Origin of the sequence: Streptosporangium sp. G11 (genome assembly GCF_051192615.1) — a bacterium.
In the GTDB taxonomy this organism is placed as follows: Bacteria; Actinomycetota; Actinomycetes; order Streptosporangiales; family Streptosporangiaceae; genus Streptosporangium.
Map to the genome: position 1 here is coordinate 1 of NZ_JBPJUQ010000062.1, position 57,671 is coordinate 57,671.

Annotated in this window: 46 protein-coding genes, 1 tRNA gene and 1 pseudogene; 12 read left to right on the forward strand and 36 right to left on the reverse strand. The window is 70.7% G+C overall.

Annotated elements, in window-relative coordinates; all coding sequences use genetic code 11:
* The 6 genes from ACSDR0_RS37990 to ACSDR0_RS38015 all read right to left on the reverse strand — a co-directional run.
* Positions 1-284, reverse strand: a 284-nt coding sequence (locus tag ACSDR0_RS37990; protein ID WP_435293789.1) for a hydantoinase B/oxoprolinase family protein, incomplete at its 3' end; no start/stop codon positions are given.
* Positions 285-412: 128 nt separating this feature from the next.
* Positions 413-2,470, reverse strand: coding sequence for a hydantoinase/oxoprolinase family protein (locus tag ACSDR0_RS37995; RefSeq protein ID WP_435293790.1), 2,058 nt, complete (start codon positions 2,468-2,470; stop codon positions 413-415).
* A gap of 8 nt (positions 2,471-2,478) precedes the next feature.
* Positions 2,479-4,635, reverse strand: coding sequence for a dipeptide ABC transporter ATP-binding protein (locus ACSDR0_RS38000; RefSeq protein ID WP_435293791.1), 2,157 nt, complete (start codon positions 4,633-4,635; stop codon positions 2,479-2,481).
* A 6-nt stretch (positions 4,636-4,641) separates the two neighbouring features.
* Positions 4,642-5,487 (reverse strand): ABC transporter permease, encoded by an 846-nt coding sequence (locus ACSDR0_RS38005; RefSeq protein WP_435293792.1) that lies wholly within the window; start codon positions 5,485-5,487, stop codon positions 4,642-4,644.
* A complete protein-coding gene (locus ACSDR0_RS38010; protein ID WP_435293793.1) occupies positions 5,487-6,497 on the reverse strand; it encodes an ABC transporter permease in 1,011 nt (336 codons plus the stop codon). The genes ACSDR0_RS38005 and ACSDR0_RS38010 overlap by 1 nt, the downstream gene beginning before the upstream one ends.
* A 3-nt stretch (positions 6,498-6,500) precedes the next feature.
* The gene (locus ACSDR0_RS38015; protein ID WP_435293794.1) at positions 6,501-8,180 is read right to left on the reverse strand and encodes an ABC transporter substrate-binding protein; all 1,680 of its coding nucleotides are present in this window, start codon (positions 8,178-8,180) and stop codon (positions 6,501-6,503) included.
* A gap of 569 nt (positions 8,181-8,749) precedes the next feature.
* Here ACSDR0_RS38015 and ACSDR0_RS38020 point away from each other — a divergent pair.
* Positions 8,750-8,935, forward strand: coding sequence for a hypothetical protein (locus ACSDR0_RS38020; protein WP_435293795.1), 186 nt, complete (start codon positions 8,750-8,752; stop codon positions 8,933-8,935).
* A gap of 165 nt (positions 8,936-9,100) precedes the next feature.
* Here ACSDR0_RS38020 and araA read toward each other — a convergent pair whose 3' ends face one another.
* The 4 genes from araA to ACSDR0_RS38040 form a co-directional block, all read right to left on the reverse strand.
* Positions 9,101-10,597, reverse strand: coding sequence for an L-arabinose isomerase (araA, locus tag ACSDR0_RS38025; protein WP_435293796.1), 1,497 nt, complete (start codon positions 10,595-10,597; stop codon positions 9,101-9,103).
* Positions 10,594-11,262 carry an L-ribulose-5-phosphate 4-epimerase gene (locus ACSDR0_RS38030; RefSeq protein WP_435293797.1) on the reverse strand — a complete coding sequence of 223 codons (669 nt, stop codon included), beginning with the start codon at positions 11,260-11,262 and terminating at the stop codon, positions 10,594-10,596. The genes araA and ACSDR0_RS38030 overlap by 4 nt, the downstream gene beginning before the upstream one ends.
* A gap of 115 nt (positions 11,263-11,377) precedes the next feature.
* Positions 11,378-13,081, reverse strand: a complete 1,704-nt coding sequence (araB, locus tag ACSDR0_RS38035; protein ID WP_435293798.1) for a ribulokinase — start codon at positions 13,079-13,081, stop codon at positions 11,378-11,380.
* 246 nt (positions 13,082-13,327) lie between these two features.
* Positions 13,328-14,317 (reverse strand): LacI family DNA-binding transcriptional regulator, encoded by a 990-nt coding sequence (locus ACSDR0_RS38040; protein WP_435293834.1) that lies wholly within the window; start codon positions 14,315-14,317, stop codon positions 13,328-13,330.
* A gap of 598 nt (positions 14,318-14,915) precedes the next feature.
* On the opposite strand from ACSDR0_RS38040, the gene chvE reads away from it, so the two are divergent.
* The 4 genes from chvE (at position 14,916) to ACSDR0_RS38060 (ending at position 20,276) form a co-directional block, all read left to right on the forward strand.
* Positions 14,916-16,052 carry a multiple monosaccharide ABC transporter substrate-binding protein gene (chvE, locus tag ACSDR0_RS38045; protein WP_435293799.1) on the forward strand — a complete coding sequence of 379 codons (1,137 nt, stop codon included), beginning with the start codon at positions 14,916-14,918 and terminating at the stop codon, positions 16,050-16,052.
* A 100-nt stretch (positions 16,053-16,152) separates the two neighbouring features.
* Entirely contained in the window at positions 16,153-17,682 is a 1,530-nt protein-coding gene (gene mmsA, locus ACSDR0_RS38050) for a multiple monosaccharide ABC transporter ATP-binding protein (protein WP_435293800.1), read from the forward strand.
* 8 nt (positions 17,683-17,690) lie between these two features.
* On the forward strand, positions 17,691-18,977 hold the full coding sequence (gene mmsB / locus ACSDR0_RS38055; protein ID WP_435293801.1) for a multiple monosaccharide ABC transporter permease: 1,287 nt from the start codon (positions 17,691-17,693) through the stop codon (positions 18,975-18,977).
* A gap of 213 nt (positions 18,978-19,190) precedes the next feature.
* The gene (locus ACSDR0_RS38060; RefSeq protein WP_435293802.1) at positions 19,191-20,276 is read left to right on the forward strand and encodes a TerC family protein; all 1,086 of its coding nucleotides are present in this window, start codon (positions 19,191-19,193) and stop codon (positions 20,274-20,276) included.
* A gap of 182 nt (positions 20,277-20,458) precedes the next feature.
* On the opposite strand, the gene ACSDR0_RS38065 is transcribed toward ACSDR0_RS38060, so the two are convergent.
* Complete coding sequence (locus ACSDR0_RS38065; RefSeq protein ID WP_435293803.1) at positions 20,459-21,175, reverse strand: maleylpyruvate isomerase family mycothiol-dependent enzyme; 717 nt, start codon at positions 21,173-21,175, stop codon at positions 20,459-20,461.
* Positions 21,176-21,369: 194 nt separating this feature from the next.
* Here ACSDR0_RS38065 and ACSDR0_RS38070 point away from each other — a divergent pair, with 194 nt between their 5' ends.
* Complete coding sequence (locus tag ACSDR0_RS38070) at positions 21,370-21,999, forward strand: hypothetical protein (RefSeq protein ID WP_435293804.1); 630 nt, start codon at positions 21,370-21,372, stop codon at positions 21,997-21,999.
* Between the two features lie 627 nt (positions 22,000-22,626).
* Here ACSDR0_RS38070 and ACSDR0_RS38075 read toward each other — a convergent pair.
* The 4 genes from ACSDR0_RS38075 to ACSDR0_RS38090 form a co-directional block, all read right to left on the reverse strand.
* The gene (locus ACSDR0_RS38075) at positions 22,627-24,171 is read right to left on the reverse strand and encodes a serine/threonine-protein kinase (protein WP_435293805.1); all 1,545 of its coding nucleotides are present in this window, start codon (positions 24,169-24,171) and stop codon (positions 22,627-22,629) included.
* Positions 24,172-24,305: 134 nt separating this feature from the next.
* The gene (locus ACSDR0_RS38080) at positions 24,306-24,593 is read right to left on the reverse strand and encodes a hypothetical protein (RefSeq protein WP_435293806.1); all 288 of its coding nucleotides are present in this window, start codon (positions 24,591-24,593) and stop codon (positions 24,306-24,308) included.
* A gap of 203 nt (positions 24,594-24,796) precedes the next feature.
* Positions 24,797-25,366: a dihydrofolate reductase family protein gene (locus tag ACSDR0_RS38085; RefSeq protein WP_435293807.1), complete on the reverse strand. Its 570-nt coding sequence runs from the start codon at positions 25,364-25,366 to the stop codon at positions 24,797-24,799.
* A 50-nt stretch (positions 25,367-25,416) separates the two neighbouring features.
* Entirely contained in the window at positions 25,417-26,004 is a 588-nt protein-coding gene (locus ACSDR0_RS38090; protein WP_435293808.1) for an NADPH-dependent FMN reductase, read from the reverse strand.
* A gap of 149 nt (positions 26,005-26,153) precedes the next feature.
* Between ACSDR0_RS38090 and ACSDR0_RS38095 the strand changes: the two genes are divergently transcribed.
* The 3 genes from ACSDR0_RS38095 to ACSDR0_RS38105 all read left to right on the forward strand — a co-directional run bounded on the left by ACSDR0_RS38095 (position 26,154) and on the right by ACSDR0_RS38105 (position 32,637).
* Positions 26,154-29,468, forward strand: coding sequence for a BTAD domain-containing putative transcriptional regulator (locus ACSDR0_RS38095; RefSeq protein WP_435293809.1), 3,315 nt, complete (start codon positions 26,154-26,156; stop codon positions 29,466-29,468).
* A gap of 299 nt (positions 29,469-29,767) precedes the next feature.
* On the forward strand, positions 29,768-30,490 hold the full coding sequence (locus ACSDR0_RS38100) for a TetR/AcrR family transcriptional regulator (protein ID WP_435293810.1): 723 nt from the start codon (positions 29,768-29,770) through the stop codon (positions 30,488-30,490).
* A gap of 35 nt (positions 30,491-30,525) precedes the next feature.
* Complete coding sequence (locus ACSDR0_RS38105; protein ID WP_435293811.1) at positions 30,526-32,637, forward strand: SDR family NAD(P)-dependent oxidoreductase; 2,112 nt, start codon at positions 30,526-30,528, stop codon at positions 32,635-32,637.
* 155 nt (positions 32,638-32,792) lie between these two features.
* Here ACSDR0_RS38105 and ACSDR0_RS38110 read toward each other — a convergent pair whose 3' ends face one another.
* From ACSDR0_RS38110 to ACSDR0_RS38145, 8 genes are all read right to left on the reverse strand, one after another.
* The gene (locus tag ACSDR0_RS38110; protein WP_435293812.1) at positions 32,793-33,320 is read right to left on the reverse strand and encodes a GNAT family N-acetyltransferase; all 528 of its coding nucleotides are present in this window, start codon (positions 33,318-33,320) and stop codon (positions 32,793-32,795) included.
* Positions 33,317-34,516 (reverse strand): MFS transporter, encoded by a 1,200-nt coding sequence (locus tag ACSDR0_RS38115; protein WP_435293813.1) that lies wholly within the window; start codon positions 34,514-34,516, stop codon positions 33,317-33,319. Before ACSDR0_RS38115 ends, ACSDR0_RS38110 begins: the two co-directional genes overlap by 4 nt.
* A gap of 274 nt (positions 34,517-34,790) precedes the next feature.
* Complete coding sequence (locus ACSDR0_RS38120) at positions 34,791-35,672, reverse strand: hypothetical protein (protein ID WP_435293814.1); 882 nt, start codon at positions 35,670-35,672, stop codon at positions 34,791-34,793.
* A 2-nt stretch (positions 35,673-35,674) separates the two neighbouring features.
* Positions 35,675-38,266 carry a DUF7824 domain-containing protein gene (locus ACSDR0_RS38125; protein ID WP_435293815.1) on the reverse strand — a complete coding sequence of 864 codons (2,592 nt, stop codon included), beginning with the start codon at positions 38,264-38,266 and terminating at the stop codon, positions 35,675-35,677.
* Between the two features lie 240 nt (positions 38,267-38,506).
* On the reverse strand, positions 38,507-39,190 hold the full coding sequence (locus tag ACSDR0_RS38130; RefSeq protein WP_435293816.1) for an ArsR/SmtB family transcription factor: 684 nt from the start codon (positions 39,188-39,190) through the stop codon (positions 38,507-38,509).
* A gap of 5 nt (positions 39,191-39,195) precedes the next feature.
* On the reverse strand, positions 39,196-39,684 hold the full coding sequence (locus ACSDR0_RS38135; protein ID WP_435293817.1) for a cupin domain-containing protein: 489 nt from the start codon (positions 39,682-39,684) through the stop codon (positions 39,196-39,198).
* Between the two features lie 287 nt (positions 39,685-39,971).
* Positions 39,972-40,619, reverse strand: a complete 648-nt coding sequence (locus ACSDR0_RS38140; protein WP_435293818.1) for a protein-L-isoaspartate(D-aspartate) O-methyltransferase — start codon at positions 40,617-40,619, stop codon at positions 39,972-39,974.
* A 267-nt stretch (positions 40,620-40,886) separates the two neighbouring features.
* The gene (locus ACSDR0_RS38145; protein ID WP_435293819.1) at positions 40,887-41,054 is read right to left on the reverse strand and encodes a hypothetical protein; all 168 of its coding nucleotides are present in this window, start codon (positions 41,052-41,054) and stop codon (positions 40,887-40,889) included.
* A gap of 112 nt (positions 41,055-41,166) precedes the next feature.
* Here ACSDR0_RS38145 and ACSDR0_RS38150 point away from each other — a divergent pair, with 112 nt between their 5' ends.
* Positions 41,167-43,497 carry a M64 family metallopeptidase gene (locus ACSDR0_RS38150; protein WP_435293820.1) on the forward strand — a complete coding sequence of 777 codons (2,331 nt, stop codon included), beginning with the start codon at positions 41,167-41,169 and terminating at the stop codon, positions 43,495-43,497.
* A gap of 91 nt (positions 43,498-43,588) precedes the next feature.
* Here the strand turns inward: ACSDR0_RS38150 and ACSDR0_RS38155 are convergent, their stop codons facing one another.
* From ACSDR0_RS38155 to ACSDR0_RS38170, 4 genes are all read right to left on the reverse strand, one after another.
* Positions 43,589-44,563, reverse strand: coding sequence for a GNAT family N-acetyltransferase (locus ACSDR0_RS38155; RefSeq protein WP_435293821.1), 975 nt, complete (start codon positions 44,561-44,563; stop codon positions 43,589-43,591).
* A gap of 276 nt (positions 44,564-44,839) precedes the next feature.
* Positions 44,840-46,318 (reverse strand): SDR family NAD(P)-dependent oxidoreductase, encoded by a 1,479-nt coding sequence (locus ACSDR0_RS38160; protein WP_435293822.1) that lies wholly within the window; start codon positions 46,316-46,318, stop codon positions 44,840-44,842.
* An 18-nt stretch (positions 46,319-46,336) separates the two neighbouring features.
* Positions 46,337-46,412, reverse strand: a tRNA-Val gene (locus ACSDR0_RS38165).
* Between the two features lie 575 nt (positions 46,413-46,987).
* Positions 46,988-47,461: a hypothetical protein gene (locus ACSDR0_RS38170; protein ID WP_435293823.1), complete on the reverse strand. Its 474-nt coding sequence runs from the start codon at positions 47,459-47,461 to the stop codon at positions 46,988-46,990.
* A 434-nt stretch (positions 47,462-47,895) separates the two neighbouring features.
* Here ACSDR0_RS38170 and ACSDR0_RS38175 point away from each other — a divergent pair.
* A pseudogene (locus ACSDR0_RS38175) lies at positions 47,896-48,102 on the forward strand (ISL3 family transposase); the annotation flags it as partial.
* A gap of 304 nt (positions 48,103-48,406) precedes the next feature.
* Here ACSDR0_RS38175 and ACSDR0_RS38180 read toward each other — a convergent pair.
* The 9 genes from ACSDR0_RS38180 to ACSDR0_RS38220 all read right to left on the reverse strand — a co-directional run bounded on the left by ACSDR0_RS38180 (position 48,407) and on the right by ACSDR0_RS38220 (position 57,136).
* Positions 48,407-48,661 (reverse strand): hypothetical protein, encoded by a 255-nt coding sequence (locus tag ACSDR0_RS38180; RefSeq protein ID WP_435293824.1) that lies wholly within the window; start codon positions 48,659-48,661, stop codon positions 48,407-48,409.
* 128 nt (positions 48,662-48,789) lie between these two features.
* Positions 48,790-50,211, reverse strand: a complete 1,422-nt coding sequence (locus ACSDR0_RS38185; protein WP_435293825.1) for an aldehyde dehydrogenase family protein — start codon at positions 50,209-50,211, stop codon at positions 48,790-48,792.
* Between the two features lie 296 nt (positions 50,212-50,507).
* Positions 50,508-51,158 (reverse strand): SDR family NAD(P)-dependent oxidoreductase, encoded by a 651-nt coding sequence (locus ACSDR0_RS38190; RefSeq protein ID WP_435293826.1) that lies wholly within the window; start codon positions 51,156-51,158, stop codon positions 50,508-50,510.
* 24 nt (positions 51,159-51,182) lie between these two features.
* Positions 51,183-51,338, reverse strand: a complete 156-nt coding sequence (locus ACSDR0_RS38195) for a hypothetical protein (RefSeq protein WP_435293827.1) — start codon at positions 51,336-51,338, stop codon at positions 51,183-51,185.
* A gap of 53 nt (positions 51,339-51,391) precedes the next feature.
* Positions 51,392-52,546, reverse strand: coding sequence for a low temperature requirement protein A (locus tag ACSDR0_RS38200; RefSeq protein ID WP_435293828.1), 1,155 nt, complete (start codon positions 52,544-52,546; stop codon positions 51,392-51,394).
* A 415-nt stretch (positions 52,547-52,961) separates the two neighbouring features.
* Positions 52,962-55,172, reverse strand: a complete 2,211-nt coding sequence (locus tag ACSDR0_RS38205) for a xanthine dehydrogenase family protein molybdopterin-binding subunit (RefSeq protein ID WP_435293829.1) — start codon at positions 55,170-55,172, stop codon at positions 52,962-52,964.
* Entirely contained in the window at positions 55,169-56,158 is a 990-nt protein-coding gene (locus ACSDR0_RS38210; RefSeq protein ID WP_435293830.1) for an FAD binding domain-containing protein, read from the reverse strand. Before ACSDR0_RS38210 ends, ACSDR0_RS38205 begins: the two co-directional genes overlap by 4 nt.
* Positions 56,159-56,161: 3 nt before the next feature.
* Positions 56,162-56,677, reverse strand: a complete 516-nt coding sequence (locus ACSDR0_RS38215; RefSeq protein ID WP_435293831.1) for a (2Fe-2S)-binding protein — start codon at positions 56,675-56,677, stop codon at positions 56,162-56,164.
* Between the two features lie 12 nt (positions 56,678-56,689).
* The gene (locus tag ACSDR0_RS38220; RefSeq protein ID WP_435293832.1) at positions 56,690-57,136 is read right to left on the reverse strand and encodes an integrase core domain-containing protein; all 447 of its coding nucleotides are present in this window, start codon (positions 57,134-57,136) and stop codon (positions 56,690-56,692) included.
* 45 nt (positions 57,137-57,181) lie between these two features.
* On the opposite strand from ACSDR0_RS38220, the gene ACSDR0_RS38225 reads away from it, so the two are divergent.
* A complete protein-coding gene (locus ACSDR0_RS38225; RefSeq protein ID WP_435293833.1) occupies positions 57,182-57,442 on the forward strand; it encodes a hypothetical protein in 261 nt (86 codons plus the stop codon).
* The last annotated feature ends 229 nt before the right edge of the window (positions 57,443-57,671 follow it).

Sequence of the window (57,671 nt, forward strand, 5' to 3'; positions counted from 1 at the left end):
GCGTTCCAGTACGGATAATTCAACAACACCACATCACCCGGACGCAGATTCTCCCGCCCCACATACTCCACACCCTTGCGCAGTGAGAAGTCGTTGGCGCCGAGGAAGAAGGTGAGCCCGGTGGCCTCGGCGATCAGCCGCAGGTCCGCGTCGTACATCGACATGCCGAAGTCGTGGACCTCGTAGATGACCGGGTTGAACGACGTGCGGATCAGCGTGGCCCGCATCTCCTCCGCTGCCGCGAGCAGGTAACTGCGCACCACCTCGGCGGTCGCGCCGTCCAACCGAGCGCCCTCCGAACGAACGCCCTCCGAATGAGCCTCCTCCGGACGAGCAGGGCCCGGACGCGCCTCCTCCGGCTGAGCCCTGTCCGGGCGCCCGTCGTCCTGTCCTCCACCGTCCAGCCGCTCCGTCATGACGCCGCCTCCACAAGCCGTACCAGCAGGTAGCCGTGCTCCTCGACCTCGACGCGCTGTCCCGAGGGGACCACCGTGGTCGAGGTGCCCTCGTCGACCAGGGCGGGCCCGTCGAACGCGTCGCCGGGCTCCAGCAGCGCGCGGTCGTAGACGGCGAACGACGCCGTGGCGCGGGTGCCGAAGTCGTAGGCGTCCCTGCGGGCGAGCAGCGCCCGGCTCGCGTCGCCGTCGCCCGGCGGGCGCGCCACCAGCTCGGGCCTGTCGGTGCGGCCGATGCCGCGCACCCGCAGGTTGAGGACCTGCACCCGGTTGTCCATGGCGTGCCCGTACCGCGCCGCGTGGGTCTCCTCGAACGCCCGCCTGATCGCGTCGCGGTCGAGGTCGCGGCCGGCGGTGACGATGAGCGAGTGCTCCTGCCCCAGATAGCGCAGCTCGAACTGGCGCTCGAGGACCATGCGCCCGGCCGGGACCCGCTGCGCCTCCAGGGAGGCGACCGCCTCGGCCTCGACGCCCTTGAACACCGTCTCCAGCCCGTCGAGGTCGGCGTCGTCCAGGGTGGCCATCACCGTACGGGAGAAGTCGTCGACGATGTCGGCGCTGAGCATGCCCCAGGCGGAGAAGCCCGACGGCGCGAACGGCACGATGACCTCGCCGATGCCCATCTCCGCCGCGAGCAGCGGGGCGAGCAGCGGCCCGGCCCCGCCGAACGCGAGCAGCGAGAAGCCGCGAGGGTCGTGTCCCCGCTCGACCGTGATCTGCCGGACGGCGCCGACGGTCCTGGCCAGCAGCACGTCGAAGACGCCCGCCGCCGCGGCCTCCGGGCTGAGTCCGAGGGGTCCCGCCACCTGCTCGTCGAGCGCCGCGCGGGCGGCGTCGGCCCGCAGCTCCATGGTCCCGGACAGGAAGCGGTCCGGGTCCACGTAGCCGAGGACGACCGCCGCGTCCGTGACGGTGGGACGGGTGCCGCCCCGGCCGTAACACACCGGGCCGGGGTCGGCACCCGCACTCTGCGGCCCCACCTTCAGCAATCCCCGCTCCAACCACGCGATCGAGCCCCCTCCGGCGCCGATCGTGCGGATGTCGTAGGTGGGGATCAGCAGCGGGAAGTGCTCCAGCTGCGCCTCGTAGGCGGCCACCGGGGAGCCGTGCTCGATCACGCACGCGTCCAGGGAGGTACCGCCGATGTCGAAGGTCAGAAGGTCCCGGCGACCGAGGGCGGCGGCGATGTGCGCCGCGCCCACGATGCCGCCCGCCGGGCCCGACAGCACGGTGTGCGTCGGGGAGGTCTTGGCCACGGCGGAGGTCATGGAACCGCCGCCGGACCTCATGATCAGGAATCGCCCGTCGAACCCGCGCTCGGCCAGCCCGCGCTCCAGCCGGTCCACGTACCTCTCGAAGATCGGCCGGATGTAGGCGTCGAGGACGGTCGTGCTGGTCCGCTCGTACTCGCGGTACTCCCTGACGATGTCGGTGGAGACCGAGACCGTCACCTTCGGGTACGCCTCGCGGATGATCCGGGCGGCCTCCCGTTCGTGGGAGGGGTCGAGGAAGGAGTGCAGGAAGCAGACGGCGATCGACACCACGCCCCCCTCCTCGACGAGGACGCGGGCGGCCTCCCTGACACCGGCGGCGTCGAGCTCCTCCACCACCCGGCCCCGGTGGTCGAGCCGCCCCCGCACCCCGGCGGTGTGGCGTCGCAGCACGAGGCTCTCTGGCCGCTCGTACTGGAAGTCGTACATGTGGTCGGCGGGCACGTTGCCCCTGCCGATCAGGAAGATGTCGCGGAAGCCGTCGTTGGTGATGATCCCGGTGGGCTCGCCGCGCCGCTCCAGGACGGCGTTGAGGCCGAGGGTGGTGCCGTGGATGAACAGCTCCACCTCCGACAGGTCGGTGCCGAGCGCGGTGACCGCGTCGAGCACGCCCTCCCAGGGGCGGGCCGGGGTGGTCGAGGCCTTCCTGAAGCGCACCTCGTGGGTGCGCGTGTCCAGCTCCATCGCGTCGACGAAGGTGCCGCCGATGTCGACGGCCAGCCGGATGTGCTTGGGGTCGGGCATTGCGGGTGTCACCTTTCGATCAGCGCGGGGATCTCGGCGGCGCGGTGGCAGGCGACTAGGCTCGCGCCGTACGGGCGGAGTTCCTGCTCCCGTTCCCGGCACTCGCCGGTCGCGAAGGGGCAGCGCGGCGCGAGGGCACAGCCCTCGGCGGCGTCCGCCTCCTCCAGGTCCTTGGTCAGCTCGACCCGCGGGCCGCCGTACCCGGCGCCGAGGCTGGGGGCGCTGGACAGCAGCGCCCGGGTGTAGGGGTGCCGGGGGGCGCCGAAGACCTCTTCCACCGGCCCCTCCTCGACGACACGTCCCAGGTAGAGGACCACGACGCGGTCACAGAACCCTCGGACGGTGGCCAGGTCGTGGGAGATGAAGACCGTGCCGCGCGAGCGGTCGCCGCTCACCTCGGCGATCACCTTCAGGATCTGCGCCTGCACGGTGACGTCGAGCGCCGAGGTCGGCTCGTCGAAGACGATCAGGTCGGGATCGCCGACGAGCGCGCGGGCGATGCCGACGCGCTGCGCCTGCCCGCCGGACAGCTCGTGCGGGCGCCGCCCGAGGATCGACGGGTCCAGCTCCATCCGCTCCAGGACGCGGGCGACGCGCGACGCGCGCTCGGCGGCGGGCACCCCGGCGGCGCGCAGCGGCTCGCCGATCGCGTCCTCCACGGTCCGCCGGGGGCTGAGCGACCCGACGGGGTCCTGGAAGACCAGCTGGGCCCGGGTGCGCAGGCGGCGCAGCTCCCGGCCGCGCAGTTCGGAGAGCGCCCGCCCGGCCACCTCGACCTTCCCCCGGGAGGGCGGTACCAGCCCGAGCATCAGCCTGGCCAGCGTGCTCTTGCCGCAGCCGCTCTCCCCGACGACGCCCAGGGTCTCGCCCGCGGCGACGCCGAGGCTGACCCCGCGCAGGGCGTGGTGGCCCCCGCCGCCGAAGCGGGCGCGGTAGACGACGTGCGCGTCCTCGATGCGCAGCACCTCCCCGCCCGTCCCGGCCGGGGAACCCGCCTCCGCGCCGGACGAGGCGTCCGTACGCGTGGACGGGGCCGTACGGGCGGGCGGCTCCGCGTCCACGGGCACCGTCTCCGCGGGGAGCGACCGCGACGACGGGCCGGCGGGACCGGCGAAGGGTTCAAAGGAACCGGCGAGGGGACCGGAGGGACCGGCAAGGGGCTCGGAGGAATCGGCGGCACCGGCGGGGAGTCCGGCGGGATCGGTGAGGGGGCCGGAGCGGGGATGGAAGCAGGCCGCGCTCCAGTCGGAGGCCAGGGCCTCGGCGAGCGGAGGCTCCGTCACGCACAGCTTCGTCGCGTGGGCGCAGCGCGGCGCGAACGGGCAGGAGGACGGCGCCTCCGCCAGGAGCGGCATCGCGCCGGGGGTGGCGGTCACCGGGCGCCCGTCGATGTCGGGCACCGATCGCAGCAGCGCCCGCGTGTAGGGGTGGGCGGGCTCGTCGAGCACCTGCGGTCCGGGACCGCTCTCCACCACCGTCCCCGCGTAGAGCACCACGACGCGGTCGCAGACCTCCGCGATGGAGGCGAGGTCGTGGGAGATCAGCAGGACGCCGCGCCGCTCGGCGTTCGCGGTGAGCCGGAAGCGGTTGAGGATCTCCCGGGTGAGCGTCACGTCCAGCCCAGTGGTGGGCTCGTCGGCGATCAGCAGGCCGGGGGCGCACCCGGTGGCCAGCGAGATCATGACGCGCTGCGCCATGCCGCCGGAGAGCTCGTGCGGGTAGGCGTCCAGGCGGCGCCTCGGGCTGCGGATGCCGACCGACTCGAACAGCTCGGCGGCGACCTCCCTGGCGGGGGCGGGGGCCAGCGCCCGGTGGGTGACCAGCCGGTCGACGAGCTGGCGGCCGACGGTCCTGGTGGGGCTGAGCGCGCCGCGCGGGTTCTGGAAGCAGATCGCGGCACCGCGCCCCCGGAAGGACTCCAGCTCGGCGGCGCCCATCGTCAGCACGTCGGCGCCGTCGAACAGGACCCGCCCGGTCGTACGGGAGCCGCCGGGCAGCAGGCCCACGATCGAACGGGCCACCATGCTCTTGCCTCCGCCGCTCTCGCCGACCAGGCCGACCACCTCACCGGGCTCGACGCTCAGGTTCACCCCGCTCAGCGCGGCGACCCGGCGTCCGGGACGGCGGATCACGACGGAGAGGTCCTCGATCGACAGAAGTGTCATCGTCCGTCACCTCCTCGTGGAGTCGGCGCGTTCCTGCAGGCCCTCGCCGAGAAGGCTGAAGCCCAGAACGCAGATCAGAAGGAAGAGGCCGGGCGGTACCGAGGTCCACCACCGGCCGGCGACGACGTCGCCGGTACCGAGGCTGATCATGGCGCCCCACTCGGCGGTGGGCACCGGCACGCCGAGCCCGAGGAAGGACAGCCCGGCCAGCGTGAGCATCGCCCAGCCGCAGTTCAGCGGGGCGATGACACGCACCGGCGTCAGGCTGTTGGGCAGTACGTGCCGCCAGAGCACCCCCCAGAAGGAGGAGCCGGAGGTGCGGGACGCCTCCACGAAGGGCAGTTCCCTGATGGAGCGCACCTCGGCCCGCACCAGCCGGGCGTACGCGGGCGCGTTCACCAGCGCGATCACCGCGACCAGGTTCGCGGTCCCGCCGCCGAGCAGCGCGGCCACCGCCAGGGCGAGGATGAAGGTGGGGAACGCCTGGAAGACGTCGAGCACCCGCATCAGCACGTCGTCCGGCCAGCCGCCCCGGTACCCGGCGACCAGGCCGACGAGGCTGCCCGCGACCACGGCCAGGGCGACCGCGACGACCGCGATGCCGACGTCGAGCCTGGCGGCGTGCAGGACCCTGCTCCACACGTCCATGCCGTTGAGGTCGGTCCCCAGGAGGTGGGCGCCGCCGGGCGGGGCGAGGGACGCGAGGGGGTCGATCTCCTCGGGTCCCCACGCGCTCAGCAGCGGCGCGAACACGACCGCCACGGCGACCAGCACCAGGACGGCGGAACCGGCCGTGATCAGGGACGACGCGAAACGACGGTCCCCACCGGCCTCCCGGACGCGCTCCGTCATCAGATCCTCACTCTCGGGTCGAGGACCGCGTGGACGACGTCGGCGATGAGGAACACCACCACGTAGAACAGCGCGATCACGAGCACCGACGCCTGCACCACCGGGTAGTCCCGGTAGAGCAGGCCGCGCAGCGCCCACTGCCCGAAGCCCTGCCAGGAGAAGACGTACTCCACGAGGACGGTCGAGCCGATGGAGAAGCCGAACACCAGGGCCGCCAGCGCGGGGAGCCGCACCAGCGCGGCCCGCACCAGGTAGCCGCGGAGCAGCAGCCGCCCACCGAGCCCGTGCGCGGCGGCGGCCGCGTACGCCTCGGAGGCCAGCACCTCCAGCGCGGAGGCCCGGACGCTGCGCAGCAGCGGCGCGACGATGACGATGACGAGGGTGGCCACCGGCAGCACGAGGTGCTCCAGCGCGGAGACGAACGCGGGGCCGTTGGCCGTCAGCGCCGCGTCGAGCAGGTCGGCGCCGGTGATCAGGCTGAGGTCGGTGTCGGGGTCCACCCGGCCGCTGGGCGCCGGGAACCAGCCCAGAACGCTGTAGCCGACCAGGACCAGCACCAGGCCGAGCCAGAACTCCGGCACCGAGTTGCCGATGAGCGCCGCGACACGGACGGTGTGGTCGCCGAACCGGCCCGCGTTCCGCGCCGACCAGATGCCGAGCACCGTGGCCAGCGCCAGTGCCACGGCCAGCGCGATCACGACGAGCTCCATGGTCGGCCCGACGCGCACGGCCATCTCGGAGCCCACGGAGGCACCGCTCTGGATGGAGGTGCCGAAGTCACCGGTGAACAGTCCCCCGACGTAGTCGAGGAACTGCCGCCACAGGGGCTGGTCCAGCCCGAACCTGGCCCGCGCGGCGGCGGCGTCGGCCTCCGTGGCGTTGGGGCCGAGGATGGTGCGGATCGGGTCGCCCGGCAGGACCCTGACGAGGAGGAAGGTCAGGACGACCACCCCGAGGAGCACCGGGACGAGCTGGATCAGCCGCCTGAGGAGGAACCGGAGGATGCGCATGGATTACCCGGCGATGCTCAGGTAGCGCAGCCGGGCCAGACCGTCCATCGGCTGTACCCACCCCGCCACCTCTTCCCTGACGGGAAGGTTGAAGTTGGGCTGGCAGACGACGATCCACGGCACGTCCGCGGCCATGATCTCCTGCACGCGCAGCCAGAGCTTGGCGCGCTCGGCCTCGTCGACGACGGTGTGGGAGTCCTCGAAGATCTTCTCGATCTCGTCGTTGACGTAGTTGGAGTAGTTGAGGTTGGCACCCTTGGTGAAGCTGGTCCCGAGCATGTACTCCACGTCGTTGACCCAGAGCTGGCCCACGGTGATCTGCAGCGGGACGTTCTTCTTCGCCCTGCGCTCGGCGAGCGTGGCGGGGTCGAGCGGGGTGAGCTTGAGCTCGATGCCCGCCTTCCTGGCCTCGCTCTGCACGAGGACGGCGATCTGCTGCTGCTCCTCGCTGTCGGTCTGGAAGACCAGCTCGGAGGTGACCGAGGTCTTGCCCGCCCCGGCCAGCGTCTCCTTGGCCTTGGCGACGTCGTAGGCGTAGGGGTAGCCGGTCTCGGAGTAGCCGGGCATGTCCAGCGGGACGACGCTCTTGGCGGGCCGCGCGTCGCCGCCGTAGACGTTGGCGATGATCTGCTCGTACGGGACGGCGTGGGCGAGCGCCTTGCGTACCGCGGGGTCGTCGAAGGGCGCGGTGGTCACCGACATCTGGATGGCGACCTGGTTGTTGCTCGGCGCGGAGATGACCTTGATGCCCGGGGTGGTCTTGAGGTCCTTGATGTCGCGCTGGCCGATCCCGAAGGCGATGTCGATGTCGCCGTTCTGCAGCTGGAGGCGCTGGTTGGAGGCGGCGGGCACCACGGTGATCCTGATCTCGGAGCTCTTGGCGCCGTCGGCGCCGGGATAGCCGGTGTTGGCGGTGAGCACGATCTCCTGGCCCTGGACCGCCTTGCCCACGTTGAAGTAGCCGCCGGTCGGGGGGTTCTTGGCGAACCACTCCTTGGCCCAGGGGTCGTCGCCGGTGGCGTGCTTCTTGGCCTCCTCGGAGTCGAAGACGTACAGCGAGATGGCCTGGATCTGCCGGGTGAGGGCGCTGGGGAACGCCTGGGTGAACGTCACGGTGTAGTCGTCGACCACCTCGACCTGGTCTGCCTTGGTGAGCCCGATCAGCCGGTAGATCCCGGCGACGTTGGCCTTGGCGGCGAAGGCGCGGTCCTTGGACCACTTGACGTCCCTGGCGGTCATCTCGTTGCCGCTGGCGAACTTGACGCCCTTGCGCAGCTTGAGGGTCCAGACCTTGTTGTCGGCGTCGGGCTCGAAGGACTCGGCGAAGGTGGGGGCGATGGCCTCGGTGTCGAGGATCTGGCCGTCGCCGACCGAGGTGACCCCGTAGTCGACCATGTAGGGGAAGACGTTCTTGTAGAGCATCAGCGCGGTCAGGTCGAATCCGACGAAGTCCTGGTCCCAGCTGCTCAGGTAGCTCCCCACCGCGATCCGCAGCGACGAGGCGCGGGGGGCGGCGCTCCCGCCGGGCGCGGCGCTCGCCGCGGGGGTGCCGGAGCCGCCCGCCTTGGTACCCGCGGCGCACCCGGTCGCGAAGAGGAGGGCGACCCCACCCCCGAGCTGCAGGATCGAGCGACGGGACAGCGCGGGGGATCCCGGACCGTGGGGGTGAGAGAAACCGGGCATCGCAGTCCTCCAGGGGCCATGAGGGATAGGCCGCGAGGTGGGCGAATCGCTCCACTAACGGCCCACCCGACCTACATGTGCCGCTTGTTCTATCAGACCTGAGTTTAGTGAACAAGAGACCGACGCTTGTTCACCGCAAAACCCATGCTCAGGCAGATAACAGGGCAGCATGAAGATCGTGTTCAGTGGCCATGTTCACTGAATTTCACACGAACGACGCCCAGATGTGACCAGCGCTTCCTACCCTGTCGGCAGGGACGGCACACCGGAGTCCCGCCCGGACGCCGGGACGGCGAATCCACGCCCCGGCTGCGGGAAAACGGGCCTCACACCGGCCCTCGCACGGGCGGGCACAGCCGAGCACGAACGGGCACAGGCAAGGGGGCATGAGGGGGGAACAAGCAGGCGAGCACGAGCGGGCGGGCACGCATCGCCGCCGGACGACCCGGGCATGATTACATCGCTCAGGGCGGGCAGCACCTATGGGGGCGAGACGGGTCCGGCCGGAGCCGGGGTCTCGACCACAGTGCCGCCGAAACCCCGGCGGTACCGCCTGCGGGAGTGAGCCGATGTTCTCCGTACCTGTACTGCTCGTCGTGACCGCCACGGCGGTGATCGCGACGCTGGCCTGCGCGCTCGCCCTGGCGGCCGGGTCCGCCTGGCCGCTCTCCCTGCTCAGCGGCGTCGCGGCGGGCGCGGCCACCATCGCCCTGCTCTCCCGCCTGCTGGACGACAGCCACCGGATCCGTCCCTAGCGCTCCGGTGTTCACCGGACCCTCCCCACGTCACACCGCGAAGCGCTCCGGGACGGCGGCCGGCCGCCACCGCCCCTCCCTCCGCCTACGACGCGCACGGCTTCCGGTGCCCCGCCGAGCGGCGGGGCACCGGAAGCCGGTGGAGAACGGGTGGGATGCGGTGGATCAGAAGCCGCGCGCCAGGTGGTAGTAGGCCTGGTTCCAGCGGATCTCCTTGGCGAACTGGCGGGCGGTGGTGTCCGCGTCGATGACCAGCAGCTCGACGCCGAGCATGTCGGAGAGGTCGGTGAGCTCCTCGGTGGTCAGGGCGGACGACAGGGCGGTGTGGTGCGGGCCTCCGGCGGTCAGCCACGCCTCGGCGGAGGTGCTCAGGTTCGGGCGGGGCTTCCACACCGCGCGGGCGACGGGCAGGCTGGGCAGCGGCTCGGCGGGGGTGACCACGTCGATCTCGTTGGCCACCAGCCTGAACCGGTCTCCCATGTCGGACAGGCCGACCACCACCGCGGGTCCCGGTTCCGCGTCGAAGACCAGCCGGACGGGGTCCTCGCGCCCGCCGATGCTCAGCGGGTGGATCTCGCACGAGGGCACCCCGGCCGCGATCGTCGGGCAGACCTCCAGCATGTGCGCGCCCAGGATGACCTCCTGGCCGGGGGTCAGGTGGTAGGTGTAGTCCTCCATGAAGGAGGTGCCGCCCTCCAGCCCCTCCGCCATCACCTTCAGGGTGCGTACCAGCACCGAGGTCTTCCAGTCGCCCTCGCCGCCGAAGCCGTAGCCGTCGCCCATCAGCCGCTGCACCGCCAGCCCCGGCAGCTGCCGCAGCCCGCCGAGGTCCTCGAAGTTGGTGGTGAACGCGCCGAAGCCCCCCTCGGTGAGGAAGTGGCGCAGCCCCAGCTCGATGCGGGCGGCGTAGCGCAGGGAGTCGTGGCGCTCGCCTCCGGCGCGCAGCTCGGGGGCGACCTTGTAGGTGTCCTCGTACTCGGTGGTCAGGGTGTCCACGTCGCTGTCCGCCGCGGCGTCGACGGCGGCGACCAGGTCGTTGACACCGTAGGTGTTGACCGAGACGCCGAAGCGCAGCTGCGCCTCCACCTTGTCGCCCTCGGTGACCGCCACGTCGCGCATGTTGTCGCCGAAGCGGGCCAGCCGCAGCGAGCCCAGCTCCGCGCGCCCGGCCGCGGCCCGCGCCCACGCGCCGATACGCGCCGCCACCGCCGGGTCGCTCACGTGCCCGGCGACGGTCTTGCGCGCCACGCCCAGCCGGGACTGGATGTAACCGAACTCGCGGTCGCCGTGGGCGGCCTGGTTGAGGTTCATGAAGTCCATGTCGATGGAACTCCACGGCAGCGCCACGTTGGCCTGGGTGTGCAGGTGCAGCAGCGGCGTGCGCAGCGCGTCCAGCCCGGCGATCCACATCTTGGCCGGGGAGAAGGTGTGCATCCAGGCGATCACGCCGACGCAGGCGTCCGAGGCGTTGGCCTCCAGGCAGACCCGGCGGATCGACGCGGCGTCGGTCAGCACGGGCTTCCACACCACCCGGAACGCCAGCGCCTCGTCGAGCCGCTCGGCGATCTCCTGGGACTGCTCCGCCACCTGGGCGAGCGTGTCCTCGCCGTACAGGCCCTGGCTTCCGGTGAGAAACCAGATCTCACGCTCGTGGAGGGTCACCGCGGACTCCTTTGCCCGTAGACGTTCTGGTAGCGGTCGTACAAACTGTCGATGTCGGGCCCCGCGATCGGCAGCGGCTCGCCCAGCTGGCGGGCCACGTGCACGGTGCGGGCGACGTCCTCGCACATCACCGCGGCCTTGACGGCCGCGCGGGCGTCCGCGCCGATGGTGAAGACGCCGTGGTTGCGCATCAGGACCGCCGGGGAGCGGTGGCCGTCCAGGGTGGCGACGATTCCCTTGCCGATGTCGTCCCCGCCGATCAGCGCGAACGGCCCGACCGGGATCTCCCCGCCGAACTCGTCCGCCATGGCCGTCAGCACGCACGGGATGGACTCACCCCGCGCAGCCCAGGCGGAGGCGTACGTGGAGTGGGTGTGCACCACCCCGCCCACCCGCGGCATCGCCCGGTAGACGTACGCGTGCGCGGCGGTGTCGCTGGACGGCGACAGCTCGCCCTCGACCAGCTCGCCGTCGAGGTCGCACACCACGATCGACTCCGGGGTCAGGGCGTCGTAGGTCACCCCGGACGGCTTGATGACGAAGAGGTCCTCGCCGGGGACCCGGCCGGAGACGTTCCCCGCCGTCCAGGCGACGAGGTTGTAGCGGACCAGCTCCTGGTGGAGCGCGGACACCGTCTCCCGCAGCTTCTTGACGACGGCGCTCATCCGGCCGCCCCCGTTCCGTACGAGACCAGGTGCCCGGCCGTCCGCGTCGCCGGATGCCCGGCCGCCCGCGTGGCCGGGGGCGCTGTTCGCCCGATCAGATGTTCCTCGCGCCCGGTCACGCGCCCTCCTCGTTTGTCGACGTGCTCTTCTCGTTCCCGCCGGCCGGGGTGCTCGCCTCGTTGCGCAGGGCCCGCAGGCCGTGCAGCATCTCCCCACCGGCGAAGTGGTCGTGCAGGCGGCGGTACTCGGCGTACAGCCGGTCATAGGTGTCCGCGCGCCCGGCGTCGGGGATGTAGGCGGCCTCGCCGCGCCTGCCCATCGCGGCCGAGGCCGAGGTGATGTCGGGGTAGGCCCCGGCGGCGACCGCGGCGTGAATGGCCGACCCCAGGGCGCATCCCTGCTCGGAGCCGATGACCGAGATCGGGCGGCGCAGCACGTCCGAGTAGACCTGCATCAGGAAGCGGTTCCTGATCAGGCCTCCGGCGGCGACGAACTCGGTCACGGGCACCCCGGAGCTCTCGAAGGTCTCCACGATCGTGCGGGCGCCGAACGCGGTGGCCTCGATCAGCGCCCGGTAGGTGTCCTCGGGCCTCGTCGCGAGTGTCTGGCCGACGACCACGGCGGAGAGGTTGTGGTCGACCAGCACCGAGCGGTTGCCGTTGTGCCAGTCGAGTGCCACCAGGCCGTGCTGCCCGACCCGCTGCGCGGCGGCCAGCTCGGTGAGGAGCTCGTGCACGGTGAGCCCGCGCTCCTCCGCCTCGCGCTCGTAGGAGCCGGGCACCGAGGTCTCGACGAACCACCCGAAGATGTCGCCGACCCCCGACTGGCCGGCCTCGTAGCCCCACAGGCCGGGCACGATGCCGTCGCGCACCACCCCGCACATGCCGGGCACCTCGGCCAGGGCGTCGGAGGACATGACGTGGCAGGTGGAGGTGCCCATGATGGCGACCATCTGGCCGGGCCGCACCGCGTCGGCGGCGGCGGCCGTGACGTGGGCGTCGACGTTGCCGATCGAGATCGCGATGCCCTCGGGCAGCTTCGTCCACCCGGCGGCGCGGGCGTCCAGCCGCCCGGCGAGGCCGCCGAGGGGGGAGGGCTCCCCGCCGAGCTTGGCGGTGAATCCGGCGAAGGCGGGGTTGAGCTCGGCGAGGAACTCCACGGAGGGGTAGGCGCCGTCCTGGCGGATGGCCTTGTACCCGGCGGTGCACACGTTGCGCGTCTCCACGCCGGTGAGCTGCCAGACGATCCAGTCGGCGGCCTCGATCCAGCGTTCCGCGCGGCCGTAGACCTCCGGGTCCTCCTCCAGCACCTGCAGGCCCTTGGCGAACGCCCACTCCGAGGAGATCTTCCCTCCGTAGCGGGGCAGCCACGCCTCTCCCCTGCGGGCGGCGACGGCGTTGATCCGGTCGGCGTGCGGCTGCGCCGCGTGGTGCTTCCACAGCTTCGGCCACGCGTGCGGGCGGGAGGCGAGCCCGTCGACCTCGCACAGCGGGATGCCGTCGGCGGTGGCGGGCAGCACGGTGCAGGCGGTGAAGTCGGTCCCCAGGCCGATGACCTGCGACGGGGAGATCCCGGCCGCGGCGACCGCCTTGGGCACCGCCTGGCGGAGCACCTCCCGCCAGTCCTCCGGCGACTGCAGCGCCCAGTCGGGGCCCAGGCGCGCGGCGGTGCCCGGCAGCCGGTCCTCGATCACCCGGTGGGCGTACTCGTGCACGGCGGTGCCCATCTCGGCACCGTCGCCCACCCGCACCACCACGGCGCGGCCCGAGAGCGTACCGAAGTCGACACCGACCACGTAACGATCGTTGTTAGCGTTCACATTTTCTCCAGGACATCGGGACGGCGGGACCTCGATACATGGGACTCCGGCACGGGTGACCGCGCCGGATCCGCGGGGTTCAGGCGCGGTGCGGCGCGCCGGGGCGTCGCGGGCCCGGGCGCGGAACGGCGCCCGGCACCGGGAGCGGCGCCAGGCGCGGCCTCGTGCGCGGAGCGGTACGCGGACCCGGGCCCGGAGCCGCGCCCCGGACCGTGGGCGGGCCCACGTGCGAAACGGTACGCGACCCTAGGCGCGAAATGGAGCGGTACTGGCCCTGACCACGAACCGCGGCGGGACGACATGTCGCTCTTGGGACCATTCCGCTCCCGCCTCCATCTGCCTGAGCAGGACCTCGATGCTGTATTTCCCGACCGCCCCGAAGTCCTGCCTGATCGTGGTCAGCGGCGGGGTGAAGAACTCCGACTCGGGGATGTCGTCGAACCCCACGATGCTGATCTGCTCGGGCACCCGCACGCCCAGCTCGGCGAAGGCCCGCAGCGCCCCGAGCGCCATCTGGTCGTTGGCGACGAACACCGCGCTGACGCCCGACGTCGCCGCCAGGCGCAGCCCGGCCTCGTAGCCGGAGCGCGGGCTCCAGTCGCCGGACAGCAGCTCGGGGACCGGGCGGCCCGCGGCGGTCAGCACCTCGCGCCAGCCGTCGATCCGCCCGTCGGCCTCCAGCCAGTCCGACGGACCGGCGATGTGCCACACGGTCTCGTGACCGAGGTCGAGCAGGTGCCGGGTGGCCAGGCGGGCGCCCTGGATCTGGTCGACGCTGACCACCGACACGTCGCCCGTGTGGCTGCCCTCGACGGCCACGACGGGGATGTCGGTGGGCACGCCGGCCAGCGCGGGGGCGGCCGAACGCTGCGGCGCGACCACCACGATGCCGTCGACGGCCTGCTCGGCCAGGTAGCCGAGCGCGTCGCGCACGCCCGCGGTGTCGATGGTCTTGAGGCTGACCATGCTGACGAAGTAACCCGCCGCCCTGGCCGCCTGCTCGATGCCGTAGACCGTGCTGGCGGGCCCGTATAAGGTCGTGTCGAAGCTGACCACACCAAGGGTGCGCGTGTGTCTCGTCACCAGTGCCCGCGCGACCATGTTGCGCCGGTAGCCGAGCTCGTGGATCGCCGCCAGCACCCGGGCGCGCGTCTCGGCGCGGACGTTGGGATGATCGTTGAGCACGCGCGAGACCGTCTGGTGCGACACGCCGGCCCTCGTGGCGACGTCCGCCATCACCGGCGGACGGCGTTCGAGGCTCGGGCTCACGGTCGGCTCCTTCAGGTGGCTTGGGACAGACTGTGAGCGCTAACAACACCCCACGTCAAGCACCCCTGAGATTACGTTCTGATTACTCAGAGATCATCCGTTAACACCCACTTGACGCCACCGTCACGACGCCCTTAACTGGCGCATACTCTCTTGTTAGCGCTCACATCTCCTGCGAGAAGGTCTCCATGATGCGAGGACTCCTGACCGCCCAGGGGTTGACAGTCGGCCGACCCGGGCATTTGATAGCTCGTCACGCAGCCGAACGGATCATCACGCGGTCTGACACCGCTGATGTGAGCGCTCTCAAAAACGCTCACGACGACGTCCGTGAAGACGCTCGCGGACACGTTCGCAAACACGCTCACGGACACCGGCGCGGGCCGGAACCCCGCCCGCTCCGGTGTCGCCGTGGCCGCGGCTCGGACAGGACGCGCCCCGGCTGCGGCACGCCGGAGACCGGGACGCCCCGCCGCGGCACTCGCTACTCCCGGGACGCACCGCGTCCCACCGCTGTCCCGGCCCGCCCCTGGGTCGGGACGGGCCCCCACACTGGAGGTATTCGATGAAGTTCGCGAAGCTGGCCACCGCCGCGGTGAGCCTGGCTCTCGCCATGGGAGTGACGGCCTGTGGCTCCAGCGTCAAGACCGTCGACCAGGGCGCGTCGGGAGCGGCCTCCGCGGCGCCCGCCGACACCCTCGTCGGCGTCACCATGCCCACCAAGTCCTCCGAGCGCTGGATCCACGACGGCGACAACGTCAAGGGCGCCCTGGAGAAGCTGGGCTACAAGGTCGACCTGCAGTACGCGGAGAACGACATCCCCACGCAGGTCAACCAGATCGAGAACCAGATCACCAGGGGCGCCAAGCTCCTGATCATCGCCTCGATCGACGGTACCGCCATCACCACGCAGCTCCAGCAGGCGGCGGACAAGAAGATCCCGGTGATCGCCTATGACCGGCTCATCCGCAACTCGCCGAACGTCGACTACTACGCCACCTTCGACAACTACAAGGTGGGCGTGCAGCAGGCGACCTCGCTGCTGGTCGGCCTGAAGCTGAAGAAGGAGGACGGCTCCGACGGCGACGCCAAGGGCCCGTTCAACATCGAGATCTTCGCCGGCTCCCCGGACGACAACAACGCCACCTTCTTCTACAACGGCGCGATGGACACCCTGAAGCCGTACATCGACAAGGGCACCCTGGTCGTCAAGAGCGGCCAGACCGACTTCAAGACCGTCGCGATCCTGCGCTGGGACCCGGCCACCGCGCAGAAGCGCATGGAGGACCTGATCACCAAGGCCTACTCCGGCGGCACCAAGGTCCAGGGCGTGCTCTCCCCGTACGACGGTCTGTCCATCGGCATCCTGTCGGCGCTGAAGAGCAGCGGCTACGGCACCGCCGACCAGCCGTACCCGGTCGTGACCGGCCAGGACGGCGAGGTCGCCTCGGTGAAGTCGATCATCGCGGGCGAGCAGTACGCGACGATCTACAAGGACACCCGCCAGCTGGCCGCCGTCACCGTCGAGATGGCCGACGCCGTGCTCAAGGGCGGCAAGCCCGAGGTGAACAACACCAAGGACTACGACAACGGCAACAAGGTCGTCCCGTCGAACCTGCTCGACCCCGTGATCGTCTACAAGGACAACTACAAGCAGGTCCTCGTCGATTCCGGCTACTACACCGAAGACCAGCTCAAGTAGCCACATCGGTGTCATGACGGAAGGCACCTGGCCGGCGGCATCCCCACCCGCCGCCGGCCGGGCGCTCTCGGAACAGGAAGGCAGCGCGGAGGCGGACGGCATGACCGACGACATACTTCAGATGCGCGGGATCACCAAGGCGTTCCCGGGCGTCAAAGCCCTGCAGGACGTCAACCTGGTGGTACAGCGCGGCGAGATACACGCGATCTGCGGGGAGAACGGCGCCGGGAAGTCGACGCTGATGAAGGTCCTGTCCGGCGTGTACCCCCACGGCTCGTACGACGGCGAGATCCTCTTCGAGGGCGAGCCGTGCCGCTTCTCCGACATCAGGGACAGCGAGAAGCGCGGCATCGTGATCATTCACCAGGAGCTCGCGCTCAGCCCCTACCTGTCGATCGCCGAGAACATCTTCCTCGGCAACGAGCGGACCAGCCGCGGCCTGATCGACTGGAACCGGACGAACGCCGAGGCCGCCGAGCTGCTGGAGCGGGTCGGGCTGCGGGAGAACCCGGTGACGGCCTCGATGGACATCGGGGTGGGCAAGCAGCAGCTGGTGGAGATCGCCAAGGCGCTGTCCAAGAAGGTCAGGCTGCTCATCCTCGACGAGCCGACCGCGTCGCTCAACGACGAGGACTCGGCGCACCTGCTCGACCTGCTGCGCGGGCTGCGCGAGGAGGGCATCACCTCGGTGATCATCTCGCACAAGCTGAACGAGATCCAGGCCATCGCCGACTCGACCACGATCCTGCGCGACGGCCGGACGATCGAGACCCTCGACATGAGGAACGACCAGGTCACCGAGGACCGCATCATCTCGGGCATGGTCGGCCGCGACCTCGAGAACCGCTTCCCGCCGCACGAGTCGAAGATCGGCGAGGAGGCGCTGCGGATCGAGGACTGGACCGTGCACAGCCCCAGCCAGCACGGCCGCGTCGTCGTCTCCGGCGCCAACCTGACGCTGCGCCGCGGCGAGATCGTCGGCCTGGCCGGTCTGATGGGCGCCGGGCGCACCGAGCTGGCGATGAGCGTGTTCGGCCGCAGCTACGGGGTCGGCATCTCCGGCCGCGTCTACAAGGACGGGCGGGAGATCCAGCTCCGCACGGTCGGCGAGGCGATCGACCACGGGCTCGCGTACGCCACCGAGGACCGCAAGCGCTACGGGCTCAACCTGATCGAGGACATCAAGCGGAACGTCTCGGCCGCGGCGCTGAGGAAGCTGGCGAAGCGCGGCTGGGTCGACGACAACAAGGAATACCAGGTCGCCGACAACTTCCGCGAGAGCATGAACATCAAGGCTCCCAGCGTGCTGTCGGTCACCGGGAAGCTCAGCGGCGGCAACCAGCAGAAGGTGGTGCTGTCGAAGTGGATCTTCACCGACGCGGACGTGCTGATCCTCGACGAGCCCACCCGGGGCATCGACGTGGGTGCCAAGTACGAGATCTACTCGATCATCAACCAGCTCGCCGACCAGGGCAAGGCCATCCTGGTCATCTCCTCGGAGCTTCCCGAGCTGCTCGGCGTCTGCGACCGCATCTACGCCATGTCGGCCGGTCGCATCACCGGTGAGGTCTCCCGGGCGGAGGCCACCCCGGAGCGGCTCATGCAGTTCATGACCAAGGAAAAGGAGTAGGAAGCACGATGAGCAGCGGCCAGGTCCCGGCGCACGGAGTCGCCGAACCCGCAGGAAAGACCGGAGCACCGCCACCGGGCGGCGGCGACCTTCTGGCGGTGCCCGCGAAGGCACCAGGAGGCCGTTTCTCCATCAACCTGCGACAGAGCGGCATCTACATCGCCTTCGCGCTGGTCATCGTGCTGTTCTCCATCCTGACCGACGGTGAGCTGCTCAGCCCGCAGAACATCTCGAACATCATGGTGCAGAACTCCTACATCCTGATCCTGGCGATCGGCATGATCCTGATCATCATCGCCGGGCACATCGACCTGTCGGTGGGATCGGTGGTCGCGGTCACGGGCGCGATCGCGGCCGTGCTGATGGTCGACATGGACGTGGCCTGGCCGCTGGCCATCCTCATCACGCTGATCGTCGGCGCGCTGATCGGGGCCTGGCAGGGCTACTGGATCGCCTACTTCGGCATCCCGGCGTTCATCGTGACCCTGGCCGGAATGCTGATCTTCAGGGCGCTGACCCTGACCGTGCTCGGCAACCAGGGCATCGGCCCCTTCCCCGACGAGGTGCGGACCCTCGCCAACGGCTTCGTGCCCGGCTTCTTCGGCAACATCGGCCTCGGCCCGCTCGGCGGCGCCGACGTGCTGACGCTGCTCATCGGCCTGGCCGCGGTGGCCGGGATCGTCGGCACGCAGTGGCGGGCCCGCCAGGCGCGGCTGGGCTACCGGCAGAAGGTCGACGCGCTGCCGCTGTTCTTCCTGAAGATCGGTGTCGCCTCCGCGGTGGTGATAGCCGTCATCGTGCAGCTGGCCAGGTTCAAGAACCTGCCCTGGGTGCTGGTGCTCCTCGCGATCCTCGTCCTGGGCTACACGCTCATGACCAACCGCGCCGTCTTCGGCCGCCACATCTACGCCATCGGCGGCAACCTGAACGCGGCGAGCCTGTCGGGCATCAAGGTCAAGTCCGTCACGTTCTGGCTCTTCGTCAACATGGGCGTGCTCGCCGCGCTCGCCGGGATCATCTTCGCCGGGCGGCTGAACCAGGCGGGGCCGACGGCGGGCAACAGCTTCGAGCTGGACGCCATCGCGGCCGCGTTCATCGGCGGCGCCGCCGTCCAGGGCGGCGTGGGCAAGGTGGTCGGCGCGCTCACCGGCGGTCTCATCATGGCCGTGATCAACAACGGCATGTCCCTGATCGGCGCGCCCAGCGAGCAGGTCCTGCTCTTCAAGGGCCTGGTCCTGCTCGCCGCCGTGGCCCTCGACGTGTGGACCAAGCGCCGCGCGGGCGCGGCCCGCTGACCCGGCCGGGCCCCGGAGGGCCCGGCCGCCTCTTCCTCCCCCACCGGCCTCAGCCCGCCGGCCTCGTCCCCTCCCGCCCTTGGCCCTTTGGCCCTTCCCGCCCTTGGCCCCTCGGCCCGCCGGACATTCCCGCGGGCCGGCCGGTGGTCACGGGGTGTGGAGGTTCCCGCCCGGGGTAAAGCGAGTGATCTCGGCGGGTAGGAGGGGACACTGATGGCGATCGACTCGGTGGGCATGTGGATCGCGGTCATCGCGTTGGTGGTGGTGCTGCTCAGTCTCGACTTCGTGGTGGCGGCGCGCCGGCCGCACGCCGTGGGCATGCGCGAGGCCACCGCCTGGACGGTCTTCTACATCGGCGTGGCCATAGCCTTCGGCCTGGTCCTGTGGTGGCTGGCCGGGGCGGGGCTCGCGACGGAGTACTTCGCCGGATGGATGGTGGAAAAAAGCCTCTCCGTCGACAACCTCTTCGTCTTCGTCATCATCATGGCGCGGTTCTCGGTGCCCGAGGAGCACCAGCAGAAGGTGCTGCTCTTCGGCATCGCCACCGCCCTTGTGCTGCGCACCGTCCTCATCGCGGTCGGCGCGGCGGCCATCGCCCTCTTCTCCTTCACGTTCCTGATCTTCGGCCTGCTCCTGATCTGGACGGCGATCCAGCTCATCCGGCACAGGAACCAGGACCCCGACGTCGAGAACAACCCGCTGATCCGCCGCGCGGGGAAGGTACTCCCGGTCAGCGACGACATGCACGGCGGCAAGCTCGTCGCCCGCGAGGACGGCAAGCGGGTGGTCACGCCGCTGTTCGTGGTCTTCCTCGCCATCGGAAGCACCGACCTGCTGTTCGCCCTCGACTCCATTCCCGCCGTCTTCGGCGTCACCAAGCATCCGCTCATCGTCTTCGCCGCCAACGCCTTCGCGCTGCTGGGACTGCGCGCCCTGTACTTCCTGATCGAGGGCCTGCTCGAACGGCTGGTCTACCTGTCGATCGGCCTGGCGGTCATCCTCGGCTTCATCGGCCTCAAGCTCATCCTGTCGTTCCTGCACGAGGACATCTCGAAGTCCTTCCCCGAGGTCCCGACCCCGGTCTCCCTCGGAGTGATCCTCCTGGTGCTGCTGGTCACCGTCATCGCCAGCCTGCGGAGGGTGCGCAGCCACCCGGAGGAGCGCGCGCACGCGGGCACCCTGCACCGGATGCGCCGCAAGGACGGAAAGCGGGGCCGGGAACCGGGTCAGCCTCAGGGGCAGGAGCAGGGCCAAGGCCGGCAGGGCGGCTCCGTCCACCGGGAATCCGCCGACGACTGAGAAGGCCGCGGATTCCCGGTGGACGGATTACCGGCGAGCGGATTCCCCGCGGGCGGACCACCGGTGAACAGATCACCGGTGGACGAACCCACCTGCGGAGACCCGCGCGAGCGTGCAGGGCAGTGGGAAGACCCGCGAGCGTACGGGGCGGTGGGAAGACCCGCGAGCGTACGGACCGTCGCTCAGGCCAGGCAGCGCAGGGCGGTCCTGAGCCCGCGGTCGAGGGGATGGTCGTCCGGCAGGCGGCCGACCGTCGCCTCCACGAACACCGGGACCGGCAGCCGCTCGCTCATCCCGTTCGCGTGCACCAGGACCCCGTCGGCGGTCAGCTCGACCTGGACCTTCGCGTCCTGCTCGGCGAGCACGAACATCCCCACCCTGGCCCGCCACCGGGACCGCTCCTTCGCCTCCTCCTCCGTGACGGGCGCGCCGACGTCGTCGGCGTGGGTGGCGTACTCGGAGGCGTAGTGGAAGGTCTGCGAGCCCACCGGGTACGGCCCGGCGAAGGTCGGCAGCAGGGCCTCGTGGCCGAGCGCGCGCATCCGCTCGCGGGTGTCCCCGTTCTCGCGCCGCCACTCCTGGAGCACCTCCTCGACCGGAAGTCCTCGGCGGTTCTCCACGCACCACCCGTTGAAACCGTCGAAACCACCGCCCACGCCCTCACGCCGGAGCATCGCGGTGAAACCGTCGACGTCGTCGTCCAGGCAGGCGTGGTTGTACAGCTCCTCCCCCGCCAGGTGCCCGAGCACGTCCCGAACCGACCAGCCGGCCGCCCGCGAGGGGCGGTTCCAGCCCTCCGCGTCGAGTCCCGAGAAGTAGCGGTCGAGGCGCTCCGCCTCGGCGTCGAAGATGTCGAACGGGTCGAGACCCCTCAGGGGATCCTTGGATTCGTTGGTCATGCCTCAGCCGTACCCGGAGAAGGGCGAACGTCCCCTGCCGAGCCGAGTGGCCGCGCCTCGGGCCCGTCCGCCCGGCGCCGCGTGAAGCCTCGGCATCGCCCACGGCATCAGCGGGCCGTTCGCCCTGCTCACCCAAGCTCTGCGCCGAGACGTCACCGGGGACGGGCACCGAGGAAATGAGTAACGTGACGCCCGTGTCTCGAACCTCTCTTCTGGCCGCTGCCCTCACGTTGTCGGTCTGCCTTGCGAATGCCTCAGTGGTAAACGCAGCTTCATCGTCGCCGGCCCAGGTGTCGAGGGGTGCTACTCACGCATCGATGTCAGCCAAAGGCCTGCTACAGAGGCCACAAACCTTGATCACGCCCAAGCAGGCGGCCATTAATAAGACCAAAACCCTGCTGACAACACTCTTTACCGATCAGCAGCTGTCCAAAATCCTGGACAAAACGGCGGAAGACATCTACGCCAACAAACCTTTTAAAGAATCCTTCGGCACTCTCATCGCCCCGAATGATCTCACCCAAAGTCAAATGGTGATCATATCGACCTCCGGGGTTCCGCTGACAAAGGCCCTCACAGTCCTTCTCCGCAGGTTCGAACCATATTACAATAACATAAGCAAGAAGATTCTAGCAATGAAAGGCAGTCGGAGGACGAAAGCGGACTGCTTCAATCAGACTTACGTGATGGTGACTGAATATCTCACCAAAGCTAATATCGCGCCGGTTCTGACCGAGATTAAAAGCAGTCTGACGTCGAAAGAGTGGCAGTCTGTGAGAGCCAATGGCGCAACACTATTTCTCTGGAGTAGGTACGGGCTGTAGGACCGCCTGGTCTGCGCCGGCCGAAGTGGCGATCATCCAGGCGCGCCGGAGGAGTCGGCGAGGCGGTTCGGTGCTCCACGGAGCGGCCGAGCCGCTCAAGCGACCTCGTCGCTGATCTGCACCCACGGCATTCCTGGACCCGTATACCCCCATCCACCGCGCCAGGGCGCTCCGCGGGCCGTCAACGCTGGCTACAGGATGGCTGCCATGCCGGTTCGCGAGAGCGGGTGTTCATCGCGATCGTCACAATGCGCCCAGGGAGTCAAGGTGGTTGACGGGAGTGCCGGAATCAGTGGCCTGCTACTCGCGTGAAGCACACGCGGCCCCTTTCCCTGCGGGCTTCCAGCCCGAAGCGGGGAAGAGGTGGGGAAGGCGGCCCCCCGGACGGAGCTTCCACCCTCCCCACCTCCTTCCCGGCGCCACCTGCTGTGCGGGGCTGCGAGGCGGCCGCACAGCAGCACCTGGAGCCTGTCCCAAAGTCGATCAACGGCGTGTCGTAGCCGGGTAAGCAAAGAGGTCTCCGATAGAGGGTTCATCGACGAAGAAGAACCTCATATCCGGAGACCTCGTGACAACCATCCACCTCGCCGCCATCAACGACTGGCTCACCCGCCTTTGAGACAGGCCCTAGTCGTCGTTCTCGTCGTCCTCGTCGTCCCTGTCATCGTCGTCGTCGCTTCCCTTGAAGTGCTGACGACGTGGCTCCTGGTCCCCGCCGTCCGGCTGGAAGACGAACCCGGAGTCGCGCAGGAAGGCGATGAGCGGCCCGTCGGAGGCGAGCCTGCCCCTCCGCCGCGCCTCGGACAGGTCCCGGCCGAGCTTGCGCAGTTCGTCGCGCGCCTTCTCGTTCCGGCCCTGCCGGAGGGCCTGGGCGACTTTGGAAATCCTCTCCCGGAGCTCGCGGGCCACCCTGGGGTCGATCTTCCCCTGGCGCTCCTGGTCGGTGACGGCCCGGTAGAAGACCGGCAGCAGCGTCTGCCATCCGGTCGCCGCCGGCGGCGACCGGACCGGCACCGGGGACGGCGGCGCGGACACGCTCCGCGAGACGGCCGCTGTGGGTGACGGCGACGCGGTCCGCACCGGGGAGCCCGTCCCGGACGGCACCACCGTCCGGGACGCGGCGGCCTGCCCCACCGGGTCCGACGGCGCCAGCGCCCAGAGACCCGCCGCCACGAGTACGGCCACCACACCCAGCGCGATCGCGACGGACCGCCCGGGTGACCGTCCCCGCATGAGCGCGGAGAGGCCGGACACGGGCGCCGGCGCCACCGGTCCCGGCGGGACCGTCGACGACACGGTGTCGTACGTGAGCGTCGGCGGGGCGGTGTCGCGGGCGGGCGACGCCTGACGGGCCGTCACGGTGACCTGGCGGACCACCTCTCCCCCGGTCGGCCGCGCGGCGGGATCCTTCTCCAGCAGGGCCAGGACGAGCCCCTCCAGCTCCGCCGGAACATCCGGCCGGTACCGCCTGGGCGGATCCGGCCGGTCACGAACGTGCTGGGAGATCACCTCCGTGGCCGGGCCGACGAACGGGGGCCGCCCGCACAGCAGCTCGTAGCAGACACAGCCGAGCGCGTACAGGTCCGAGGCCGCGTCCCCCGGCTCGCCGAGGATCTGCTCGGGAGACAGGTAGGCGGCCGTGCCGATGACGCTGCCCGCCGAGGTCAGCCGCATCGCGGCCTCGGTCGCGACCCTGGCGGTACCGAAGTCGACGACCTTGAGCGTGCCCCCCGCGCCCAGGTGCAGGTTCGCGGGCTTGACGTCGCGGTGCACGACCCCGGCCCGGTGCGCGGCGTCCAGCCCGAGCGCGGCCTGCCCGACCAGGTGGCACGTCTCGGAGACGCTCAGCGCTCCCCGTTCGGCCAGCTCGGCGGCGAGGTCCCGGCCGGCCAGCAACTCCATCACCAGGTACGGCCGATCCTCGTGCTCACCCATGTCGAGCACCGTCACCACGTTGGGATGGACGACACGTGCGGCCGTCCTGGCCTCCCGGGCGAACCTCTCGCGCGTGGCGGCGTCGGCCACCCACGGTGACAGGATCTTGACCGCCACCGCCCAGCCCGGCCGCAGGTCGTAGGCGCGCCACACCTCGCCCGTGCCGCCGCGGCCGATCAGTTCGTCCAGCCGGTACCGGTCGGCGAGCACGGCCGCCGTCCCCTCCCAAACGCCCACGATCCCCGCCATCGACTCCGAGCCCGACAATTGGCACACAACTATATGAGGGGAGGCTCCGACCTACGGATGTACGCCCCAAGTCCTCTCCGAGCCGGGGTTTTCCGCCCTGCCGTATCCCACCGGATCTCCCGTCACCACCCGTTCGCCCTGCGGAAAAGAGCATCGTAGGGGTCGGGTTTCATATCCGCTCGGATCCACTCGGCGACCTGGTTCCGAGGCAGGTGATGGGCTTGCCGGACGTCGTGACCGTGCGGTGCGCACAGGTCGATGAGATCGCCCTGCTGCCAGCCCCGGTCCGCGAGGCAGCCGTTCCCGTCGGCGACGAACGCCTCGACCGCCCGGGTTCCGCATCTGGGCACCACGCAGTTGTGCACCTCGTCGCGGCGTTCACGCTCGATCCGCTCGGTGTCGCTCACCATGGGGCCTCCTCAGGTCTCACGGCCAGCGTATGGCCCGCCGGCCACACCGTCAGACCGGTGAAGCCCCTGCCCCGGAGGGCAGGGGCTTCACACGGCCGCCGTGGCCGCCGCCTGTCGGGCGAGGGCGGGACATCGCCTTCTCCCGGATGACGCGCAGGCCGGCGACCCGGCCGCCGGGGTCGGTGAGGACGCGGCCGTACCGCTCAGCCGGCGTCCGCCCGGCCTTCCGCCGCGTTCACCGGGCGGTAGGCGAGGGCGATCAGGCCGGTGTCGAACGTCGTGTTGTCGACGAGCTCCAGGGTCGCCTTGACGTTCTCCCCGCGGAACAGCCGCTGCCCCTCGCCGAGGATGACGGGGGAGACCAGGAGCCGGTACTCGTCGAGCAGCCCGTTCTCCATGAGCGTGTCGGTGAGCCGGCCACAGCCCCAGATCATGATGTTCCCGCCGGGCTGCCTCTTCAGCTCGGTCACCTTGGCGACGAGGTCGTCGCCGTGGACGATGGTCGAGTTCTCCCACTCGGCCTTCTCCAGGGTCGAGGAGACCACGTACTTCGCGATGCTGTTCACGTGGTCGGCGTAGGGGTTGCTCATGCCGGGCCATGCCTGGGCCATGCCCACGTAGGTGACCCGTCCCAGCAGCAGGGTGTCGCTGCCGAGCATGAGGTCCATGGAGTACGCCTGCGCCTCCGCGTTCGAGTACGGCATGGACCACAGGTGGGGGTTGTCGATGTAGCCGTCGAGGGTGGTGTGGGTCTGGGCGATGATCTTCCGCATGATTTTCTCCGTGTCGTTCACGTTGGATAAGTCCGAATATGAGAGGGGGTTCAGGTGACGTACGGGTTCCTGGCTCGGGCGTCGCGCAGTGCACGGGCCCACCAGGCCAGCCGGTCGAGCGTGGTCCGCACCGCGGTGTTGCACTCCGCGGTGGCCTTGGGCCAGGTGCCGTCGGGGGCGAAGAGGTCCCAGTAGCGGGGAAGGGTGACGGCGTCGCGGATGGTCACGGCGTGCAACTCGGTGAAGACCTGGCGGAGCTGGTCGACGGCGTGCAGGCCGCCGGAGTCCCGGCCGTAGGCGACGAAGGCGACGGGCTTGGCCTGCCACTCCTCGCAGTACCAGTCGATGGCGGTCTTCAGCGGAGCGGGGAAGCTCCGGTTGTACTCGGGGGTGACCACGACGAAGGCGTCGGCGGCCGCCAGCCTCGGCGCCAGGGCCGCCACCTCGGCGGGGGCGGGCTCGCCCTGGTCGTTGAGGGTCTGCGGCAGGCCGGTCTCGGCCAGGTCGATCAGGTCGACGTCCAGGTCGCCGCGCCTGCGGGCCCGGGTGGCGAACCACCCCGCCACGGTGGGGCCGAACCGGCCTTCGCGGGTGCTCCCGATGATGACCGCCAGCCGCAGCCGGTCGTCCTCCGACATCTCCGTACCTCCCTCGCGTCCTGCCCGGTCCGACGTGTCTCACTATGCCGCCCCCCTTTTACGGAAAAGCTCCCGTCGTTTTACGGCCCGACCGGGGCTCGCGAGAATCCGTCGTAACGCGGTGAGCGCGCGACGTTATCGTGGCCTTCATGCGTTTCGGGGTGCTTGGGCCACTGGCCGTGTGGACGACCGCGGGTGAGCCGGTGACGATTCCAGGGCTGAAGGTCCGCACCCTGCTGGCCGACCTCCTGGTGCACGAGGGGCGTCCGGTGCCCGTCGACCGGCTGATCGACGACCTGTGGGGCGACGACCCGCCCGGCAACCCGGCCGGCGCCCTGTCGGCCAAGGTCTCGCAGCTGCGCAGGGTGCTGGAGGACGCCGAACCCGGCTGCCGGGATCTGGTCGTCCGCCATCCCGCGGGTTACACGCTGAAGGCCGACACCGACGTGGCCGGTTTCCTGCGCCTGGTCGACGAGGCGGGCCGGGCCGGGGATCCGTCGGCCAGGGCGGCGCTGCTGGCCGACGCGCTGGCGTCGTGGCGCGGTCCCGCGTTCGCCGACTTCGGCGACGAGCCGTTCGCGCGACCCGCGATCGCGCGACTGGAGGAGCGGCGGCTGACCGCGTGGGAGGACCGCGCGGAGGTACGGCTGGAGCTGGGCGAGCACGTGAAGCTCGCGGGGGAACTCGGTGACCTGCTCGCCGCGCACCCCCTGAGGGAGCGGCTGCGCGCCGCGCACATGCGTGCCCTGTACCGGTCCGGGCGGCAGAGCGAGGCGCTGGACAGCTACGGGGAACTGCGCGTCCTGCTGGCCGATGAGCTGGGCCTGGACCCGGGCGCCGACCTGGTCGCCCTGCACCGGGCCGTCCTCGCCCAGGACCCGGCGCTGGCCGCGCCCGGCCTTCTCCCGGACAGGCCCGCCACCAACCTTCCCGCGCCTCTCACCGACCTGATCGGCAGGGAGGAGGCCGTCGCCGCGATCCGCGCCCTGCTGGAGGCGGAGCGGCTGGTGACGCTCACCGGCCCCGGCGGCGTGGGCAAGACCCGCCTGGCGATCGAGACCGCCAGGCACCTGACCGGTCCGGGGGAAACCTCTTCCGACCCCTCCGGCACCGCGCCCTCCACCCCTCCCTCCGGCTCTCCAGGCGTCGTACGTGACGGGGTGTGGCTGGTCGAGCTGGCCGCGCTCGACCGCCCCGGCGACGAGGACGCCGTCCACCGGCTGGCTGAGACGATCATGGCGGTGCTGGACGTCCAGGACACCGCGGGTGCCGCGGGGCCGGTGACCGCCGCCGACCGGCTCACCGAGGCGCTGCGCCCCCGGCGGCTGCTGCTGGTGCTGGACAACTGCGAGCACGTCGTCGAGCCGGTCGCCGAGCTGGCCGGACCGCTGCTGCGCGCCGCCCCGGGGCTGCGGATCCTCGCGACCAGCCAGGAACCGCTCGCCCTGCCCGGCGAGGTGGTCTGGAGCGTCCCGCCGCTGGAGGTGCCCGGCCGGGACACCGGCGACATTCCCGCGCTGGAGCGGACGGGCTCCGTGCGGCTGTTCGTGGCACGCGCGTCCGCCGCGGCCCGGGGGTTCGCCCTCGACGCGGACACCGCCCCGGCGGTCGCGGCGCTGTGCCGCAGGCTGGACGGCATCCCGCTGGCGCTGGAGCTGGCCGCGACGAGAGTCCCCGCCCTCGGGGTGCACGGTCTCGTCGCCCGCCTCGACGACCGGTTCAGGTTGCTGGCCACCGGGCACCGGGGCGTCCCGCCGCGCCAGCAGACCCTGACGGCGATGATCGACTGGAGCTGGGAGCTGCTGACCGGCGCCGAGCGCGCCGTCCTGCGTCGCCTCGCCGTACACGCCGACGGCTGCACCATGGAGGCCGCCGAGGCCGTCTGCGCGGGGGACGACATCCCGGCCGAGGAGGTGCTCGACCTGGTGGCGCGGCTGGTGAACCGGTCGCTGGTGGTCATGGTGGACGGTGCCGACGGGCCGAGATACCGGTTGCTGGAGTCGGTGGCGGCGTACTGCGTCGAGCGCCTCCAGCGGGCCGGGGAGTACGAGCGGGTGCGGCGGCGGCACCTGCGCCACTACACCGGCCTCGCCGAGCGGGCCGAGCCGCGCCTCTACGAGGCGGACCAGCGGCGCTGGCTGCGGCGCCTCGACTCCGACGCCGCGAACCTCCGCGCCGCGCTGAACGCGGCCGTCAGGAACGGCGACGCGGACGGCGCGCTGCGCCTCGTCGGCGCGATGGCCTGGTACTGGTTCCTGCGCGGACGCCTGGCAGAGGCCCACCGGTCCCTGGCGGCGGCACTCGCCGTCCCCGGCGAACCCCCCGGCGCCGCGCTCCGGGCCAAGGCCCTCGTCTGGGAGGCCGCGATCGGGTTCCTCCGCGGCGACATCGCCGCCGCCGACCGGGAGAAAGTCCGCCGGACGGCCCTGGAGGCGTACGAGGACGCGGGCGATCCCGGCGCGCGTGCCAGGGCATGGTGGATCCTCGCCTACGCGGGGCTCGACCTCGGCGACCTGTCCGTCGCCGGAGACCTGCTGGATCGGGCGCTCCCCGCCTTCGAGGCGCTCGGCGACCGGTGGGGAACGGCCGCGGCCCTCGCCCTGCGGGCCAAGCTCGCGCACGTACGCGGTGACCTGGAGGGGCTCGAACGCGACGGCGAGCGCAGCGCGCGGATCTTCGGTGAGCTCGGGGAGCGCTGGGGGCAGCTGGAGTCCGGCGGCTGGCTCGGCGCGCTGGCCGAGATGACCGGTGACCTCGACCGGGCCGAACGGCTGCAGCGCGACGGCATGCGCCTGGCCGAGGAGCTCGGGATGTGGACGGAGTTCGCCGGGCGGCTGGGCTGGCTGGGCTGGATCGCGCTGCAGCGCGGCGACTACGCGCGGGCGGCGGAGTCGAGCGAGAGGTCGCTGCGGCTCGCCGTGGAGCAGGGCCACCAGGCCGGGCAGACCTTCGCCCGGATGGGGCTGGCCTTCGCCGCGCGCAGGGACGGCCGCCTCGACGTCGCGGAGACCCACCTGCGCGACGTGCTTGACCGTACCCCGCCCGACGCCGAGGAGCCGCCGCCGTACCTTCCGATGATCGTGACCGAGCTCGGCTTCGTCGCCGAGCAGCGTGGCGACGCGGCGACGGCCCTCACCCTGCACCTCTCGGCCCTCGATCTCGCGGCCAGGCTCGACGGCACCCGGGAGATGACGGTCGCCGTGTACGGGCTGGCCGGGGCCCTGGCCGTCGCCGGACATCACGACCGCGCCGCCCGGATCCTGGGCGCGGGCGCCGTGGCCCTCGCGTCGAGCCCCGTACCCCTGACCCCCGTGGAAGGCGTCGACGTCGACCGGATCACCGCGCGGGTCCGCGAGGCGCTGGGCGAGAAGCGCTTCGCCGCCGAATCCGGACGCGGCGCCGCGCTCACCCCCGAGCAGATCAGATCGCTGGCCGTCATACCGGACACGGCCGTGCCCGGCTGAACACCATCGCGCCCGCGTCCGGCTGAACACCGGACGGACACCACCGCGCCCGCACCTGACTGAACACCGGACCGGACACGGCCGCACCCACACCCGGCCGAACACCGGACCGAACGTCACCGCGCCCGCACCCGGCCGAACACCGGACCGGACACCGGGCTGAACGCGCTTCCCCGCCGGGCCGGGCGGAACAGGACGCACCGGAACCGGGAGGGCAGGCCCCTGGCAGGCCGGCCCGGGCGGAGAAATCAATTCAGCGATGGATTACGAGGCCGGGCGACCCTGGCAGACTGTCCGGCATGAGGAAGAGCACGGAAAACGAGGAGGGCGAGGAGGACGTCTCCGCCCCTCGGGCTCGCCGCAGGGGGCGTCCGCCCAGGGACCGTTCGGCGCCGTCCACGCCCGACCGCATCCTCGCCGAGGCCACCGGCCTCTTCGCCCGGCACGGGGCCGACGGCGTCTCCATGCGCGACATCGCCGCCCGGGTCGGGATCGACGTCTCCAGCGTGCACCACCACTTCCCGTCGAAGGCGTCCCTGTACGACGCCTGCTTCGCCCGCGTCTTCGAGCTGGAGCGGGCGACGCTCACGCCGCCGGTGCGCGCCTTCCTCGCCGCCGTGCGCTCCGAACCGGCGGGCGACGTGGTGGGCGCCATGCACGACCTGATGGACGCGTTCGTCGACTTCCTCGACGAGCACCCCCAGACCACGTTCCTGTGGCTGCGGCGGTGGCTGGACCCCACCCTCCACCTGTCCCTGGACGAGGCGTACTCGCTGCCGATCTACGGCGAGATCGAGCGCGCCCTGCTGGAGGCGGCCACCCGCGGTCTCGTCGTCGAGCCGACGCCGCACATCACCGTGCGCAGCCTGGTCTGGGCGGCCCACGGCCACGTGACCGCCCTGAGCGCCCGCGGCGGCGACGCCGTGACCGCCGACCGCGAGAGGCGCGAGTTCCGCGCCTACGCCCACCGTTTCGTCGACCGGCTCTACGCGACCCCTGGCGCGGGCGGCTCCGGCGGTTAATATTCCATCATCCGATGGAATATGGGAGGCAACGGATGGGCGCAAGAGAACCGGGCCGGGGCGTGACCGCCGTCGTCGGCGGCGGTGCGGCGGGCGTGGCCGCGGCCAAGGCCCTCATCGAGGCCGGCCTGCCCGTCCTCGGCGTCGAGCGCGCCGCGTCCCTCGGCGGCCTGTGGCGGCTGGACGCCGACACCGCCTCCTACGAGGGCCTCCATCTCAACACGAGCAAGCCGCGCACGGAGTTCTCCGACTTCCCGATGCCCGCCGAGTGGCCCGACTACCCGACCCGCGCCCAGCTGCTCGAATACCTGCGGTCCTACGCCGACCGCTTCGGGGTCGGCGAGCACTTCCGGTTCGGCACGACGCTCGAATCGGCCCGGCGCACCGAGGACGGCTGGGAGCTGAAGCTGACCGGTCCCGAGGGGCCGTACCGCGAGACGGTGGAGCATCTGGTGGTGGCCAACGGCCACAACCACGAGCCCCGCCTCCCCGAGCCGCCGTACCCGGGGACGTTCACCGGCGCCGAGTCGCACGCGCACGACTACGTCACCCCCGTCCGGTTCACCGGAAAGCGCGTGCTCGTCGTGGGCACCGGCAACTCCGCGATGGACATCGCCGCCGAGCTGGCCGGTCACGCCTCCGCCGTGCTGCTGTCGGCCAGGCGCGGGGTCTGGGTGCTGCCCAAGCGGCTGCTGGGCCGCCCCTCCGACCAGCTCAACGGCGCCCTCGCGGCCCTGCTCCCCTGGCGGGTGCGGCAGGTGGTCTCCCAGGCGGTGCTCAGGATCGCCGACAGGAAGCCCGCCGGACCGCGCCTGCCCGCACCCCGCGAGGGCGTGCTCCAGGACCACCCCACCCTGAGCGACTCCGTCCCCCGGCTGATCGCGGAGGGAAGGGTGCTCGCGCGCCAGGGCGTCGCGCGCCTGGACGGCTCGCGGGTCCATTTCGCCGACGGCCGGGTGGACGAGGTCGACCACATCGTCTGGTGCACCGGCTACCGGGCCGTGACGCCGTTCCTGGACGCCGCCACGGTGCCCGACCCGGCGAGCATGCTGCTCTACCGCCACGTCTTCCCCATCGGCGACGACTCGATCAGCTACGTCGGGCTGATGCAGTCGACCGGCTCGGCGCTGCCCGTCGTCGAGGCGCAGGGCCGCCTCGTGGCCGCCGTACGCGCCGGAACCCACCGGCTGCCCGCCCCCGAGACCGCGCGAAGGATCGCCTCGGCCGAACTCGACGCCGCCCGCGACCGCTGGGGGCAGCGCAGGCCCCACATGCGGATCGACGTCGACCGGTATCTCCGCGTCATGGACCGCGAGCTGCGCGCCGCCCCGTCCCGCGCGCTGGCCGGGAGCAGGATTCTGATCACCGGCGCGGCGGGCACCTTCGGCAGGGCGATGAGCGCGCGGTTCACCGCCCAGGGCGCGCACGTGGTCGGGCTGGACATCGCCCGTCCCGGCGACTCCGACATCCCGATCATCGCGTGCGACATCACCTCCCAGGAGTCCGTCGACGCCGCGGTGGCCGAGGCCGCGGCCCTGCTCGGCGGCATCGACCTGCTGGTCAACAACGCGGGGCGCGGCGGCCCCGCCCCGGCCGAGCTCGCCCCCGGCGAGGAGGTCGAGGCGCAACTGCGGCTGAACCTCCTCGGCGCCTGGCGCGTGACGGCGGCGGTCATGCCCCACCTGGTGCGTACGCGCGGGCGGGTGGTCTTCATCGCCTCGCGGATGGCGCTCCTGCCACTGCCGCTGGCGGCGGCGTACGGCGTCTCCAAGCGCGCGCTCGCGGCCTACGCCGACGCGCTCCGGCTGGAGGTCGGCACGCACGTCGGCGTGACGACGGTCTACCCGAGCATGGTCCGCAGCCCGATCCACGACAGCACGCGACAGGCCGGGCTGTCCCTGGACGCGGTGTCCAGGCCGGAACCCGTCGAGGGCGTGGTCGACGCGATCGTCCGCGCCGTCACCGCCCGCCGCGCCCCGCGCGACGTGGCGACCACCGTGCGGGGACGCGTCGAGATGATGGTCGGCAGGCACGCCCCCTCCCTGGCCGACCGCCTCGTACGCCGCACCGTCGCGGCCCGCGTGGCGGCCGGCGACTTCGCGAACGCCCCTCTCGCGGCGGGGATGGTGAGCAGGCACCGAAGCTAGGGCCTGTACGGATGCGTCCACTCCGCCGCCGGCGACCGCACCCGGCTGGAGGAGTGGGCCCACCCACGGTCCTGCGCCGGCGACGACGAACGCACCGCGGCTCCACACCCGCGACCGCCGTCGACGCCACACCGCGCTCGGAGGCCGGCCACCGATCACCCGCGTCGGCACACCTGGAGGGTCAGCTCGTACTCGACCTGGTCGATCAGGTTCCCGTCACCGAAGTCGTGGCCCCTTTCCGCACCCGATTCGGTGAAGCCGGTCCTGGCGTAGAAGCGGCGCGACCGCGGGGTGTCGCGCAGGGTCCACAGGTGGACGCGCGGAAACCCGTCGGCCCTCAGGCGCTCGACGGTGGCGGCCATCAGGGCGGCGGCGATGCCGCTGCCCCAGCCGTCGGGGTGGCCGTAGAAGCCGAAGATCTCGGCGGTGCCGGGGTGTTCCGGGGAGCTTCCGAAGTAGGAGAAGGCCAGGGGGCGGCCGTTCAGGGTGGCGAGCAGGATCGTGTCCTGTCCGCTCGCCACGACCGCACCCCATTTGGTACGGCGGTGGCCCACGGCCTCGGCGAAGAACTCCGGCCCGAAGAAGGGCGCGTAGGCGACGGCCCAGGATTCGGCGTGGATCTCGCCCAGCGCGGCGGCGTCGGCGGCGGTCGCCGGATGGACGGCCAGGGTGAGGTCGGTCATGACACCACCAGTGCTCCTCGTCGTCCGATCGCCCAGATCGTCAGGGCGAGTCCCGAAAGCACCATGCCCGCGACGCTCACCGCGCGCCACTCCCCCACCGACCACAACACCGCCGCGGCGGCCGACCCGATCGCTCCGCCGATGAAGTTTCCCGTCACGAAGGTCGTGTTCAACCGGCTCCGCGCCTCGTCGGACACCGCGAAGATCCGCGTCTGGTTGAGGATGTTCAACCCCTGGATCGCCACGTCGATCAGCACCACCACGACGAGCACGAGCACCACGGAGCGCCCCGCGAACATCGCCACGGTGAACGACGCGAGCACCAGCACCCACCCGGCACCCGTGGCGGGAAGGGACCAGCCACGGTCGTGCAGCCGCCCGGCCCGCCGTGCCGCCAGCGCCCCGGCCAGCCCGGCCAGGCCGAAGAGGCCGATCACCGAGACGGGGTACTCGAAGGGCGGCGAACTCAGCAGGAAGGTCAGCGACGTCCAGAACATGGTGAAGGTCGCGAAGCCCGTCCCGCCCAGCAGCAACGTCCACCGCACCGCCCGCTCCCGCCGCACCACCGAGAACACCGACGCGATCAGCCGGAAATAGGGCAGCCGCTCCTTCGGCTCCAGCGCGGGGATCTTCCGGTACAGCAGGCCCGCCAGCAGAACGGCCACGACGGCGGCGGCCGCGAAAATGGTCCGCCAGCCCGCGAACTCGGCGACCAGGCCGCTGATCGTACGGGAGACCAGGATGCCCGTCAGGATGCCCGACGTCACGGTCCCGACCACCTGGCCGCGCTGGGATTCCACGGCCAGGTCTCCGGCCAGCGGTGTCAGCAACTGCCCGGCCACGGTCGTGACGCCCAGCAGCGAGATCGCCGCCAGCAGCGACCCGAAGGACGGCGCCAGGGCGCACACCACCAGCATCACGGCCGACACGAGCAGCATCAGGGGAATGAGCCGCCGCCGATCCAGGACGTCGCCCAGCGGGACGAACAGCAGGATGCCGATCGCGTAACCGACCTGGGTGGCCGTGACGAGCCATCCGGCGACGGCGGTGGAGGCGCGCAGGTCGCCCGCGATGAAGTCGAGGAGAGGCTGGGCCCAGTAGAGGTTGCCGACCGCCGCACCACCGGCGACGGCGAAGAGGAAGGTCAGGCCACCGGTCATGACCTGGGGAGGTGGTGGTGCGGGCTGTACGGTCACCCGGACATGCTCGCATGTGGGGGCTACCGGTCCCGAGCGGGGACCGGCGGCCGGACAGATCGGTCGGCCCACTGCGGAGGTGGAGTGGACGGGCGGGATGAGGCCCGCGGCGGCGGACACGAATTCGCGCACGAGACGCGGATGCGAACCGTCGTGGCCGCCGCTCGTGTACGTGCGGATCTCCTCGGGCGGCGGGCCGGGCGGGCCGGGCCGGCGGGATCACCGGTTCGGTCGTGACCAGAAGGTCCCTGACCTCCGTTGCCCGGCCCGCGCGTCAGAACCCGGTGAGCGAGGGTGTCGAATTGGACGATCCCTTCTGGAAGACCTTGCCGAGAACGGTCCTGAGCTGCTCCGTCTCGTCGGGCGTCAGGTTCAGGTCGACGGTCAGGACGGTCTCGGTCTCCATGGCGTCCGCGGCCTTGGGGGTGAGGTGCAGGACGAGGCGCCGATCGCCGAGCACGCAGGCGGTGATGCCGCTCCCGGTGCCCCGCATGCCCTCGCGGGCCACCCAGTAGGGCTGCTCGCTCCCCTCTTCGGCGGCGATGAAGAGGAGGTGGTCACCGCCGCCACCGGCCTCCTCGGTCAGGAAGACGAGGTGCCTCTCGTGCCCATCGCCGAGTTCGGACGCGTGGACGACCATGCGCTCGATCGGCGTGTAGGCCAGCTCTCCGGAGATGACCGGCTCGGGATCCGGCGAATCGTCGAAGTGATGACGCCAGGGATCCTCGGGCTCGCGGATCCCCACCGGGACCGCCGTCGGGAGGGCGTCCAGCAGCCAGCCGGGAACGGTGCCGCGAGGAAACACCATCAGCTCTTCCAGCAGCGCGATGTCGGGAATGCCCGTACCGCTGGGAAAGGGAAACCCTTCGGCGTCCACGTGTCCCCGGTACGACCTGCTCTCCGGCGTGAAGCGCAGCTCGCAGGAGAACCACGTGCCCTCGCCTTCGCGATGGGCCAGTTCGCGGAGTCGCCTGACCTGCTCCTCCAGCCCCCGAACGCCGATCTCCACCCCGTCGCAGTCCACGACGACGCGGGTGAATCCTCCGACCTGGCCGCAACGGACCGTGGCGTCGCTCCAGCCGGGAGGCGCGGCGGCACGGACCAGGTCGCCGAGCGCCAGCCGCAGGCGGCGCTCCTCGTCATGCTTCGAGCGCATGGTCATCCTTCCTTCGCCGTCAACAGCCCGTGCAGGCGGCGCGCCTCACGGAGCAGGCCACTCGATCCCCTGCGCGCCGCCATGGCCTCGATCTCGGGGATCGTCCCGCGGGCGCGGCACCACGCCGCCGTGGTGGCGGCCAGCGCCACGAACTCGGTCAGCCCGTGGCGCGGCCGGCGACCGGCCTGGGGCAGGAGCGACCGCAACGCCGCGGCGACCGCCGTCCACACCTCCTCGTGGGCGCCCTGGCGGGACACCGACTCCAGGGCCGCCGTCAGGTGGACGAGCTTCGTCTGGTCGTATTCGACCAGGTCCGCCATCCACCTGCCGAGTTCGGCGGCCCGCAGGTCGCCGCGACCCGCCATCGTCAGCAGGATGTCGACGGCTTCCGGCATGTCCGGGTCGCCCAGCAGGCGGGCGAGGACGAGCGACACGGCGGCTCCCGGCGGCCCGTCGAGCCGGGCGAGCTCGCGCAGATGGCTCGTCCGTACGTCCGGGTGGTGCCACTGATCGTGCAGGAGCTGACGTGACAGGTGGGCGGCGGCCACCTCGCGGTGGGACGGGAACATCGACGGCCACCAGGTCAGATGGGCTCCGTCGCCATGCCGCGGAGGGTCGGCGAACATCCGGTCGACGAGGGGCAGCCCGGTGGCCGGTGCGCGCAGCGACGGGACGGGCTTCACCTCGGCGGAGTGGTTCCGCGCGCTGTCGTTGTGCCAGTGCCCCCCGTGGGACCAGCCCACCTCCACCACCGGATCCGCGATCCGGGCCCCGGACAGCCACCGGGCGACCAGGCGACCGGCCGACGAGGAGAGGCGACCGGCGCGGTCGGCCGCCTCCGGGTCCTGCTCTCTCGGCAGCCGCAGGAGCGCCTGCTGCAGGTCCGCGGCCAGTGGCTTCGCCCCGGCGGCCTCGATGACCTCCAGCCTCGTCACCAGCTCGGCCGCCTCCACGTGCCCGGTCGTGAGGGTGGGGGTGGCCAGCAGCAGGGGCGGGACGACGTCCTCCTCCACGGCCATCTGGATCTCGGCCGCCCGGTGCAGCAGGAGCAGGTGCGGCGGGCAGAGATAGCGGGTGTTGGGGAGCCTGCTCCTCCAGGAGCCACGCTGCGGTGCGACACCGGTGAGGGAGCACACGGCGCCGATCAGCCAGTGGTCGACCTGGTTCCAGCGATCGACCCGGTTCCAGTGGTCGCCTCCGTACAGGTGCTCGTACCTGCCGGGCAGGCTGGACTTGAAGGCGGCGGCCGTGCCCTCTCGATCCCGGTGCACGAGGGCGACGAAACCGGCCAGCAGCCGCTCCCACGCCTGCCAGTCGTCGGAGTCGTTCAGCAGGGGCACCATCTCCGCCACGGAACCGATCGGTCCGGGCATCCGCCGCGGGGCGTCGGGCCGCGGGAGCGCGGGCGGCGCGAAATCGTCCCGCGGTCCGGTCTCGACCGGCTCCTCGCCGCCGAAGACGGCGAAGGCACGCCGTCCGAGGTCGGGCGGGAGCGTGCCGAGCGCGTCACGGATGACGGCACGGCCCTCGTCGTCCATCCGGCCCGCGTGCCTGATCGCGAGCGCCAGCGCCTTCTCCTGAAGTTCGGTGGAGCCGGCGGCGAACGCCTGCGCCAGCGGTCCCGCGATCGAGGTCGCCAGGTCGGGCGAGAGCCGTACCCGCTGGTCCAGCCAGGTGAGCCCGGCGCGGACGAGCTTGCGCTCGGGCCGGAAGAGCACCGACTCCCATCCCTCCAGTAGGTCGAGGGGGTCGAGCCCGTCGAGTCCTCGCAGGTGCCGCAGCGCCAGCTCGGCCACCGGCCCCGGGGCAGCCGGCAGCAGCCGCAGGTAGTCACGGGCCTGCGGCTCGATCTCGTGCGGCGCGGGGTCCAGGGCCTCGTGCAGGCGGACGAAGAACCGCAGCTCCGTCACCGAACCGCCCAGCAGGAACCGCCTGACGCACCCCTGGAGCAGCGCCGCCCGTTTCGCCCCGTCTCCGGCGGCCAGGGTGAGCAGGGCGCCCAGCATTGACCTGGTCGGGTCGCCCTCCCACTGCAGGGCCCTCCCCACCCCCTGGGCCTCGAAGAGGCGGGGAAGCATGATCTCGAAGAGCGGATCCTCCCGCGGGGCGGGCAGAGCGACGACACTGCTCACCCATCCGACGACCACCGGATCGTGAACCGGCACCTCGATCTCGGTCGCGCGGAGCAGGGTGAGGGCCAGGTCCAGGCCACGGTCCTCCCCCGTCCGGAGCCTCAGCAGGAGCCGCCCTGCCAGGTCGGCCCGCCACTCCGCCGACCGGGTCGCGAGAATCGCCATGATCCGCTCGGTGTCCCCGTACGGCGAGCTCCAGCGGGAGGTGAAATCCCGGCGATTCAGCCAGGTCGCCACGGCGGCCGCCCCGGTGAGGACCCCGGCCCCGGCGGCGCGGAGCACTCCGGCGTAGTCGTCGAGCCCCTCCCAGGATTCGCGCCGGCCGCGCAGCGTCTTCAGGTATCCAGGAAGGCGGGCGGCGACCTCCTTGCGCGCGGCCTCGTCCAACTTGGTGACGCGGGCCGCGACGGCGTTGGCGTCCCGGCGATCGATGAATTCGCGGATCTCCTCCCAGGCGGTCATGCGCCGACCTCTTCGCGACGGGCGATCCGGGGGAGCTCGCCGGGCGCGGGGACCTTCGTCCCGGCCGGCGGTGCGACGTTTTGGTGGGGGGTGGACATGCCGCGAACAGTAGTGATCCACTCCGACAATCCAGCCGCGGATCCGTCACGGGGCCATCGACCCGTCAAGGGCTACGGACCCGTCACTGGGCCACGGGATCCGTCACAGGGCCATGTGATCCGTCACGGGCCATGTGATCTGTCACAGGGCCACGGGGTCGGGGCCGGCCTGCAGCCGGTTTCCCGCACGCCGCCAGCGGGCGAGCCCACCGTCCAGCGGACGCGCGTGAAAGCCCCGCTCGCGCAACAGCCGCACGGCCTCCGGGGAGACCGCGCAGTAGGGTCCGCCGCAGTAGGCCACGATCTCGGCGTCCCTGGGGAGCTCGTCAAGACGATCGCGCAGCTCGGCCAGGGGAACCGACACCGCCCCCGGCACATGGCCGCGGGCGTGGTCGGCCGCGGAACGGACATCGACGATCACGACGCCGGATTCGGGGTCGGCGAGACGCGCGGCGAGCTCGCCGGCGGTCACCGGCTCCAGCACCGCGGGGTCGCCGAGGTGTTCGGCCACCGCCTCCCGCAGGTCGGCGAGCCTTTCCCCGGCGAAGTCCTGCAGCTCCCCCAGGAACCGCGAGACCCGCTCGTCGGCCAGCCGGTAGTAGACCCGCGTGCCCTCCTTGCGGCTCGTCACCAGGTGGGCGGCGCGGAGCTGCTGCAGCTGGGCCGAGGTGTTCTTCAGCGGGATGTCGGCCGCCTCCGACAGCTGCTCGACGGTGCGTTCCCGCTGGTCGAGCACGTCGAGCAGCCTGAGCCGCACGGGACTGGCCAGTGTCTTCCCGATCCGCGCCAGCTGCCGGTAGATCGGTTCCTCGCGAAACTCCGCCATGACCGTCAGACCATGTACTGGTCGTGGCGGAGATAGAGGTCCGTCCACTCCTCGTCGCTGAGCCGGCGCCCGTCGGCCACGATCGCGCCGAGTTCCTCGAAGTACGCCTCGCGCGGCGCCCCGGGGGCGAAGAGCAGCAGCATCGAGGCCGGTTCGCCGGACTCGTTGCAGAAACTGTGTATCCCGCCCGGCGGAACGTACAGGAAGTCTCCCGCCGTCGCGTCGGTCCAGCCCTTCCCGTCGAACAGCCGCACCGTCCCGGACAGGACGAAGAAGGACTCGGAGATCGTCCGGTGGAAGTGGGGCTCCGGGCCGGACCGCTTCGGGCCCATGTCCCAGCGGTACAGGCCGAACTGCCCGTCCGTCGAGGCGCCGGTGCCCAAATAGTGCACCGCCGTATTGCCGATCATCAGATCCGGCCCCGTGCTCGCCGGCCGGAAGACCCCGCTGCTCTCGCCCGCCTCACCCAGGTAACGAGCCTTTGGATACGACATCCCGCTCTCCATCCCCGTAAGTCAATATTCCAAAGAACTATAGAATATGGCGATAATGGGATGGAAGAGTCCACGCGAGGCGGGAGAACCAAAGGGAAACAGGGGGAAACAGGGAAAAACAGGGGAAAACAGTCCGGCCGGTCCCCGGAAGGTCGTACACGCCGCCACCCGGACACGTCATGCCGACGCCGGTCCGGACGCTGTCGAACCGGCTGTCGCCGACCCGCGCGAGCAGGCCGCTGCCGTGGTGCGCGCTCAGACGAGCAGGCCGCTGCCGTGGTGCGCGCTCAAAGTGGAAAGCCGTACTTTCCGTGAAGGCGGACAAAGCTGGCCAGCGTGAGGACCTGCCGGCGCTCCAGTCCGGTCTCGGTGCGCCGGAACAGGACGATCTCCTCCCGCCCGCCCGGCCCGATGGGCTGTACGAGGCGGCCCCCGAGCCGGAGCTGCCCGACCAGCGGCGAAGGAACCTCGGGGAACGCGGCCGAAACGATGACGCCGTCGTACGGAGCGCGGTCCGGCACGCCGAGGCTGCCGTCTCCGACGAGCGACTCGACGTTGCCGACACCCTGCCGGGCGAGGTTCCGGCGCGCCTGCCGGACCAGGTCCTCCCACAGGTCGATGGTCACGACATCGGCGGCCAGTCGGGCGAGCAGCGCGGTCTGGAAGCCAAGGCCCGTGCCGACCTCGAGCACGTGCTCCTCCCCGGTGAGACCGAGGCTTTCGATCATCCTTGCCGACAGCGAAGGCTGCGTGGTCGTCAGCCCGTGCCCGATCGGGACGGGCCCGTCGTAGTAGGCGATCTTGACATGCTCCGCGGGGACGAATTCCGCCCGTGGCGTCGCGCGTATGGCCTCCAGCAGACGCTTGTCGCGGACGCCCACCGCCCGGACGGCCCGGACGAGGTCCTTGTGAGAGGCGCCTCCGGTCACGCCCACCACGTCACCACCCGCGGGATCTGGTCGACACCGCAGCCGAGCATGACGTCACCGCAGAGGAACGACGCCACCGGACCGGTGCGCATATCTCCATGCTAGGCACGCCCCGGCCGCCGGCGCGCACGCGAACTCCAGCCCGTGGTCACGGGGAACCCGGCGGACCACCGGCACCACCCACCACAGGCGCCCACGATCAGGCGGGGTGCCACACTCGGCGCACGCCCGGCCCGCCTTCCCGCCGTACGGCCCGCCTTCCCGCCGCCCGGCTCACTTTCCCGCCGCCCGGCCCGCCGGCCCGCCGGTCCGCTCGACCTCGACCTCGACCTCGACCTCGACCTCGACCTCGACCTCGACCTCGACCTCGACCTCGACCTCGACCTCGACCTCGACCTCGACCTCGACCTCGACGAAGTCGTACCTCCGGGGCACCCTCATCAGCCAACAGGGGCTATAAGTCCGCATTTATCGCTATTTGGGATGGACGTCCGGAGCGCCGACGCACGATAGTGCAGGGAGTCTTGACTGGCCCATGGAGGTTCCCCCCGCTATGCGTATCACCAGGCCGCTCACCGCCTTGGCCGTCGCCTCGATGACCGCCGCCTTGCTCACCGTTCCCGCGGCACCCGCCGGCGCCGGCGCCGGTGCCGCTGCCGCCACCGACGTCGGCAGCGCCACCGTGGTGCCGCTCCAGGTCACGGGAGCCCCGGCCAAGCGGTTCAATTTGATCATCATGGGCGACGGCTACACCGAGGCCGAGCAGTCCACCTTCGCCGCCGACACCGATCAGCAGCTCAACGTGATGTGGTCCATCGAGCCGTACAAGTCCTACCGCAACTACTTCAACGTCTACCGGGTGGACATCGTCTCCGGTGAGTCCGGCATCGGCTGTGACCCCGGCCTGGCCTCCGGGAGGAAGAACACCCCGCTGAGCATGGCCTTCTGGGGCGGCTGCAACCCCGCCAGCGTCCAGCGACTGATCACCATGAGCAACTCGGCGGCCAACTCGTACGCCAACCTGGTGACCGGGACCAGCGGCTCCAACCGGCAGATCCTGGCCCTGGGCAACAGCGGGACCTACGGCGGAGCGGGCGGCGCCTACGCCACCTCCTCGGGCCACAACTCGATGTCGGCCCTCATCGCGCCGCACGAGATCGGCCACTCGCTGGGCGGGCTGCAGGACGAGTACACCTACTACACGCGCGGCGTGGAAGGCGGCGCCTACACGGGAGGCGAGCCCGGCTCCGCACACCACACCCTGCTGACCGAGCAGCAGATGAAGGACCAGCGGAAGAAGTGGTGGCGCTGGCTGGGCGATCCGAGCGAGGCGGGCGGCACCATCGGCCGCCACGAGGGCGGCCAGTACTTCGGCAGCGGCATCTGGCGGCCCAGCGAGCACTCGCTCATGAGGACGCTGGGCTACTACTACGACCAGGTCAGCCGTGAGGTCATGACCCAGAAGATCTCCGCCAAGGTCGGCCTCATCCAGGACGGCACGCCCACCGCGTCGCCGGTCGGCGCCGACCGGGTGCTCTGGGTGGAGCCGCTGCACCCCAACAGCCACTCGCTGACCACCACCTGGAGCGTCGACGGCACCGACCTCCCGGGCAGCCACACCGCACTCGACCTCCGCACGCTGAACCTGCCGGCCGGCACGCACACGGTGAAGGCGACCGTCGTCGACCCGAGCGACTTCGTGCGGGACCCCGCCATCCGCTCCGGCTCCCTCACCGCGACCCGCACCTGGACGGTGGACACGACCGTGACCACCGTCCCCGGCGCGGTCGGCCCCGGCCTGCTCTCCTCCACGCCCACCGGCCAGGCCGTCGGCCACGACGAGGTCGTCTACGTCGAGACCACCCACCCCGACGACAGCGTCCCCGCCGTCACCTGGACGCTGGACGGCACGCGGCTCGGCGACGGCGACGGGGACCTGGACCTGGGAGGGCTCACGCTCACCCCCGGCAACCACACCCTCACCGCCACCTCCGGCGGCGACACCCGGTCCTGGACCGTCGACAACACGCTGCCCACGACCGGCTACGAGCTCTCCGAGCCACTGGCCGCCTCCGGCGACGCCCATGTCTACAACGGCCCCTTCACCATGAGGCTCACCGGCGGCGACGACCAGAGCGGGTACGTCGTGCACGAATCCCGGGTGGACGGCGACGGCTGGTTCAACTACTTCGGCTGGCCGACCTCCGCCGACCTGCCGTGGACGTTCAGCGAGAGCGGCACCGTCATCGACAGCCTCACGTTCGGCAAGCTGCCCCGCGGCAGGCACACCGTCGAGTATCGCTCGATCGACCCCAGCGGCAACTACGGCACGGCCAAGCGTTTCACGGTCACCACCCTCGCGGCTCCGCCCGCCTGCACCACCACGATCACCGGTACGAGGAACGGGACGATCGTAGTCCGCTCCGGCGTCACCTGCCTGAACGACGCCCACGTCAACGGCGGGGTAACCGTCGGCTCCGGCGCGTCCCTGGTGGTGAACGGCGGCAGCGTCAACGGGGCGATCACCTCCTCCGCCGCCGCCGAGGTGCACCTGCTCAAGACCCAGGTCAACGGTGCGGTCGTCATCTCCGGCACCACCCGCCAGCTGATCATCGCCGGCTCCGACCTCAGGGGCGCGGCGGTGCTGACCGGCAACACCACCGCCGACGCCCTCGTGATGGCGGGCACCAGAATCCGCGGCGCGCTCTCCTGCGGCGGCAACACGCCCGCGCCGTCCAACGCCGGGGTGGCCAACCAGATCACCGGCAGCGGCCAGTGCGCCGGCCTCGTCGCCGACCCGCGGGCCAAGGCCCGGGACAAGTCCTACGAGGCCGTGGTCTCCAGCGACGTCCCCGAGAAGGGCCTGGACCAGCACCACCACTGACGCGCACGACGGCGGGACGCCTCCCCGGGGGGCGTCCCGCCCGCGTTACGCCCAGGGGTCGCCCTGTCCGGCGGTCAGGCTTTCAGCGTCGTCACGCCACCGCGGGAACCAGCGGGAGCCCGTGGTCGGCCGTACGGCGCGCGATCTCGAACCCGGCACGGGTGTAGACGCCGAGGGCCCCGGTCGGATTGTCGGCGTCCACCCCCAGCCCCGCCGTGTCGTACCCCTGCGCCCGGAACTCGCCCAGCGCGTGCGCGAGCAGCGCGCTCGCCACCCCGCGCCCACGCCACTCGCGCGGGGTGCCGATGATCTGGATCCACGCCTCGCGGATCCCGGTCGCCTCGGTGTCGGCCTCGAAATAGTGGGTGAGCAGGATGCCCACGCTCTCCCCCGACGCGTCCAGCGCGACGAAGGACCCCTCCGGCCGGAACGCCCGCACTCCGACGACGGTGCTCCGCCAGGACTCCGGGGTGTGCTGGACGCTCCCCCAGTGGTCGACGAACGAGCGGTTACGCACCTCCCGGACGGCATCCTCCAGATCATCCCGGTAGGCGGTGACCTTCAGCCCCTCCGGCAGCGAGACCTTCGGCAGCTCGGCGCCCAGGTCGAGGGTCATCCCGTAAAACCATCGGACCGGCTTCATCCCCGCCCTGGCGACCAGCGCCTGCAGGCCCTCGTTGCGGGTGTCCACCTCGACATGGAGTTCGAGCGGCTGCCCGGGAAAGCGGCGCTCGTGCAGCACCGGGGTGTTGCCGATCGCCCACTCCAGCAGGTGGCCCCCCAGCCCCCGGCGCCGATACTCCGGATGCACCCCGCCCCACAGGCTCATCCGATGCACCGGCTCGGCCGCGGCCCGAGCCATGGTCATCCCGTACGCGACCAGCCGGCCGGACTCCCACGCCCCCAGCGTGCCCTCGACGGGATCGAGCAGCGGGTTGGCGAGATCCTCGGCGAGGGCGTCCGCGGACTCCCTCCCCCCGACCTGATCCACCTCGTCGATCGCCACCAGCAACTTCGCCCACGCCTCGACGTCGTCCTTGGTCAGCGGAGCCCACTCGAACGTCATGGTTGTTGAGCGTAGAAGCAGGCCACCCCGCACGGCGACCGATTTTCCGGCTAGCCCGGCGGCCGGTTCTCCCGCGACCTCGGCGACCGGTTCTCCGGCTGGCTCTACGCCTGGCGAGCGGTCCGGTGCACGCTCCGCGCGGCGGCGACCTCCGGATGCGGTCGCCCGGTACGCGGCCGTGCGAGCGCCCCCTCAAAACTCGGGAGACTCGGCATGAGCCTCCACACCTCCGTGGTCCTTGTCAACGCCCGCGGGGAGCCCTTGGCCCGAACCGGGCTACCACGGTGCCTCCGCGTAGTCCTTGAGGAAAACGCCGTGCACCGGATCACCCGCCTCGCCGCGCACGATCGGGTCGTAGACCCGCGCGGCGCCGTCGACCACGTCCAGCGGCGTCCGGCGATCGAGCCGGTCCCGCAGCGGCACGGGGTTCTCGTCGGTGATCCAGCCGGTGTCCACGCTGCACAGATACACACCCTGCCGCGCCAGATCGGCGGCGCTGGTACGGGTCAGCATGTTCAGCCCTGCCTTGGCCATGTTGGTGTGCGGGTGACGGCCGGTCTTGTTCGCCACCGCGAACTGCCCCTCCACCGCCGACACGTTCACGATGTACCGGCGCGGGAAGGGCGCGGCGAGCAGCAACGGCAGCAGCCGGTCGATCAGCAGGAACGGCGCGACCGCGTTGACCAGCTGGACCTCCAGCAACTCGGCCGGGTCCACCTCACCGATCCGCGCCGACCAGGAGTTGCGCGCCGACATGTCCGGCAGCAGACCGGACGCGTCCGGCAACCCCAGGGCAACGTCATCAGGACGTGGCAGCGGAAGACCCCGCAGGTCCCCGGCCACGTCACCGGCAGGCGAGGCCAGGGGATCTCGCGGATCCCCGACCGCGCCACCGGCAGGCGAGACCGGAAGACCCGGCAGGTCCCAAGCCGCGTCACCGGGGTTCGAGACCGGAAGACCAGGAAGACCCCAGACCCCGTCACCAGGGGGCGACATCGGAAGACCGGGCGTGAACCCCGGCACCGTCGACGCCCCCGGCGGAAGCCCGGCCCGTTCCCCCTCCATCAGGGCGGCGTACGCCGACAGCGGCCGGCGCAGGGTCTGCGCGGCATTGTTGACCAGGATGTCCAGCGGATTCCCGGCCGCCAGGAACCGGTCGCCGAGCGCGACGACCTGGCGAGGGTCGCACAGGTCGATCCCCACGACCTCCAGGCGCCCGCCCCAGTCACCGGTCTCCGCGAACCTTCTGACCGCGTCGGCCGGAAACCGGGTGGTGACCGTGACGTGGGCGCCGTCGCGGAGCATCATCAGCGCGAGCTGGTGACCTATCTTCGTCCGTCCCCCGGTGACCAGCGCCCGCCGCCCCGACAGGTCGGCGCGGGCCGTACGACGGGCGGCGTTGAAGGCCGCGCACGAGGGGCAGAGCAGGTGATACAGACTGCCCACCCGGGTGAAGTACTCCTTGCAGACGTAGCAACGTCGCGCCCTGCGCAGCTCTCCGGCCGGCTCTCCCATCGGTCTCTCCGAGACGGGAGCGTCGATCACCCGCTCCGGACTGCCCATCGCGGTGGCCGCCAGCACCGAGGCGTCGGCCTCTTTCACGGCGTGATCGCGGTCCTGTCTGCGGCGCTGCTGCCCGTCACGGACCAGTGCGAGCGCCGCGTGCGCGATCCACCTGCGATCCGGATCGTCCAGCGGGAGCCGCCTGGCCTCGCCAAGCGCCCGCAGGACCGTCCGGACGGTCTCGGAGTCCACGCGTCATCCTCTCGGGGGTGGGGCCGGCCGGATTCGAGCCGGCGTCCTCTTCCCTCGTCAGAGAAAGCACGATGGCCAACCGCACCACGGCCCCCACGCAGGACGGCTCGGTTTCGAACCGGCACCTGCGTCAACCCTACCGAGAAGATCAACCCATTTTTGATCATTCGCCGGAGTTCAGACGATCAGCGGGCGGCGATCACCCTCATCCGAGATGGAAGCGTTCGAGGAACGCCCCCCGCTCGGCGCGTTTGACCTCCGCGACCTTCTCGATGTCCCACCACTCGTACCCGTTTCCTCCCGCTCCCCGGCTCGTCCCCCAAGGCCTGTCTGGCCGGCGCGCGGCCGACTGTCCAGTCCGTCGACCGAGCGCCAGCAAGGGAGCGGACTTGACCGGTGGCAAGCGTCGGCCACACTCCCGGCCGGAGCGAGGTGGCCCCTGGGGCCGTCTCCTCGCGCACGCGCGTAAGGGGTCCCGGTAGCAACAGCGGAAAATCCAACGGATATTGCTTCGCCAGCGTCGACGTGGAGCACTCCGGCGAGGTCAGCGGCATCTTCAGCCCAGCCCGCCGCACTCACCAACCGGCAGACCATCCATACGACGCCCTCACATCCGAGCAGGTCAGGGGTATATCCGTTGGATTTTCGGCGATTACCAGTCCGGAACCCCTAGCTGAACGACACCGACTGCAGGCTGCAGGTGGTGAGCCACGGGCCGGGGGAGACCGGTGCCGTGGAGCAGGCCACGCTCGCGGTGATGGCGGTTGTTCCGGCGGGGATGCCGGTGATGCCGGCCGTCCCGCTGAAGTCACCGTACGGGTAGTGGCCGCTGCTGCACTGGGTCGTGATCCCCACGGACGTGGCCCCGTCGGGCAGTGTCTTGGTGAACTGGAACGCGTGCGTGGCGGGGACCGCGACCAGGTTGGGGGCCGACGAGGGCGGTGAGGTGTAGACCTGCAAGCTCCAGGGGTACCAGTCGCGGGTGTCTCCGGAGTAGTTGACGTTGAGGCAGTCCACCGTGGCATTCAGTACGGCGACGGTTGCGGCGGCGGGTTGCGCCACGCCCACGATGCCCAACGTGCCGGTGGTGACCAGTACGGATCCGATCGCCAATACTCGACGGAGCTGTGTCGCAGCAAACATCGCCGTCCTCCTCAATGCTTCTGACATCGGCCACCGCGAATTCAGCATCTTTCGTGCACCACGGTCAACAACCGGACAATTTCAACAAGGCCATAACCACCCCGGCGGCGAGATCCGAAGGCCGACTCCGCCGCCGGCCAATTCGTTGATCTTCAGGGGATCGGCCACCCGGAGAACCTGTAACCAGCGGCGTCGACGAAATCCCTACCGGATGCCGGGCTGGAAGGCTACGCCTGAGAATTCGGCCCGCCGGTTGTGAGCCGCATACGGCGCGTTGAAAGATTCAAGCCTCCGGGACACCACATCGGCCGTCCGCTCCTGATGGCAGCACCGGCCCACACCTTCATGGCGCGAGGAGGCAGAACGCCCACAGGGCAGCCGGGAAAGCGGATGCTGTCCCTCGCCGGCCCGTTTCCGTGCGAGGTCGCCAGGGCCGCGTGCTCGTGGCGGTGCGGATCCGCCGCCTGATACGCCCGACGCGAGGCTGCCGTCAAACCTTCCGCCAACAGCTTCCCGGCGTGCTGGAACGCCACCAGCGGCACACTCCCCGCCTGAGCGGCCACATCGGCGCTGTGGTCCGCGAACCGGCCGGACGTGCCGGCACGCGAGTCTTATCCGCCCTGGGCCGCAGTCCCAGGACGGGCCACCTCCGCCCCAGGGCCGTCCTGCCATCGGCCTGCCACCACCGATCAGCGCTTCACCGCTGCCTCGTGGACCGGGGCCCCTTCCCCTACCGGGACCATGGCCTCCGCACGGTCAGCCCCTGGCCGAGCCCATCCACCTACGGCGCGACCGGGCGGCGGCGCCGAACGCCCTTCCTGCTCGGCGGAATAGCGGCCGTGGTCATCGGCGGGATCGCCGCCCTCGCCGTCATGGTCAGCGCCATCGGCCGCCTGCCCGCTCCCGCACCGCCGACCAGGGCGGCCGACCCCGTCACAACCCAGTTCACGAGCGCGGTGGCCAATCTGTCCAATCTGCCGGCGGCCCACTGTAGATGACCGTCGACATCGTCGCGCCGAAGTGCCAGCGCTGCTGGTAGAGCCCGTACAGGGCAGACGGTGCGCTGCTCGCGGCCATCACGGTGAAGACGACCGCGGTGATGGCCCAGAACGGCCAGCGGCGCGGGTGCGGCCGGTGCAGGGAGGCGGTGAAGCGATGGCGCCCTCGGGGCTTCCCGGTGACGGCTGTGTTCGTGGTCATGATTGATGTACCGCTTTGCTCGGGCGTCGGCGAGAGCCGCGAACCCGCGGCCAAGCCTGTGGGCGAAGGATGGGCAGACCCGCGACAGCGAGCGGCGGGTCAGCCCGTCCCATGTGCCCGGGCCAGTGTCAGCTGCCCAGGACGACCTTGGTCTCCAGGTACTCGTTCATCCCGTCGGGACCCCACTCCCGGCCGTTGCCCGACTCCTTGTAACCGCCCCAGGGAGCGGTCCAGTCGAACTCGGCGTCGTTGATGATGACGTAGCCGGCCTGGATGCGGGAGGCGACGTCCCGTGCGGCGTCCAGGTCCGTGCCGGTGACGTAGCCGGCCAGGCCGTAGCGGGTGTCGTTGGCGATCCCGACGGCCTCCTCCACGCTGTCATAGGTGATCACCGACATCACCGGGCCGAAGATCTCCTCCTGGGCGATGGTCATGTCGTTGGTGACCCCGGTGAACACAGTGGGCTTGACGAAGTGGCCGCTGTCCAGGCCGTCCGGCTTGCCCGGGCCGCCGGTGACCAGGGTGGCACCGGCGTCCAGACCCTCCTGGATGTAGTGCTGCACGGTCTGCCACTGCTCGGCGGAGATCAGCGGGCCCATGTGCGTGCCGTCCTCCCGCGGGTCACCGATCTTCAGCGACTCCACCTGGGGAACCAGCACCTCCAGGAACTCCTCCAGCCGCTCACGCGGCACCAGAGTGCGGCTCGGCGCGCTGCAGATCTGGCCGGTGTTGCCCATCAGCCAGGTCAGCGCGGTGTCGACCGCGACGTTCAGGTCCGCGTCGGGCAGGATCACCTGGGGCGACTTGCCGCCAAGCTCGGTCGCCACACGCTTGGACGTCTTGGCTGCGGCGGTGCTCACCTGAAGCGCCGCGTCAGCCGAGCCGGTGAAGGACACCACGTCGACGTCGGGGTGGGAGCTGAGCGCATTGCCGATCACCGAACCGCGGCCGTTGACCAGGTTGAACACGCCAGCCGGAACCCCCGCGGCCTCCATGATCTCAGCCAGTACGATGCTGGAGTAGGGAGCCAGCTGCGCCGGCTTGAGTACGACCGTGCAGCCGGCCGCGAGCGCCGAGGCGGTCTTGCCCGCCGGCTGCAGCGCGGGGAAGTTCCACGGAGTGATCAGCGCGGCCACGCCGATCGGCTCCTTGCGCACCTGAGTGGCGCCGCGCTGCGAGACGAACTCGAACGTCTTGAGTACCTCCGCAGCAGCCCGGAACTGGATCAGTCCGGCAGCGAAGTGCATCCCACGGGACAACGCCCGCGGGCACCCGAGCTCGGCAGTGACCGCCTCGACCATGTCGTCGGCACGCCGCTCATACTCGTCAGCGATCCGCTCCAGCAGCGTGATGCGCTCCTCGCGGCTGGTCCTGGAGTACGAGACGAAAGCGCGGCGGGCCGCGGCGACCGCCCGGTTGACGTCGGCCTCGCCGCCGAGTGTCACCCGACCGGAAACCTCGCCGGTGGCGGGGTCGGTCAGCTCCAGGACCGTGCCCTGCTCCGGCTCGCGCCAGGCGCCGTCGATGTACAGCTTGGTGTATTCACGCATGGTGATCTTCTCTCGTCAGGGGACCAAGGGCCGTAGCCGGAATCCGTCTTCCGGCGCTTGCCGCCCTGGGCGACTCCCATACTCGAGCCCAGCCGAGAGACCAACCAGAGAGACGTTTTCCTGGACACATGAGAGCAGGAACGGCAGTACCACCCAGCGAAAACGTCACCCTGGTGGTCGCAGGCGCCTGATCTTGTAGCGGGGTGGCCAGGACAGGTCGATGACTTCCAGAGGCCGAAAGCGGCCATGTTCTCTGGCCCGCCCTTAAAGGCGAGGAACACTAGGCACTTTGAGCATCACCTATCCCCGCTGAGGTGCAGCACAGCGGACGTGCGTTCGGCCAGTCGACGCCGAAAGTCGGGATCAAGGGCGGTGGCGTTGGGCTGGGCAGGCCGTGTCTCGTCCACATACTGTCCTCGCCATCGACTACCGGAGAGAGCGGCATGCACCATATTGCGGGCCCCATACTGGACGGACGCGCCGCCAATGTCGAACATCGCGTGCAGCAGGGTTGTGCTGATGACTCCGGGGTGAAGACTCACGATGTCTGGCTGCGGTTGAGGTGCCTGTTCGGCCAGCCAACGGGCGTGTGCCACCAGCGCCAGCTTGGAGCGGGCGTAGGCGGCTGTCGGGCTGTAAGGGGAGTGCTCCAGGTTGAGGTCGTCTGGATCGAGAGACGCGGACAGATGCGTTGCCGAAGCGACGTGCACGACTCGCCCGTCTGCCGTGAGGATCAAGGGCGTGAGCCGTTCGGTCAGCAGTACAGCGGCAAGGTAGTTCGTCTGCAGGGTCACCTCGTTGCCGTCGCGGCTGATCGTTCGCCGCGGCGGGCCTGGAGGGCCGGCATTGTTGACCAGCACATCGATGCGATCTGTTCTCTTCGAGATCTCGGCCGCCATCTCCTCCACCGCGGCCAGGTGATTGAAGTCGGCTTGCACATAGTGCACCTGTCCCGCGCTGGTGGCTCGCCGTTACTCCAGCAGCCCACCGATCTCGGTCGGCCGCTCCGGGCCATGCACGTACAGGCAGGAGGTCCGCGGTGCCAGCAGCCGGGCGGCGGCTTCGCCGATGCCGCTGGTCGCGCCGGTCAGCACGACCGCTGTTTCTTCAGGGTTGTGGGGCTTCATGGCTTGGCGACGATCCCTAAGGGTGATGGCAGAGGCGGCGACAGCGCAGCGGCTCATGGGTCTTGTCGCTGGGCGCGCCTTCGTGAGACCAGACGATGGTCGATGGTGGCGACGGCGGCCAGTACGACCACGACGGCGGTCATGGCGGCCCAGCCCGCGAATGACGCGCCTATTCCACAAGGCACGACGCACACTGCGCCGACGACGCGGTCGGTGATCCGTCCGCTCTTCAGCATGGAGCGGTAGATCGCGTGTCCGGCGAGGAAGATCGCGGCACCGCAGCCCAGCCACCATGGCGAGACATGCCCGTGGATGTGGTGGATGGCGTCGGTGATGCCGACCGCGACGAGGATGACGCCGATGATCATCACCAGGTGAGCACCGGTGAAGGCGTAGTAGGCCAGCATCTGACGCTGATATGGGGTGGCCCTCTCGAACTCCGCCTCGGCCCGGACTTCGTCCCCGTCGAAGTACACCCACCACAATCCCGCCGTCACCGCGATGCCCAGGACCACTCCGAGCGCAAGGGGCAGGTCGACCGCGCGGCTTGGCGGACTCCCGGCGCCGATGCCGATGGCCACCACCGATTCGCCCAGCACCACGATCAGGAGAAGCGCGTGGCGTTCTACGAAGTGGTGGGGCTCGATGATGAATCCGTGGATGCGTCCCAGGAACGGGGACAGGTACAGGGTGGGTACGGCGGCGGCCCAGCAGACCCAGGTCCATGTCTCGGGCAGGTGCGGCGCGATGAACACGAGCACGCCTGCTGCGGCGTTGAACGGCGCGTTGCGCAGGATGGCGCGCCGGGCGGACGGGGCGCTGGCGGTGAGGTAGACGACGCAGTGGATGGCGACCACGGCCAGGTAGGCAAGGGGAAAGGCCCACCCCTCGGGTTCGAAGACATGGGGGACGGACAGACCCATGATGAAGAAGGCCATCATCGCGAGAGTCAGCAGAAGCCGTACCGGGACCACATCGGGCCGCACCGCGTTGGTGAGCCAACCGAACGCGCTGAACATCCACCACACGACGATCATGGGCAGCAGCCCCTTGAGGAGCCCTTCCCCACCGGGATGCGCCTCCACCGCGTGCGTCACCTGGGTGACCACGAAGACGAACACCAGGTCGAAGAAGAGCTCCACCGGAGTCACTCGGCCGCTTGTGCTCTCGGAGGTCCACAGCCGCAGACGAGCCCCGGGCGACGTCATCTGTTCCTCTCCTTCATCCGGTATCGGCGGCCAAGGCGCCTCTGGGTCACGCACCTGTGCGCGTCACGGCCACGTGAACGAATGCCGGCGCCGCCGCGGCAGCCTCACCGGCCGGACATCTCAAGCTCCCGGCCGCCCTCGTCGTGGCCCACAGAGGGGGCCTTAATGCCAGAAATGTGCCTTGTGGATCGTAGTGCTTCCGGAGCCGGGTGACCCGGCCGCCGGTCGTGCCGGGGTAGCCCCGCGCGAACGCGTGCGGATGCGCTACGTCCCCTCCCCGGACGGCGAAAGCCGATGTCCATCCTGCAGCCCATGGTGGACTGGAGCTACCTGCGCAACAGACAGTCGGATCCCGACTGAGCCCGTTACGCCGGGCTCAGTCGGGATCTCCTTTCGCTCGTGGCTTGATGGTCTGTCAGAGCAGCAGCTGGTCGATGGTGATCGGCAGGGAGCGGATGCGTCGCCCCGTGGCGTGATAGACGGCATTGGCGATGGCCGCCGCCACGCCGACCAGGCCGACCTCCCCGATCCCCTTGGTGCCGATCGGGGTCGCCCGGTCGGGTTCGCCCACGAAGATGACGTCCATGTCCGGGATGTCGGCGTTGACGGGCACCAGGTAGTCGCCGAAGGTGGCGTTGGCGATGCGGCCGGTTTCCTGGTCGGTGGCCGTGTCCTCGAACATGGCCTGGCCGATGCCGCCGACCGTTCCGCCGATGATCTGGCTGGTTGCCGTTTTCTCGTTGAGGATGCGCCCGCCGTCGATCGCCGAGACCACCCGTGTCACCCGCAGCAGCCCTAGATCGGGGTCGATGCGGACCTCGACGAATTTGGCTCCGAACGCGCCGGCGACGGCCATCCCGAGTTCCTCGGGCTGGGGCGGGGTGCTCCTGCCGTCGGCGCTCAGTTCTTCCAGGCCGTGGCGGGCCAGGATGTCGGTGTAGGACTCGCCCTGCTCGGGGGCGCCGATGCGGTGGATGCGTCCCTCACTGACCGTGACGTCGTCGAGCTTGGCCTCGCGCAGCGGCGAGTCCACCTCATCGCGCACCACGTCGAGAAACTCCCGCACAAGACGCCGGCAAGCGGCGTGCACGGCGTTGCCGAGGGCTCCGGTGAGACCGGAACCGCCGGCCTGCGGCGAGTACGGCATGTCGGAGTCCCCGAGATCGAACCGCACCCGCGAGGTGTCCAGTCCAAGGAGTTCGGCCGCGAGCTGGGTCATGACGGTGTAGGTGCCGGTTCCGATGTCGGTGGCCGCGCTGCGTACGAACGCCGATCCGTCGCGGTGCACCGAGGCACGGGCCTGGCACGGCACTTGATAGGCGGGATAGGAGACACCGGCCAGGCCGTAGCCGACCAGCCAGCGCCCGTCGCGCATCGAGCCCACCTCTGGGGTGCGGTACGACCAGCCGAACCGCTCGGCACCTTGCAGGTAGCACTCCCGCAGCGCTTTGCTCGACCAGGGCAGGCCGGACAGCGGGTCGACCTCGGCGTAGTTCCGCAGGCGGAACTCCAACGGGTCCATGCCAAAGGCGTGGGCGAGCTCGTCGATGGCCGACTCCAGGGCGAAGTTGCCCTGTCCTTCGGCGGGGCCCCGCATGGACCCCGGGCACGGAATGTTGAGTCGTACCTGCCGATCCCGGGTCCGCACGTTGAGACAGGCGTAGGAGACGGCTGAGCACAGGGAGACCGGTTCGTAGTCATCGTCCTCCATCGCCACCGACGAGGTGCCGTGGTGCTCGATGGCGATCAGGTCTCCGGCTCTGTTGGCCCCGATCTTGATGTGCTGGACGCTGTTGGGGCGATGGCCCACGGAGGTGAACATCTCGGGCCGGGTGAGCACGAGCTTCACCGGCCGCCCGATCTCACGCGCGGCCAGCACGGTCAAAATGACGTGGGGCCACATGCGCAGCCCGGCGCCGAAGCCGCCGCCCACGTAGGGGGCCAGGACCCGGATGCCGCTCTCCGGGATCTTGAAGATCGCCGCGAGGGAGGTCCGGACGTTGTGGGGCCACTGGGTGGAGTCGTGGACGGTGAGCAGGTCGCCGTTCCAGACGGCGATCGTGGCCATCAGGCCGAGCGGGTTGTTGGTGTTGTCGGGGGTGGTGTATGTGCCCTCCACCACGACGTCAGCGGCGGCGAAACCGGCGGCCACGTCGCCGCGCTCGCTGTCCAGACTCCAGGGGTCGGTGAGGACTTCCGCTCTGGGGTCGTCGACGTCGAGCAGGGCCTCGGTGCTTTCGTACCCGACCCGCACGAGCGACGCGGCGTGCCTGGCCTGCTCCGCGGTGGAGGCCACCACGATGGCGACATGTTGCCCGTAGTGCAGGATGCGATCGTCCTGGAGCGGAGCCGGCGGGGACGGTCCCAGCAGCGTCATCGGACCGCGCTCCAGTCTCGGTGCGGTCAGGTGGGTGATGACGGTCAGCACCCCTGGAGCGGCCAGGGCCGCCGAGGTGTCGATGGCCCGGATCCGGCCGGCGGCGATGGTGCTGCGCACCAGGGCGGCGTGCGTCATGCCGGGAAAGCCGAAGTCGTTGGGGTATTGCGCCTTGCCCGTCACCTTCAACGGGGCGTCCACGCGGTCCAGGCCTGCGCCGATGACCGCGATCGTTGGGGATGTGGTCATGATTCCGCTCCTGCGATGATCTCCAGGGTGCGTACCAGGGTCCGTTTGGCCAGGTCCACCTTGAAAGCCGTGCCGGGCTGCGTCCTGGCCCCCTCCAGGGCGGCGTCCGCCGCCGCGCGGAAGGTGTCACGGCGCGCGGCCGCTCCGCGCAGGACGCCCTCGGCGCCCCACGCCCGCCATGGGATCGTGCCGACGCCGCCCAGGGCCACCCTGGCCTCCCGGATGATCCCGTCCTCCATCACCAGAGCCGCGCCGGCCGAGGTCAGCGCGAACTCGTACGAGACGCGGTCACGGACCTTCAGGTAGTGAGACCGTGCTCCCTCCGGGAGAAGGGGCACCTCGACCGCGGTGATCAGCTCGCCGTGCCGCAGCACGTTCTCGATGTGCGGCGTGTCCCCCGGTGGGAGGTGGAACTCGGTCAGCGGGATGCTGCGCGGACCGTTCACACCTTGAACGTGGACGACAGCGTCCAGAGCGGCCAGCGGGACCGCGACATCGGAGGCGTGCAGGGCAATGCAGTGCTCACTGGTGCCCAGGATGGCGTGCATGCGCGCGAAGCCGGTGATGGCGGCGCATCCGGACCCGGGATCACGTTTGTTGCACGAGGCGACGGTGGGGTCCCGGAAGTAGCGGCACCGAGCCCGCTGCAGCAGGTTGCCCCCAATGGTGGCCATGTTGCGCAGCTGGGTGGAGGCTCCGAGCAGAAGGGCTTCGCGGACGAAGGAAAGCCGTTCGATCACGACGGGGTCGGCGGCCAATTCTTCCATGGTGGTCAGCGCGCCGACACGGATCGCCGAGCCGGTGTGCGTGATGCCGCCCAACGGCAGCCGGGTGATGTCGACAAGCCGCTCGGGGCCTAGCACGCCGTCCTTCATCAGGTCCAGCTGCGTGGTACCGCCCGCGAGAAAGGAGGTGTTCGGGTCGGCGCTGACCATGGCCACGGCCTGACCGGCATCGGCGGCTCGGACATATTCGAATGGACGCATTCTTCAGCCTCCCGCAGCCACTTCGCGGATCGCCGCGCAGATGTTCGGGTAGGCGCCGCAGCGGCAGATGTTGCCGCTCATGAACTCGCGGATGTCCTCATCCGAGTCCGCTCGGCCCTCCGCCAGCAGGGACACCGCCGACATGATCTGTCCAGGAGTGCAGTAGCCGCACTGGAACGCATCGTGCCGGGCGAAGGCCGCCTGCACAGGATGTGGCGCCCCTGCCTCGGACAGGGATTCGACGGTGGTGACCTCACGGTCCTCGCACTGGGCGGCGAGCATCAGGCACGACACCACGCGCTTGCCGTCGACCAACACGGTGCAGGCGCCGCAGGCGCCCTGGTCGCACCCCTTCTTCGCCCCGGTGAGAGCCAGGTGGTCGCGCAAGGCGTCCAGCAAGGTAACACGGGCGTCGAGCCGCAGTCGGTGGGAGGTGCCGTTGACGTGGAGGGTGACTTCAACCTGTGGCACCTCGGGCGGCGCCTCGTCGTACGGGTGTGCCGTATCCGCTGTCGTCATGAGCGAAGCGTATCAAATTCGGACATTGATGCTTATTGTGGACATAGGAGGGCCTGGGTCGTGGGGAAGCGGCCCGGACCTCGCACTCAGGGGACAGTAGAGGGCGCCGAGCCGGTGATTTGACGCCCGCAACCCTTTGGGTGGCGAAATGGTGGCACCCTGAGCCACCTGCGCGTGCTCATGGATCAGGCCACCGAGGCGATCTCTGCGAACCAGCCGAGTGCGGCCGTCGCCCAGGGGCGGATCGGGCCGTCCGTTCGGCGATGTCTCGTTCAGGGTCCGGTGAGGTCGATGGCGGTTGTAGTGATCGGCGTACTCCCCCAGGACGTGTCGCAGATGCCGCTCACCGGTGATCAGCATCCGGTCCAGGCATTCGCGGCGTACAAGGAACGCGCGCCGCGTCGGCCCCGCACGCTTCGAAGACGCGCCATCCCCGCGGCCTTGAGGGATCGCCCACACCGTCGACGGGCGACCGCGTAGCCCAGGCCGACCAGCTCACCGTGAATGCGCCGATATCTCCAGGTCGCGTTCTCCCGAGCCAACACCGACACGGTCATCGAGGACAAGCTGGAGATCTCCCTGTTCAACGCCGACGCCCGGCGGGAGGTGACCTGGCGCGGACGGCGCGGGCCGCTGGCGTTGGACGGCCGCACCCACTTGGACCTGGTCGCCGCGGCCGAGACCATCGCGGCCGCCTACGACCGCTACGTGCGTGACACCGCGATCCAGGACGTCCTGGGCATCGACCCGGACCAGGCGCGATGAATGCGCCCGTCGTCTCGCTCCGCCCCAGTGCCGACGTCGCGGCGGCCGCGCAGCACGCCCTGGCCGCCATGCACCGCCACCTGGATCGGTGCAAGCTGTCGGCCAGCTGGGGTTCCGGTAGTAATCGCCGAAAATCCAACGGATATACTCCTGACCTGCTCGGATGTGAGGGCGTCGTATCGCTGGTGTGCCGGTTGGTGGGTGCGGCGGGCTGGGCTGAAGATGCCGC

What these genes read in the sequence shown, in the direction of transcription:
- ACSDR0_RS37995 (WP_435293790.1), bottom strand. Translation starts at nt 2,470, where the DNA reads ATGCCCGACCCCAAGCACATCCGGCTGGCCGTCGACATCGGCGGCACC.
- ACSDR0_RS38000 (WP_435293791.1), bottom strand. Translation starts at nt 4,635, where the DNA reads ATGACACTTCTGTCGATCGAGGACCTCTCCGTCGTGATCCGCCGTCCC.
- ACSDR0_RS38005 (WP_435293792.1), bottom strand. Translation starts at nt 5,487, where the DNA reads ATGACGGAGCGCGTCCGGGAGGCCGGTGGGGACCGTCGTTTCGCGTCG.
- ACSDR0_RS38010 (WP_435293793.1), bottom strand. Translation starts at nt 6,497, where the DNA reads ATGCGCATCCTCCGGTTCCTCCTCAGGCGGCTGATCCAGCTCGTCCCG.
- ACSDR0_RS38015 (WP_435293794.1), bottom strand. Translation starts at nt 8,180, where the DNA reads ATGCCCGGTTTCTCTCACCCCCACGGTCCGGGATCCCCCGCGCTGTCC.
- ACSDR0_RS38020 (WP_435293795.1), top strand. Translation starts at nt 8,750, where the DNA reads ATGTTCTCCGTACCTGTACTGCTCGTCGTGACCGCCACGGCGGTGATC.
- ACSDR0_RS38030 (WP_435293797.1), bottom strand. Translation starts at nt 11,262, where the DNA reads ATGAGCGCCGTCGTCAAGAAGCTGCGGGAGACGGTGTCCGCGCTCCAC.
- ACSDR0_RS38040 (WP_435293834.1), bottom strand. Translation starts at nt 14,317, where the DNA reads ATGGCGGACGTCGCCACGAGGGCCGGCGTGTCGCACCAGACGGTCTCG.
- chvE (WP_435293799.1), top strand. Translation starts at nt 14,916, where the DNA reads ATGAAGTTCGCGAAGCTGGCCACCGCCGCGGTGAGCCTGGCTCTCGCC.
- mmsA (WP_435293800.1), top strand. Translation starts at nt 16,153, where the DNA reads ATGACCGACGACATACTTCAGATGCGCGGGATCACCAAGGCGTTCCCG.
- mmsB (WP_435293801.1), top strand. Translation starts at nt 17,691, where the DNA reads ATGAGCAGCGGCCAGGTCCCGGCGCACGGAGTCGCCGAACCCGCAGGA.
- ACSDR0_RS38060 (WP_435293802.1), top strand. Translation starts at nt 19,191, where the DNA reads ATGGCGATCGACTCGGTGGGCATGTGGATCGCGGTCATCGCGTTGGTG.
- ACSDR0_RS38065 (WP_435293803.1), bottom strand. Translation starts at nt 21,175, where the DNA reads ATGACCAACGAATCCAAGGATCCCCTGAGGGGTCTCGACCCGTTCGAC.
- ACSDR0_RS38080 (WP_435293806.1), bottom strand. Translation starts at nt 24,593, where the DNA reads ATGGTGAGCGACACCGAGCGGATCGAGCGTGAACGCCGCGACGAGGTG.
- ACSDR0_RS38085 (WP_435293807.1), bottom strand. Translation starts at nt 25,366, where the DNA reads ATGCGGAAGATCATCGCCCAGACCCACACCACCCTCGACGGCTACATC.
- ACSDR0_RS38090 (WP_435293808.1), bottom strand. Translation starts at nt 26,004, where the DNA reads ATGTCGGAGGACGACCGGCTGCGGCTGGCGGTCATCATCGGGAGCACC.
- ACSDR0_RS38095 (WP_435293809.1), top strand. Translation starts at nt 26,154, where the DNA reads ATGCGTTTCGGGGTGCTTGGGCCACTGGCCGTGTGGACGACCGCGGGT.
- ACSDR0_RS38100 (WP_435293810.1), top strand. Translation starts at nt 29,768, where the DNA reads ATGAGGAAGAGCACGGAAAACGAGGAGGGCGAGGAGGACGTCTCCGCC.
- ACSDR0_RS38105 (WP_435293811.1), top strand. Translation starts at nt 30,526, where the DNA reads ATGGGCGCAAGAGAACCGGGCCGGGGCGTGACCGCCGTCGTCGGCGGC.
- ACSDR0_RS38110 (WP_435293812.1), bottom strand. Translation starts at nt 33,320, where the DNA reads ATGACCGACCTCACCCTGGCCGTCCATCCGGCGACCGCCGCCGACGCC.
- ACSDR0_RS38120 (WP_435293814.1), bottom strand. Translation starts at nt 35,672, where the DNA reads ATGCGCTCGAAGCATGACGAGGAGCGCCGCCTGCGGCTGGCGCTCGGC.
- ACSDR0_RS38125 (WP_435293815.1), bottom strand. Translation starts at nt 38,266, where the DNA reads ATGACCGCCTGGGAGGAGATCCGCGAATTCATCGATCGCCGGGACGCC.
- ACSDR0_RS38130 (WP_435293816.1), bottom strand. Translation starts at nt 39,190, where the DNA reads ATGGCGGAGTTTCGCGAGGAACCGATCTACCGGCAGCTGGCGCGGATC.
- ACSDR0_RS38135 (WP_435293817.1), bottom strand. Translation starts at nt 39,684, where the DNA reads ATGTCGTATCCAAAGGCTCGTTACCTGGGTGAGGCGGGCGAGAGCAGC.
- ACSDR0_RS38145 (WP_435293819.1), bottom strand. Translation starts at nt 41,054, where the DNA reads ATGAGGGTGCCCCGGAGGTACGACTTCGTCGAGGTCGAGGTCGAGGTC.
- ACSDR0_RS38150 (WP_435293820.1), top strand. Translation starts at nt 41,167, where the DNA reads ATGCGTATCACCAGGCCGCTCACCGCCTTGGCCGTCGCCTCGATGACC.
- ACSDR0_RS38155 (WP_435293821.1), bottom strand. Translation starts at nt 44,563, where the DNA reads ATGACGTTCGAGTGGGCTCCGCTGACCAAGGACGACGTCGAGGCGTGG.
- ACSDR0_RS38170 (WP_435293823.1), bottom strand. Translation starts at nt 47,461, where the DNA reads ATGTTTGCTGCGACACAGCTCCGTCGAGTATTGGCGATCGGATCCGTA.
- ACSDR0_RS38180 (WP_435293824.1), bottom strand. Translation starts at nt 48,661, where the DNA reads ATGACCACGAACACAGCCGTCACCGGGAAGCCCCGAGGGCGCCATCGC.
- ACSDR0_RS38185 (WP_435293825.1), bottom strand. Translation starts at nt 50,211, where the DNA reads ATGCGTGAATACACCAAGCTGTACATCGACGGCGCCTGGCGCGAGCCG.
- ACSDR0_RS38195 (WP_435293827.1), bottom strand. Translation starts at nt 51,338, where the DNA reads ATGAAGCCCCACAACCCTGAAGAAACAGCGGTCGTGCTGACCGGCGCG.
- ACSDR0_RS38200 (WP_435293828.1), bottom strand. Translation starts at nt 52,546, where the DNA reads ATGACGTCGCCCGGGGCTCGTCTGCGGCTGTGGACCTCCGAGAGCACA.
- ACSDR0_RS38205 (WP_435293829.1), bottom strand. Translation starts at nt 55,172, where the DNA reads ATGACCACATCCCCAACGATCGCGGTCATCGGCGCAGGCCTGGACCGC.
- ACSDR0_RS38210 (WP_435293830.1), bottom strand. Translation starts at nt 56,158, where the DNA reads ATGCGTCCATTCGAATATGTCCGAGCCGCCGATGCCGGTCAGGCCGTG.
- ACSDR0_RS38215 (WP_435293831.1), bottom strand. Translation starts at nt 56,677, where the DNA reads ATGACGACAGCGGATACGGCACACCCGTACGACGAGGCGCCGCCCGAG.
- ACSDR0_RS38225 (WP_435293833.1), top strand. Translation starts at nt 57,182, where the DNA reads ATGCGCCGATATCTCCAGGTCGCGTTCTCCCGAGCCAACACCGACACG.